48 protein-coding genes (2 of these 48 cut by a window edge) are annotated in these 57,671 nt (G+C 66.8%); 22 read left to right on the top strand and 26 right to left on the bottom strand.

The genetic code is table 11. The annotated features are described in order from the left end of the window. A protein-coding gene (gene trhA, locus B0G38_RS08205; RefSeq protein ID WP_264668981.1) for a PAQR family membrane homeostasis protein TrhA crosses the window boundary here: on the bottom strand, positions 1–412 show its 5' portion. It extends 332 nt beyond the left edge of the window; 412 of the gene's 744 nt are visible here — the first part of the coding sequence; it begins with the start codon at positions 410–412; its stop codon lies beyond the left edge, outside the window. Between the two features lie 161 nt (positions 413–573). Here trhA and B0G38_RS08200 point away from each other — a divergent pair, with 161 nt between their 5' ends. Beyond that, positions 574–1,335: an isoprenyl transferase gene (locus B0G38_RS08200; RefSeq protein ID WP_264668980.1), complete on the top strand. Its 762-nt coding sequence runs from the start codon at positions 574–576 to the stop codon at positions 1,333–1,335. 268 nt (positions 1,336–1,603) lie between these two features. After that, on the top strand, positions 1,604–3,010 hold the full coding sequence (locus B0G38_RS08195) for a PhoH family protein (RefSeq protein ID WP_264669082.1): 1,407 nt from the start codon (positions 1,604–1,606) through the stop codon (positions 3,008–3,010). Between the two features lie 26 nt (positions 3,011–3,036). Here the strand turns inward: B0G38_RS08195 and B0G38_RS08190 are convergent, their stop codons facing one another. The 5 genes from B0G38_RS08190 to B0G38_RS08170 all read right to left on the bottom strand — a co-directional run bounded on the left by B0G38_RS08190 (position 3,037) and on the right by B0G38_RS08170 (position 8,373). Beyond that, the gene (locus tag B0G38_RS08190) at positions 3,037–3,693 is read right to left on the bottom strand and encodes a GNAT family N-acetyltransferase (protein ID WP_264668979.1); all 657 of its coding nucleotides are present in this window, start codon (positions 3,691–3,693) and stop codon (positions 3,037–3,039) included. A 48-nt stretch (positions 3,694–3,741) separates the two neighbouring features. Beyond that, positions 3,742–5,259, bottom strand: a complete 1,518-nt coding sequence (locus B0G38_RS08185; protein ID WP_264668978.1) for a sensor histidine kinase — start codon at positions 5,257–5,259, stop codon at positions 3,742–3,744. Next, positions 5,252–5,917 carry a response regulator transcription factor gene (locus tag B0G38_RS08180; protein WP_264668977.1) on the bottom strand — a complete coding sequence of 222 codons (666 nt, stop codon included), beginning with the start codon at positions 5,915–5,917 and terminating at the stop codon, positions 5,252–5,254. The genes B0G38_RS08185 and B0G38_RS08180 overlap by 8 nt, the downstream gene beginning before the upstream one ends. Before the next feature lie 191 nt (positions 5,918–6,108). Continuing rightward, a complete protein-coding gene (locus B0G38_RS08175) occupies positions 6,109–7,050 on the bottom strand; it encodes an AfsR/SARP family transcriptional regulator (RefSeq protein WP_264668976.1) in 942 nt (313 codons plus the stop codon). Positions 7,051–7,434: 384 nt separating this feature from the next. After that, complete coding sequence (locus tag B0G38_RS08170) at positions 7,435–8,373, bottom strand: hypothetical protein (RefSeq protein WP_319801232.1); 939 nt, start codon at positions 8,371–8,373, stop codon at positions 7,435–7,437. 39 nt (positions 8,374–8,412) lie between these two features. Between B0G38_RS08170 and B0G38_RS08165 the strand changes: the two genes are divergently transcribed. Both B0G38_RS08165 and B0G38_RS08160 read left to right on the top strand, forming a co-directional pair. Continuing rightward, positions 8,413–8,925 carry a prepilin peptidase gene (locus tag B0G38_RS08165; RefSeq protein ID WP_264668975.1) on the top strand — a complete coding sequence of 171 codons (513 nt, stop codon included), beginning with the start codon at positions 8,413–8,415 and terminating at the stop codon, positions 8,923–8,925. Positions 8,926–8,935: 10 nt separating this feature from the next. Further along, a complete protein-coding gene (locus B0G38_RS08160; RefSeq protein WP_169991061.1) occupies positions 8,936–9,406 on the top strand; it encodes an NUDIX hydrolase in 471 nt (156 codons plus the stop codon). Here the strand turns inward: B0G38_RS08160 and B0G38_RS08155 are convergent. The 5 genes from B0G38_RS08155 to B0G38_RS08135 all read right to left on the bottom strand — a co-directional run bounded on the left by B0G38_RS08155 (position 9,378) and on the right by B0G38_RS08135 (position 14,716). Then, positions 9,378–11,054: an MDR family MFS transporter gene (locus tag B0G38_RS08155; protein ID WP_264668974.1), complete on the bottom strand. Its 1,677-nt coding sequence runs from the start codon at positions 11,052–11,054 to the stop codon at positions 9,378–9,380. The two genes, B0G38_RS08160 and B0G38_RS08155, sit on opposite strands and share 29 nt — an antisense overlap. Positions 11,055–11,114: 60 nt before the next feature. Beyond that, entirely contained in the window at positions 11,115–11,768 is a 654-nt protein-coding gene (locus B0G38_RS08150) for a TetR/AcrR family transcriptional regulator (RefSeq protein WP_264668973.1), read from the bottom strand. Between the two features lie 208 nt (positions 11,769–11,976). Beyond that, a complete protein-coding gene (locus B0G38_RS08145; RefSeq protein ID WP_264668972.1) occupies positions 11,977–13,407 on the bottom strand; it encodes a class II fumarate hydratase in 1,431 nt (476 codons plus the stop codon). A 22-nt stretch (positions 13,408–13,429) separates the two neighbouring features. Next, positions 13,430–14,044 (bottom strand): carbonic anhydrase, encoded by a 615-nt coding sequence (locus B0G38_RS08140; RefSeq protein WP_264668971.1) that lies wholly within the window; start codon positions 14,042–14,044, stop codon positions 13,430–13,432. Positions 14,045–14,104: 60 nt separating this feature from the next. Beyond that, positions 14,105–14,716 carry a DUF4245 domain-containing protein gene (locus B0G38_RS08135; protein ID WP_264668970.1) on the bottom strand — a complete coding sequence of 204 codons (612 nt, stop codon included), beginning with the start codon at positions 14,714–14,716 and terminating at the stop codon, positions 14,105–14,107. A gap of 196 nt (positions 14,717–14,912) precedes the next feature. Here B0G38_RS08135 and glpX point away from each other — a divergent pair, with 196 nt between their 5' ends. Beyond that, positions 14,913–15,950 (top strand): class II fructose-bisphosphatase, encoded by a 1,038-nt coding sequence (gene glpX / locus B0G38_RS08130; RefSeq protein WP_169991052.1) that lies wholly within the window; start codon positions 14,913–14,915, stop codon positions 15,948–15,950. 249 nt (positions 15,951–16,199) lie between these two features. Here the strand turns inward: glpX and B0G38_RS08125 are convergent, their stop codons facing one another. From B0G38_RS08125 to B0G38_RS08105, 5 genes are read right to left on the bottom strand one after another with little or no spacing between them, the layout of a single operon-like run. Continuing rightward, positions 16,200–17,216, bottom strand: coding sequence for a lipid II:glycine glycyltransferase FemX (locus B0G38_RS08125; RefSeq protein ID WP_264668969.1), 1,017 nt, complete (start codon positions 17,214–17,216; stop codon positions 16,200–16,202). Positions 17,217–17,248: 32 nt separating this feature from the next. After that, positions 17,249–18,523, bottom strand: a complete 1,275-nt coding sequence (manA, locus tag B0G38_RS08120) for a mannose-6-phosphate isomerase, class I (RefSeq protein WP_264668968.1) — start codon at positions 18,521–18,523, stop codon at positions 17,249–17,251. 56 nt (positions 18,524–18,579) lie between these two features. Continuing rightward, a complete protein-coding gene (locus B0G38_RS08115; protein WP_264668967.1) occupies positions 18,580–20,253 on the bottom strand; it encodes an LCP family glycopolymer transferase in 1,674 nt (557 codons plus the stop codon). After that, positions 20,250–20,762, bottom strand: a complete 513-nt coding sequence (gene purE / locus B0G38_RS08110; protein WP_264668966.1) for a 5-(carboxyamino)imidazole ribonucleotide mutase — start codon at positions 20,760–20,762, stop codon at positions 20,250–20,252. The genes B0G38_RS08115 and purE overlap by 4 nt, the downstream gene beginning before the upstream one ends. Further along, positions 20,759–21,952, bottom strand: coding sequence for a 5-(carboxyamino)imidazole ribonucleotide synthase (locus tag B0G38_RS08105; protein ID WP_264668965.1), 1,194 nt, complete (start codon positions 21,950–21,952; stop codon positions 20,759–20,761). Before B0G38_RS08105 ends, purE begins: the two co-directional genes overlap by 4 nt. A 173-nt stretch (positions 21,953–22,125) precedes the next feature. On the opposite strand from B0G38_RS08105, the gene B0G38_RS08100 reads away from it, so the two are divergent. Further along, entirely contained in the window at positions 22,126–22,773 is a 648-nt protein-coding gene (locus B0G38_RS08100) for a GtrA family protein (RefSeq protein WP_264668964.1), read from the top strand. Positions 22,774–22,801: 28 nt separating this feature from the next. Here the strand turns inward: B0G38_RS08100 and B0G38_RS08095 are convergent, their stop codons facing one another. Next, a complete protein-coding gene (locus B0G38_RS08095) occupies positions 22,802–23,506 on the bottom strand; it encodes a TIGR03089 family protein (protein WP_264668963.1) in 705 nt (234 codons plus the stop codon). 449 nt (positions 23,507–23,955) lie between these two features. Between B0G38_RS08095 and B0G38_RS08090 the strand changes: the two genes are divergently transcribed. The 3 genes from B0G38_RS08090 to B0G38_RS08080 all read left to right on the top strand — a co-directional run bounded on the left by B0G38_RS08090 (position 23,956) and on the right by B0G38_RS08080 (position 30,067). Further along, positions 23,956–24,510 carry a WhiB family transcriptional regulator gene (locus B0G38_RS08090; RefSeq protein ID WP_264668962.1) on the top strand — a complete coding sequence of 185 codons (555 nt, stop codon included), beginning with the start codon at positions 23,956–23,958 and terminating at the stop codon, positions 24,508–24,510. A gap of 116 nt (positions 24,511–24,626) precedes the next feature. Further along, complete coding sequence (locus B0G38_RS08085) at positions 24,627–28,151, top strand: glycosyltransferase family 2 protein (RefSeq protein WP_264668961.1); 3,525 nt, start codon at positions 24,627–24,629, stop codon at positions 28,149–28,151. Positions 28,152–28,153: 2 nt separating this feature from the next. Continuing rightward, positions 28,154–30,067: a DUF5719 family protein gene (locus tag B0G38_RS08080; RefSeq protein ID WP_264668960.1), complete on the top strand. Its 1,914-nt coding sequence runs from the start codon at positions 28,154–28,156 to the stop codon at positions 30,065–30,067. Between the two features lie 36 nt (positions 30,068–30,103). Here the strand turns inward: B0G38_RS08080 and B0G38_RS08075 are convergent, their stop codons facing one another. Continuing rightward, complete coding sequence (locus B0G38_RS08075) at positions 30,104–30,595, bottom strand: metallopeptidase family protein (protein WP_264668959.1); 492 nt, start codon at positions 30,593–30,595, stop codon at positions 30,104–30,106. A 91-nt stretch (positions 30,596–30,686) separates the two neighbouring features. On the opposite strand from B0G38_RS08075, the gene B0G38_RS08070 reads away from it, so the two are divergent. The 4 genes from B0G38_RS08070 to B0G38_RS08055 all read left to right on the top strand — a co-directional run bounded on the left by B0G38_RS08070 (position 30,687) and on the right by B0G38_RS08055 (position 34,533). Further along, entirely contained in the window at positions 30,687–31,076 is a 390-nt protein-coding gene (locus B0G38_RS08070; RefSeq protein ID WP_264668958.1) for a DUF3499 domain-containing protein, read from the top strand. A 105-nt stretch (positions 31,077–31,181) separates the two neighbouring features. Then, the gene (locus B0G38_RS08065) at positions 31,182–31,454 is read left to right on the top strand and encodes a Trm112 family protein (protein ID WP_264668957.1); all 273 of its coding nucleotides are present in this window, start codon (positions 31,182–31,184) and stop codon (positions 31,452–31,454) included. 19 nt (positions 31,455–31,473) lie between these two features. Next, entirely contained in the window at positions 31,474–32,976 is a 1,503-nt protein-coding gene (gene ahcY, locus B0G38_RS08060; protein ID WP_264668956.1) for an adenosylhomocysteinase, read from the top strand. Between the two features lie 447 nt (positions 32,977–33,423). Then, positions 33,424–34,533 (top strand): pyridoxal-phosphate-dependent aminotransferase family protein, encoded by a 1,110-nt coding sequence (locus B0G38_RS08055; protein WP_264668955.1) that lies wholly within the window; start codon positions 33,424–33,426, stop codon positions 34,531–34,533. Between the two features lie 57 nt (positions 34,534–34,590). Here B0G38_RS08055 and B0G38_RS08050 read toward each other — a convergent pair whose 3' ends face one another. After that, positions 34,591–35,394 (bottom strand): RDD family protein, encoded by an 804-nt coding sequence (locus B0G38_RS08050; protein ID WP_264668954.1) that lies wholly within the window; start codon positions 35,392–35,394, stop codon positions 34,591–34,593. A gap of 51 nt (positions 35,395–35,445) precedes the next feature. On the opposite strand from B0G38_RS08050, the gene B0G38_RS08045 reads away from it, so the two are divergent. Together B0G38_RS08045 and B0G38_RS23220 are read left to right on the top strand one after the other, a co-directional pair. Continuing rightward, positions 35,446–36,438: a stage II sporulation protein M gene (locus B0G38_RS08045; RefSeq protein ID WP_264668953.1), complete on the top strand. Its 993-nt coding sequence runs from the start codon at positions 35,446–35,448 to the stop codon at positions 36,436–36,438. Between the two features lie 162 nt (positions 36,439–36,600). Beyond that, on the top strand, positions 36,601–38,361 hold the full coding sequence (locus B0G38_RS23220) for a TIGR01906 family membrane protein (RefSeq protein ID WP_319801231.1): 1,761 nt from the start codon (positions 36,601–36,603) through the stop codon (positions 38,359–38,361). A gap of 33 nt (positions 38,362–38,394) precedes the next feature. Here the strand turns inward: B0G38_RS23220 and B0G38_RS08035 are convergent, their stop codons facing one another. From B0G38_RS08035 to B0G38_RS08025, 3 genes are all read right to left on the bottom strand, one after another. Beyond that, positions 38,395–40,206 (bottom strand): AMP-dependent synthetase/ligase, encoded by a 1,812-nt coding sequence (locus B0G38_RS08035; protein ID WP_264668952.1) that lies wholly within the window; start codon positions 40,204–40,206, stop codon positions 38,395–38,397. Between the two features lie 59 nt (positions 40,207–40,265). Next, on the bottom strand, positions 40,266–41,909 hold the full coding sequence (locus B0G38_RS08030; RefSeq protein ID WP_264668951.1) for a dolichyl-phosphate-mannose--protein mannosyltransferase: 1,644 nt from the start codon (positions 41,907–41,909) through the stop codon (positions 40,266–40,268). A 387-nt stretch (positions 41,910–42,296) separates the two neighbouring features. Beyond that, on the bottom strand, positions 42,297–42,851 hold the full coding sequence (locus B0G38_RS08025) for a hypothetical protein (RefSeq protein ID WP_264668950.1): 555 nt from the start codon (positions 42,849–42,851) through the stop codon (positions 42,297–42,299). A 482-nt stretch (positions 42,852–43,333) separates the two neighbouring features. On the opposite strand from B0G38_RS08025, the gene rsmI reads away from it, so the two are divergent. Both rsmI and B0G38_RS08015 read left to right on the top strand, forming a co-directional pair. After that, on the top strand, positions 43,334–44,200 hold the full coding sequence (rsmI, locus tag B0G38_RS08020; protein WP_264668949.1) for a 16S rRNA (cytidine(1402)-2'-O)-methyltransferase: 867 nt from the start codon (positions 43,334–43,336) through the stop codon (positions 44,198–44,200). A 168-nt stretch (positions 44,201–44,368) separates the two neighbouring features. Beyond that, complete coding sequence (locus B0G38_RS08015; protein WP_169991034.1) at positions 44,369–45,856, top strand: NAD-dependent succinate-semialdehyde dehydrogenase; 1,488 nt, start codon at positions 44,369–44,371, stop codon at positions 45,854–45,856. 98 nt (positions 45,857–45,954) lie between these two features. On the opposite strand, the gene B0G38_RS08010 is transcribed toward B0G38_RS08015, so the two are convergent. The 3 genes from B0G38_RS08010 to B0G38_RS08000 are packed head-to-tail and all read right to left on the bottom strand — an operon-like array spanning position 45,955 to position 50,847. After that, positions 45,955–48,309: a transglutaminase TgpA family protein gene (locus B0G38_RS08010; protein ID WP_264668948.1), complete on the bottom strand. Its 2,355-nt coding sequence runs from the start codon at positions 48,307–48,309 to the stop codon at positions 45,955–45,957. Beyond that, complete coding sequence (locus B0G38_RS08005) at positions 48,306–49,757, bottom strand: DUF58 domain-containing protein (protein WP_264668947.1); 1,452 nt, start codon at positions 49,755–49,757, stop codon at positions 48,306–48,308. The genes B0G38_RS08010 and B0G38_RS08005 overlap by 4 nt, the downstream gene beginning before the upstream one ends. Positions 49,758–49,767: 10 nt before the next feature. Beyond that, positions 49,768–50,847, bottom strand: a complete 1,080-nt coding sequence (locus B0G38_RS08000; RefSeq protein ID WP_264668946.1) for an AAA family ATPase — start codon at positions 50,845–50,847, stop codon at positions 49,768–49,770. Between the two features lie 114 nt (positions 50,848–50,961). On the opposite strand from B0G38_RS08000, the gene B0G38_RS07995 reads away from it, so the two are divergent. From B0G38_RS07995 to B0G38_RS07970, 5 genes are all read left to right on the top strand, one after another. Next, positions 50,962–51,909, top strand: a complete 948-nt coding sequence (locus B0G38_RS07995; protein WP_264668945.1) for a TatD family hydrolase — start codon at positions 50,962–50,964, stop codon at positions 51,907–51,909. Positions 51,910–52,246: 337 nt separating this feature from the next. After that, the gene (locus B0G38_RS07990; protein ID WP_319801230.1) at positions 52,247–53,383 is read left to right on the top strand and encodes a ubiquitin-like domain-containing protein; all 1,137 of its coding nucleotides are present in this window, start codon (positions 52,247–52,249) and stop codon (positions 53,381–53,383) included. Positions 53,384–53,549: 166 nt separating this feature from the next. Next, complete coding sequence (gene rsmA, locus B0G38_RS07980) at positions 53,550–54,440, top strand: 16S rRNA (adenine(1518)-N(6)/adenine(1519)-N(6))-dimethyltransferase RsmA (RefSeq protein ID WP_264669080.1); 891 nt, start codon at positions 53,550–53,552, stop codon at positions 54,438–54,440. Between the two features lie 29 nt (positions 54,441–54,469). After that, on the top strand, positions 54,470–55,405 hold the full coding sequence (locus tag B0G38_RS07975) for a 4-(cytidine 5'-diphospho)-2-C-methyl-D-erythritol kinase (protein ID WP_264669079.1): 936 nt from the start codon (positions 54,470–54,472) through the stop codon (positions 55,403–55,405). 49 nt (positions 55,406–55,454) lie between these two features. After that, entirely contained in the window at positions 55,455–57,350 is a 1,896-nt protein-coding gene (locus tag B0G38_RS07970) for an ABC-F family ATP-binding cassette domain-containing protein (protein ID WP_264668944.1), read from the top strand. A gap of 46 nt (positions 57,351–57,396) precedes the next feature. Here B0G38_RS07970 and B0G38_RS07965 read toward each other — a convergent pair whose 3' ends face one another. Continuing rightward, on the bottom strand, positions 57,397–57,671 hold the 3' portion of the coding sequence (locus B0G38_RS07965; RefSeq protein WP_264668943.1) for a MarR family winged helix-turn-helix transcriptional regulator. Its footprint extends 220 nt past the window's final position; the window shows 275 of its 495 coding nt (coding positions 221–495); its start codon lies off the right edge, out of view; the stop codon is at positions 57,397–57,399.

Raw genomic sequence — 57,671 nt, 5'->3', positions numbered from 1 at the left:
TCAGCCATAGCAGCAGCGTCGCTTTGGGCCGCTCCAGCAGTGCCCAGGCCAGCGGGGTGTAGGAGCCGGCGATGACCAGCATGATGTTGGTGTGGTCCAGCCGCTTGAGGATCAGCTTGGTCCTGGGTTCCCAGTCGCCCCGGTGGTAGACAGCGCTCACGCCGAACAGCAGTAGGCCTGTCAGCGCGTAGATCCCGGAGGTCAGCTTGCCGGCCGGCGTGGGTGCCATGCTGACCAGGATGATGCCCGCGATCAGCGCGAGGGGTGTGGCGCCGGCGTGCAGCCAGCCGCGGAGCTTGGGCTTGATGTTCAGCGCATCGGCGACTTCTTCCACGGCGGACTCGAGGGGGCCGTCGTTTTGTTCCGGGTCCCGGTCATAGGAGTCGTGTGGCAAGGTGCCGCGAGGAGTCATATGCGCATTCTATTCCAGTGGAATGCGTCACCTCACCGCCACGTGGTGCGGCGTTGCCGCTGAATGAAAGCCCCGCTACTGGCAACCTGGAACGTGGACCGGTAGCGGAAGCGATAGTATTTTCTCCGTTGGTTGCTGACAAGGAAAGGGCGGGTGCACAGTTGAGACTTCCGGCTGTGGTGTACCGCCTCTATGAGCGCAAGCTGCAGCGGACCCTGGCGCAGGAGCGGATCCCCGGCCATATCGGCGTCGTCGTCGACGGGAACCGCCGCTGGGCTAAGCTCGCCGGCACTCCCACGCGCGAAGGCCATCAGGCCGGCGCGGAGAAGATCCTGGAGTTCCTGGGCTGGTGCGACGAGCTCGGGGTCAAAGTGGTGACGCTCTACATGCTCTCCACCGACAACATGAACCGTTCCGGTGAGGAATTGGAACAGCTCATGGGGATCATCGCCAACACCCTGGACCGGCTCGGCGAGGGGAAGAACGTCCGGGTGAGCCCGGTCGGCGCGCTAGAAACGCTGCCGGAATACCTCAGCGACAAGGTCTGCCAGCTGGCGGAACAGACCAAGGGCGTCGACGGCGTGCACGTCAACGTTGCGATCGGCTATGGCGGCCGCCAGGAGATCGTGGACGCGGTCAAGGGCCTGCTCTACACCGCGGCCCGGGACGGCCGGGACCTGAACTCCGTTGCGGACGCACTCGATGTGGACGACATCTCCCGCTACCTCTACACACGCGGCCTGCCGGACCCGGATCTGGTCATCCGCACCTCCGGCGAACAGCGGCTCTCGGGCTTCCTGATGTGGCAGAGCGCCTACAGCGAGTTCTACTTCTGCGAGGCCCTCTGGCCCGATTTCCGCCGGCTGGATTTCCTGCGCGCACTGCGCGATTACGCGAGCCGGCAGCGCCGTTTCGGCGCGTAGATAAGCCGGCCGCGCGCCGTCGTCGTTCGTTCACCTTGAATTACTCCACAGGTTCCCCAAAAGCAGTTGTGCGGCAAATGACAGGGGCGTAGTTTGGAGCTATCAGTCAGCAAGACCGCAGATTGATCGGGAGGCCACCATATGCCGCTTTTCACGAAGCAGCGGGGGAGGCCGGTAACGGCCAGGTGGCCGGACCGTCTCACCCTGACCCAGATCATTCGGAGCGCGAGCGCTCCGGACGGGAGCTAAAGTGGCCACCACTGAGAACATGAGTCAAGTCGCCGAGACCGGACGCCAGGCAAACGAAACAGATGTTTCTGCTGCGGCGGACGGTCTTTCTGTTGCTGGCCAGGCGGCGGCAGAACCGGCCGGCAGAGCACCGGAGCCCGCACAGTCCTTTGTGCTGGACACCTCCGTTCTGCTGTCCGATCCGCGGGCGCTGATGCGCTTTGCCGAACATGAAGTCATCCTGCCGGTAGTGGTCATTACCGAGCTGGAGGGCAAGCGGCACGATCCCGAGCTGGGCTACTTCGCCCGCAAGGCGCTGCGGCTGCTGGATGACCTGCGGATTGAACACGGCGGGCTCAATACAGCGATCCCACTTGGGGAAGAGGGCGGATCGCTGCGCGTGGAGCTGAACCACATTTCCCCCGACGTGCTGCCGGCAGGTTTCCGGGGCGGGGATAATGACAGCCGGATCCTGGCGGTGGCCAAGAACCTGGCGGACGAGGGCAAGAACGTCACGGTGGTCTCCAAGGACCTGCCGATGCGCGTCAAGGCATCCGCCATGGGGCTGCAGGCGGACGAGTACCGCAACGAGCTGGTCAAGGACTCCGGCTGGACCGGCGTGGCCGAACTGGACGTGCTCGAGGACGACGTCAACAACCTCTACAACCACGAGCCGGTGTTCATTCCGGCGGCCGCGGAAATGCCAGCCAATACCGGCCTGGTCATGCTTTCCAACCGCGGCTCGGCACTCGGCCGGGTGGGGGCGGACAAGCAGGTGCGGCTGGTCAAGGGGGACCGTGACGTCTTCGGGCTGCACGGCCGGTCCGCGGAGCAGCGGCTGGCGATCGACCTGCTGATGGACCCGGAGGTCGGCATCGTCTCGCTCGGCGGCCGGGCCGGAACCGGCAAGTCCGCGCTGGCGCTCTGCGCCGGTTTGGAGGCCGTGCTGGAGCGCCGCGAGCACCGCAAGGTCGTCGTGTTCCGGCCGCTGTACGCGGTGGGCGGCCAGGAGCTGGGCTACCTGCCCGGTTCCGAGTCGGAAAAGATGAACCCGTGGGCGCAGGCGGTCTTCGACACGCTCGGTGCCCTGGTCTCCACCGAGGTGGTGGAGGAAGTGATGGACCGCGGCATGCTGGAGGTATTGCCGCTGACGCACATCCGGGGGCGCTCGCTGCATGACTCGTACGTGATCGTGGACGAGGCCCAGTCGCTGGAGAAGAACGTCCTGCTCACGGTGATGAGCCGGATCGGGCAGAACTCAAAGATTGTCCTCACGCACGATGTCGCCCAGCGCGACAACCTGCGGGTGGGCCGCCACGACGGCATCGCCGCGGTGGTGGAGACGCTCAAGGGCCACCCGCTCTTCGGCCACATCACGCTGACCAGATCCGAGCGCTCGCCGATTGCAGCGCTGGTGACGGAATTGCTGGAAGGGGCGGAGATCTAGGGGAGAGTACCGCTAAGGCCGCCGCTTCAGGCGTCTTCTAGCCCGAGGAAGCGGGCCGCCGCGAGGTGGCCCGCTGTCTCCAGGCTCCAATCCGGGCGACGGAATAACTCCGGTGTCAGGCGCATGCGCTGCATACTGCGCACGTGGTCGCGGCCTGAGGAATGCCGCCAGACGCCGTTGGGCTCGTACCCCAGCGACCGGGAGACGCCCAGGGACGCGGAGTTGAAGTCGAACGCCTCCGATTCGGCAACCTCGGCACCGAGGAAATCAAAGGCGTAAAGAACGACGGCGGTGCGCATCTCGGTGCCGAGCCCTTGTCCCTGCGCGGACCGTTTGAGCCATGAACCCGTGCTCACGGTCCGGGTTTCGGCGAAGGTGGTGGCCAGCAGTTCCTGGCAGCCGGCAAAATCGTCCCCCTGCCAGACTCCGAAGAGCAGCGACCAGCTGCCGGCCGTGGTTTTGGCCCGTTGGTGCCAGACGTGTGCGGCCGTATTGCGCGGGAGCTCCTCGCGTGGCGCGTCGGTCCAGGGGAAGGAGAAGGGCGAGGCATCCGGATCATGGATCCCGCTCAGCACCGCATCGACCATTGCCGGGATGTGGGCATCGGCAACCGGACGCAGCTGCAGCCGGGGCGTGGTCAGGGTCAGGCCGAGCACGGGCCAGATGTCGGTCAGCTGCGTCATTGGTCTTGTCTACCACACCGGTTCCGCCAAGGCGGTCGCCCGGTTCTGTCAGGCGGGCAGGCTGACCAGGACCTCGGTGCCTTGCCGCGGAGCGGTGTGCAGATCCAGGCGGCCCCCGGCGGCGGACACGGTGTCCTGCAGGATCTGCAGCCCCAGGTGGCCTTCCGGGGCTCCGGACGAACGCTCGAAGCCTTCGCCGTCGTCGTACACCGCCAGCTGGATCCGGTCGCCGCTCCGGCTGAGCTCGACGCTGACCACGCTGGCGCGGGCATGTTTGATGGCGTTGGTGATGGCTTCGCGTGCCGCACGGTACAGCAGGGCCGCCTGTTGCGCATCCGGCGCGGGGTCGCCGACTACCCGCAGATGCCACTCGAGCCCGCGGGCGCGGACCGGATCGCCGAGGCGCTCGAGGGCGCCGGCCAGACCGAGGTCGGCAAGATCCGGCGGATACAGCTCGGTGGTGATCCCGCGCAGGGCGCTGATGTTGTCCTGGACCAGCGCCCGCGTCCGGGCGAGGAACTCCTTGGACGGCGGTTGATCCTGCAGTTCGAAGGACTCCAGCGCGTAGGCCACACCGGACAGATCCTGGATGACATCGTCGTGCAGGTCCCGGGCCAGCCGCTGGCGCTCAAGTTCAGAGGATTCGATGGCGCGCTGGAGCAGTTGACGCCGGGTAGCGCTGTCCCGTTGCAGGCGGCGGGCCATCCGCAGGGCCGGGACCAGCTGGACGAGCTGGAGCACCGCGAGCGCACCGAGCACCGGCGGCAGGATGCCCAGCATCATCTCCCTCTCGTCCGCGCGCACCTCGTCGGGCTGGTAATACGTCTCGTACAGCACGGGTTCACTGCCGGTGGTCCCGGTGGCGACATAGACTTCCAGCATCTCGCCCTGACCGCTTTCGAAGGTGTTCTCGAAACCGGTCTGGGGCTCAAAGTGGGCGATGCCGGGGTGGTCCCCGGCGAGCAGCTCCTGCTGCCAGGGCTGCAGGTCGAACTGCTGGCCGACCAGCGAGCGTTGATCCGAGTAGATGATGACACCATCGGAACTCCACACCTTGATCCGCAGGATGCGGTGGCGTTCAAACCGCGGCTGAAGCAGCCGGTCCATCCGGTCCAGCGCATTCGGCTCGCCGGCCAGCAACCGTTCGTCGATGAACGGGGCCACGGCGAAGTCTGCTGTGCTTTGGGTTCTTTCGATCGCGTGGTCGATGGCCTGCTGGCGCGAGATGGCACTGGCACCGATGACCACGGGAACCACCACAATCAGCAGCGTCGCCAGGCTGCCGATGAGGAACTTCCAGATCGCCCGCCGCATTTCGGAGTTTTCCGGAACCAGTTGCGGCGTACCCTGGTTGCCGGTCCCGGCAGCGTCCGGCGGTGCCGGCGCCAGTGCCCATCGCCTCCGCTTCGTCCGGGTGCCCGAAGCCGGCCCAGCGGCGGGGTCTTCGGGCGAAGACGGTTTCGCCGAATCGGACGCTGGCGAAGCGGGCTCCGCCGAGGACCGGGCTTCGGCGCTGACCTCTTCCGCGGAGGCGTCGTCGCGTACCCCGCGGGCCCAGCTAGCCATCCCTGTCCGCCGTCAGGAGCCCCAGACGCCCGGCAACGGCGACGGCTTCAAGCTGCGTGTGCGCGTCCAGCTTCGCGAGGATGGATTTCACGTAGCCGCGGCAAGTGTTTTCCGTGATGCCTAGGTGCTTCGCGTTGGCACGCACGTCGTGGCCGGCGGCCATCAGCCCCAGCACCTGCCGTTCACGCTCGGTCAGCGACGGCGTGTCCGCTGGCTGGGGGGCTGAGGCCCGGCTGGCGATGGCCAGCAGGGACGGATGGATCACCAGGGAACCCGTGCGGGCGTGCCGCAGGGTATCCAGCAGGGTGGCCAGCGAGCCGTCCTTGGGCAGGAAGCCGCAGATTCCGGTGATGGCCGCGCGTCCAAGTATCTCCGGCGACGGATCCCCCGTGAGCACGATAACGCGCGTCAGCGGATTGTGCGCCAGTACTTGTTCCGCAGCATCCAGCCCGTTGCCATCCGGCAGGTGGTAATCCATCACCACGACGTCCGGTTGCAGCGAGCGGCACAGTTCGACGCCGTCCTTGGCGCTGCCCGCGATACCCGCGTTCTCCAGATCCTCCTGCCGGTCCAACGCATCCGACAACAATTCCGCAAATGTTGTGTGGTCATCAACGACTACAACACGGGCTACATCCCGTGCATTTTCTTCGGTCATAGCAGTGTCCCCAACCCAAGCCCCCCGACACGGTCATAGAGTGAGTATGCTCTATCAGCGTGTGCTTGTACATAGCTTCCTTGCGGCAGCACGGTGGTTCTGCGCCGCCGCCAGGAGTCTGTTACAGACTTTGACGACGGCGCAGCCTGCCTGTTGCTGCGCCCGCACCGTAAGCGGTGCGTACCTGATGCTCAGCTAACGGCGAGTGCTTTGTTGAGGAACGAACTGATGATCCTGCTGGCCGATTCGTGGCTGCTGCCGGTCCTGAAGCCGCGCGACCGCGAGTTCGCCGCCGCCATGGCGCTCTCGCGCAGGGACTGGGCACGCATCCGCTCGTTCAGGTACAGCAGGGCCTCCAGGACCTCGGACAGTTCGCCGTCGGTCTCTGCGGTTTTCTGCAGCAGCCGCACGTGCGCTTCCCGCAGGGCGGGGCCCGGGGCGCAGCCGAGGTCACGGTCCAGCAACCGCCGGCACTTGTCGTAGGCCTGCAGGCCTTCCGCGTAACGGCCGGCGCTTTCCAAGCTGGTGACCAATGCGGACCAGGCCCGTTCGTTCAGCGGCTCCGATGCCACTGCGTGCTCGGACCACTGGACCGCTTCGTGTGCCTGTCCCAGGCCGGCGGCGATTTCGGCCGCCCTGATCTGGGCGGCCGTCACGGTGGCCATGTGGTGGTTGCGCGCTCCTTCAGCCCATTCCGGTGTGAGCTCGTCGCTCAGCAACGTTCCGGAACCGACGTTCAGCGCCTGCGTCAGCGCGGCATAGGCCTGCTGCGGGTTGCTGTGCTCGGCGAGGTCCACCAGGTCGTTGAAACGCGCCAGGTCAAGTTCCACCAGGGACGGTTCCAGCAGGTAGCCGCCGTTGGCCGTACGCAGCGGGCCGGTCTTGGCACAGCCTGGCTGGAGATTGCGCCGCAGGACGCTGACGTAACTTTCCAGTGTGGCCAGAGCCTCGCCCGGAGGCCGGCCTCCCCACAGCAACTCGACAAGCCGGTCCTTGGAGACCGGAGTACCCAGCTTCAACAGTAGAATTTCGAAGATCTGCCTCGGCTTCGGGCCGCCCAAAGTGGCAGCCGTCAAAACGGTGTCGCCACGGCGGACCTGAAGATTACCGATGATCCGAACAGAAATGGGCATGCAATGCCCGGCTAACATTTGCTCCACGATGTCCCCCTCGTAGGTAGCACCCCCAACGAATGCTGGTTCCATCCTCCAGTGCGTTACTGTTCTGCAACAGCCCCCATTGGGGTTGGTCCGTTACCCCAATTTTGGGGGGTGGTGTACGTCACAGCGCGGGTTCGAGGTTTTTCCCAAGCCTGTCCAGCGAGAGTGTTCCTACACCTTGAACCTGCAAACGGCCCACGGATGGCCCGGCGCCGGCTAAAGGTGCGGCGCCTGACAGCGCCATCCTGGTAAGAACCCGGACCCCGGTTGTCCGCCCCCAACAGCCGAGGTCCGGGCCTGCCTGCGGACCAGGCGGCCGCCAACGCCTGCCGGCGCCCGCCGGGCCGGGCCGTGCCGTCACGCGGTGTGCGGCTGCAGCGGCCAGGGGATGTGCTCGCGAACATCGGTAAGGTTCATGCTGACTTCGACGAAGAGGTCATCGAGCATGTATTCGTCGACGCCCAGGATGCGAAGCGTGTGGCCGCTGCCGGCATCCGGCCCATCCAGCGCCGCCGCGGACACGCAGACGCCGGTCTGCCAGTCGATCCGGACCAGTGACCGGCCGGGCCCGATCAGCGGGTGCGCCGGGTCAAAGGGCTTGTAGGTCCGGTTCGGCGAGACGACGGCTTCCAGCGCCTTGCGGCCGTTGTAGTCCACTTCCGCGAGCGAGAGTATTTCCACCACATTGGCGTAAGGGACTCCGAACGACACGGGTGCATTGCCCGCCAGCTCTACCGGATCCAGCATGGCGGACCAGCGCCCGTTGCCGAAGACCGGTTCGCCATAGGCCGCCTCCGGTCGCCGCCGGACGAGGTTGATGTCGTTGTACACCGGTGTCACCAGATTCGGCGGCAGCAGCCAGGACTTGCGGGTGGCGCTGACATAGAATCCGCCTTTGGAATCGTTGATGCCCGTGGTGCTGAAGAGCAGCCGGCCATCCGTCGTCTCAACCCGGAGGGCCGCCGGACGGCGGGTCCAGGCACGCAGCCCGGTGCCCGTGCCGTCGTCGGCAGTCGAGGCAGTGGAGGCGCTGGAGGCAGCGGAGGTGTCGGAGGTGTCGGAGGTGTCGGACGCGGCAGCCGCTCCGCCGTCGTTTGCGGTTGCAGTATCCGAAGGCCCGCCGTCGTCGTCGGCGTGGACCGCGGGATCATGCGCGAAGACTTCGAAGCGCAGGGTTTCCCATTTCCACGGCGAAGACCGGCACAGGCAGCGGAAAAGCTCCGCGCTCTTGGCAGAGACATCGTCAACGTGGTTCAGAATCTCCCCGGCATCCATATCCACAGTGTAAGACTTCACACTGCACCGCGGGCCGGACCGTGAAGTACGTTGGGAGCTATGATCCAGGAACTGGCCCGGCTGTGGAGCGTCCACCCGTTGGCCTTCGCCGCGCTGCTGGTTGCCGCGGTTTACCTGGTGGCTACCGGCGCCGTGCTGAGCTGGATCGATCTGCGCACCCACCGGCTGCCCAACCGCATCGTCTTCCCGGCCTATGCAGTGGCGGGAGTACTGCTAACGACGGCGGCGCTCGCCGCAGGTGAGCCCGGCCGACTGGTGCGGCTGCTCGCCGGGGGAGCGGTGCTGTGGATCTTCTACTTCGCGGTTCGTTTCGTGTACCCCGCCGGGATGGGATTCGGCGACGTCAAGCTGGCCGGAGTGCTGGGACTGTACCTGGGCTACTTCGGCTGGGGGCACCTGCTGGGCGGGACCTTCGCCGCCTTCCTGCTGGGCAGTTTGTACGGCGTGGCCCTGCTGCTGGTCCGGCGTGGCACGCTGAAGTCCAACATTCCCTTCGGCCCGTTCATGATCGTCGGCGCCGTCGCGGCGATGGCGGTCCCGCTCGGCTTATAGGCTTGGAACCATGCCTACACCGGACTTCATTCTTCAACTGCGCGAAAAAATCGGCCAGGACCTGTTGTGGCTGCCCGGCGCCACCGCCGTGGTACTCGACGACCGGGACCGGGTGCTGCTCGGCCGGCGTGCGGATAACGGCATCTGGACGCTGATCACCGGGATCCTGGAACCGGGGGAGCAGCCCGCCGTCGGGATCGTCCGGGAGGTGTTCGAGGAAACGGGCGTGGTGGCGGAAGTGGAGCATCTGGCCGAGGTGTTCGCCGGCGGCCCGATGGAGTTCGTCAACGGCGACCAGGCGCAGTTCCTGACGCTGAATTTCCGCTGCCGGTACCTTTCCGGCGAGGCCCGGGTGAACGACGACGAGTCCGCCGAGGTGGGCTGGTTCGCCTTGGATGACCTGCCGGAGCTGCCCGACTACCACCGTGCCCGGCTCAGGGCGGCTCTTCGGGCTACCGGCGTGCCGGAGTTCGTGCGCTGAGGCTGCGGCCGTCGTCGTCGTTTTCATCCTTGCGTCCGGCGGCCTGGGCTGCTTCCCGCTCGGCTTCCAGACGCACGGCTTCCTCGCCGCCGATTGCCTCGCCGCGGGCGACCATCCCGGCCACGTCCGACAGCGGGATCTGCTTCATGGTCATGGCCAGCACGAGGGCGATGACCAGGAACGGCACGAGATACCAGAAGACCGGCGCGAGGGACTCGGCGTAGGCCGTGACAATGCCGTCCTGGACCTGCTCGGGCAGTTGGCTCATCGCCGCCGGTTCAAGGGTGGCGGTGGCGTTCGCCGCGGCTTCGGGCGAGGCCCCGGAGCCGGTGAACACGTTGGTCAACGACTCCGAAAGGCGGGAGGTGAACATCGCGCCGAAGATCGCCACGCCCAGGGCCGCTCCGACCTCGCGGAAGTAGTTGTTGGAGCTGGTGGCGGTGCCGATCTGATCCGCCGGGACCGAGTTCTGGACCACGAGGACCACTACCTGCATGATCAGGCCGAGGCCGGCGCCGAAGAGGAACAGCTGGGCGCAGATGACCCAGATCGGGGTGGCGGCTTCGAGCGTGGTCATCCACAGCATCGCCGCGATCACCACCGCGCTGCCGGCGATCGGGTACGCCTTGTACTTGCCGGACTTCGTGATCGCCAGGCCGGACCAGATGGAGGTACCCATCATGCCGACCATCATCGGCAGCATCAGCAGGCCGGAAACGGCGGCGGAGGTGCCGGAGGACATCTGCAGGAACGTGGGGACGAAAGCCAGCGCGGCGAACATGGCCACGCCGAGGGTGAAACCGATGGCCGTGCTGTTGATGAAGATCGGGTTCTTGAACAGGCTCAGCGGGATGATCGGGTCTTCTGCCTTGCGCTCCACGAGGACAAACGCGACGGCGGCCAGCAGCATCCCGGCGCCGAAGAGCCAGGTCAGCGGGGCGCCCCAGCCGTAGTCGTTGCGGCCACCGAAGTCGGTGAAGAAGATCATGCAGGCGGTGGCGGCGGACAAGAGTACGACGCCGGCAAGATCGATCCGCTTGTCGGACTTCTTGGTCGGCAAGGTCAGCGCGAAGTAGGCGATCAGGAAGGCAATGATGCCGATGGGAATGTTGATGTAGAAGGCCCACTGCCAGGTCAGGTGGTCCACGAAGTAGCCGCCGAGCAATGGACCGGCAACGGCGGAGAGGCCGAAGATGCCGCCGAGCGGCCCCATGTACTTGCCGCGCTCATTGGCCGGGACGATGTCGGCGATGATGGCCTGCGAGAGGATCATCAGGCCGCCGCCGCCCAGGCCCTGCATGGCGCGGAAGACCACGAAGGTCCAGAAGTCCGGGGCGAACGCGCAGCCCACCGAGGCCAGCGCAAACAACGCGATGGCAAAGAGGAACAGGTTGCGCCGGCCCATGACGTCGCCGAACTTGCCGTAGATCGGCATCACGATCGTGGTGGCGAGCAGATACGCGGTGGTGATCCAGGTCTGGTGTTCCACGCCGCCGAGCTGGCCGACGATGGTGGGCATCGCCGTCGAGACGATGGTCTGGTCCAGGCTGGCCAGCATCATGCCGGCGATCAGCGCGGAGAAGATGATCCAGATGCGCTTCTGGGTCAGCAGCAGCGGGCCCTCGGTCCGTGCGGCGGTTGCGGTCATGAAGGTTCCTTGGTGAGGATAGCGGCTGCAGGCTCAGGGTTGTCTGCGGCGGCTGGGCGGTCAGGTGGTGGTCGTGTGTGCTGCCGGGTGGACGATGGTGCGGACGGCGTCCACCGCTTCGGTCAGAACCTCGCGGTAGCTGCGGGTGTTCCACGGGGCGAAGAATTCCTCGCCGGCCTGCTTGGAGATGGTGGTCATGATGCCGACCGCCAGCCGGATCCGCAGGTCTTGGGGCAGCAAGCGTTCCCGCGCCGCCAGCAGTTGGGCGAAGGCCTCCTCGGCCTTCGTGGATCCGTGCACGGCCTTGTCCAGGAGTTTGGGTTCGGCCGTGATGGCGTCCCGGAGCCGGACCACGTCCTCCCGGCTCATGGCCAGGCGGTCCATCATGGCGCAGGCGAGCTCGATGAAATCGGGCAGCAGGGTCGGCGAGATTTCGTCGGCGGGAAAACCGGCGCCGCCTTCGACGAACACCTGGGCCAGCGCTTCCGGGATGTGGTCCATGGGATCGCCGAGGATGGCGTCCTCTTTGCCGGGGAAGTAGTTGAAGAATGTGCGGCGCGAAATGCCGACCTCTTCGCAGAGCTGCTCGACGGTGAACCCGTTGACGCCGTGCGCGGCGGTGAGGGCGCGGGCGGCATCGGTGATGGCCACGCGCGTTGCGGCGCGTTTGCGCTCGCGTCTCCCGCCGCCGTCGTCCTTTGTACTCTCAGCCACCGAAGAATTTTTGCACTTCTGTGGCGATAGTGCAATTTAGTGGGCTGCGCCACAGCAGCCAGTGGAAGGCAAAGGCCAGGCGGCAGCGCAAAGCGTCCGGCAGCACAGCAAAGCGATGGCAGCACAGCAAAGCGCCCCCGGTCCGGTGTGGACCAGGGGCGCTTTGCGTGGTGCAGCAGGCCTGCGCTGGTGGCGCTACCTGTGGTGCTTACTTCTGCGGCGGGGTGGTCATGGACAGTACGTCCAGGGCCTTGTCCAGCTGCTCTTCGGTCAGTTCGCCGCGCTCGAGGAAGCCCAGGGCCACGACGGACTCGCGGACGGTCAGGCCTTCCTTGACGGCGTGCTTGGCGATCTTGGCCGCGTTCTCGTAGCCGATGTACTTGTTCAGCGGGGTCACGATGGACGGGGAAGCCTCGGCCAGGAAGCGGGCGCGCTCCACGTTGGCGGTCAGGCCGTCGATCATCTTGTCGGCCATGACGCGGCTGGTGTTGGTCAGCAGGCGGATGGACTCGAGCAGGTTGGCCGCCATGACCGGGATGCCGACGTTGAGCTCGAAGGCGCCGTTGGTGGAGGACAGGGCGATGGTGGTGTCATTGCCGATGACCTGGGCGGAGACCATGATGGCGGCTTCGCAGATGACCGGGTTGACCTTGCCGGGCATGATCGAGGAGCCGGGCTGCAGGTCCGGAATGGCGATCTCGCCCAGGCCGGTGTTGGGGCCGGAGCCCATCCAGCGCAGGTCGTTGTTGATCTTCATGAACGAGTAGGCGATGTTGCGCAGCTGGCCGGAGGCTTCGACCAGGCCGTCGCGGTTGGCCTGGGCCTCGAAGTGGTCGCGGGCCTCGATCAGCGGCAGGCCGGTGTCGGCTGCGAGCAACTCGATCACGCGGGCGGCGAAGCCGGCCGGGGTGTTGATGCCGGTGCCGACAGCGGTGCCGCCCAACGGGACCTCGGCCACGCGGGGCAGCGAGGCGTTGATGCGCTCGATGCCGTAGCGGACCTGTGCGGCGTAGCCGCCGAACTCCTGGCCCAGGGTGACCGGGGTGGCGTCCATCAGGTGGGTGCGGCCGGACTTGACGACGTCCTTGAACTCCACGGCCTTGCGCTCCAGCGAGGCGGCCAGGTAGTCCAGCGCCGGGATCAGGTCATTGATCAGCGCGGAAGTGGCGGCAACGTGGACCGAGGTGGGGAACACGTCGTTGGAGGACTGCGAGGCGTTGACGTGGTCGTTGGGGTGGACCACCTTGTCGCTGCCGGACTCCTTGAGCGACCGCGACGCCAGCTCTGCGAGGACCTCGTTGGTGTTCATGTTCGACGACGTGCCGGAACCGGTCTGGAACACATCGATGGGGAAGTCGCCGTCGTACTTGCCGGAGGCGACCTCGTCGGCAGCGGCTTCGATCGCCTTGGCCAGCTCGCCGTCGAGCACGCCCAGTTCGGCGTTGGCGGTGGCGGCGGCCTTCTTGATCCGGGCCAGCGCCTCGATGTGCGCGCGTTCCAACGTCTTGCCGGAGATCGGGAAGTTCTCGACGGCGCGCTGGGTCTGCGCCCGGTAGAGGGCGTTTACCGGGACGCGGACCTCGCCCATGGTGTCGTGTTCAATGCGGTACTCAACGGAGTCGGCAGTAGTGGAAGTCATGCCCCCAGTTTCTCCCACGGCGTTAGAGCGCACCAAATCCTGAGACACACTCTGCCTTGCCATCTGCAAGCCGGTAGGTGACGCCGACCACGGCTACCTTTCCTTCGTCGACAGCCTCGGAGACTGCCCGCGAGCTGTCCAGCAGCCGTTCCGTGGACTGGCGTACATTTTCGATCACCATGTCGTTGACATCCGTGAAGCCGGCGCGTTGCGCGGCCAGCACCGAAGGGGTGATCCGCTCGACGAGGTCACGCAGGCCTCCGCGGGGCATCTCGCCGGTTTCCACGGTGTTCTTCGCCGCAGTGACTGCGCCGCAACTGTCATGGCCGAGGACCACGATCAGCGGAACGTTGAGCACGTCGACGCCGTATTCGAGCGAACCGATGACGGCATCGCCCAGAACGTGGCCGGCGGTCCGCACCACAAAGGCGTCGCCCAAACCGAGGTCGAAAATGATCTCGGCGGCGAGTCTGGAGTCCGAGCAACCGAAGATGATGGCGAACGGGTGCTGTTCATCGACCAGTTCGCTGCGGCGGGCGGCGTCCTGGTTCGGGTGGACGGACTCGCCGCCCACGAAACGCGCGTTGCCGTCGATCAGTTTTTGCCAGGCCTGTGCAGGGGAAAGGTTAGTGGTCACCCTGCTTACTTTACTGACGTGAGCCGGATGCGCCGTTTCCGTTGCAGTGCGTTACGCCGGTTACTTTTCGGCTGGCTCGTTCCGGGCCAGTTCCTCCACTACGGCAGTGCCGAGGGTGTCGAACTCGTCAAGGTCCGCGCCGCCGCTGAGGATCACGGTGAAGCCGTCCTGCTCCAGCACCAGGTGCTTGCGGTCTTCGCCGCGGTCGCGCAGTTCCCAGCTTTCCCCGCCGGCCTGGCGGTCGCTGGTGATGGGTGCGTTGTCGGTGGTCTGCGCGATCCAGGTGGGATTGGCTTTGTCTGTCTGGGTCAGGGCGATGTGCTGGCCCTTGGGCGTGAGGTATCCGACTTCCCATGCTGGGACTGCTCCGGTGCCTCCGGTGTTCCAACGGGCATAGTTGGCCCGCCACGGCTCGGGCAGCTCGACGGTCAGCGGCTCGTAGCCGGCGGTCGCCGCGGCCTGCGATGCCGTGCCGGGAACGTCAATGTTACGTTCGTAAACTTCGGATTTGCTGGCCGGGTTCAGGAAGAAGATCGGCAGGAAGATCGCGATGGTCAGGCCCAGGGCGATCAGCATGCCGGTCACGGTGGCATTGGCGCGTTTGGCCTGTTTTGCCGTCAGAACCGGGGTAGCTGCAGGTTGGGCTGAATCTTCTGGGCGTACTTCACTCACCTCTCTATCGTCTCTTAAACTACGGCACCCTCGCACCGCCGTCGTGCCTTGAATGGGTTTGGGCTGTGCCTGATAAGTGGGACGTGCCTGTCATCACAGAGTTAGCAGGCGCCCCGGCGACTATGATCGGAAGTACAGGAAAACCGATGCAGTCCCGATCGGAACTGCGCCCAAGCCACTCGAAGATGAGGTTCTCGTGTCCAAAGCCGCACCGGCCGCCCAGTATTCAACGCTTTCCCCGTCCTTGGCTGTCGCCGACGATGGGCCCGACCGCAACCTGGCCCTGGAGCTCGTCCGCGTGACCGAAGCTGCCGCCATCGCCGGCGGCCACTGGGTTGGCTACGGGGATAAAAACACCGCAGACGGCGCCGCCGTGGACGCCATGCGTTCCTTCCTCTCCACCGTGCACTTCAACGGCGTTGTGGTGATCGGCGAGGGCGAAAAAGACGAAGCCCCCATGCTTTACAACGGCGAGAAGGTCGGCGACGGCTCCGGTCCCGAGGTGGACGTGGCCGTGGACCCGATCGACGGCACCCGCCTGACCGCGCTGGGCATCAACAACGCGCTGTCCGTGCTGGCTGTGTCCGAACGCGGCAGCATGTTTGATCCGTCGGCCGTGTTCTACATGGAGAAGCTGATCACCGGTCCCGAGGCCGCCGACCTGGTGGACCTGCGCCTGCCGATCAAGCAGAACCTGCATCTGATCGCCAAGGCCAAGAACAAGAAGGTCAACCAGATCAACGTGATGATCCTCGACCGTGACCGCCACAAGCCGATGGTCGAAGAGATCCGCGCAGCCGGCGCCCGCACCCGGTTCATCATGGACGGCGACGTGGCCGGCGGTATTGCTGCCGCCCGCGAAGGCACAGGCATCGATGTCCTGATGGGCATCGGCGGCACCCCGGAGGGCATCGTCACGGCCTGCGCCATCAAGTCCCTTGGCGGCGTCATCCAGGGCCGGCTGTGGCCCACCAACGATGACGAAAAGCAGAAGGCGATCGACGCCGGCCACGACCTGGACCGTGTGCTGACCACCAATGACCTGGTCACCAGCGACAACTGCTACTTCGCCGCCACCGGCATCACCGACGGCGACCTGCTGCGAGGCGTCCGCTACGCGCCCAACACGGTGCGCACCCAGTCAATCGTGATGCGTTCCAAGTCCGGCACCATCCGCTTTGTCGACGGCGAGCACCGCGCCGACAAGTGGGAAGGCTACGAGCGCAAGCACTAGGCTCCCGCGGCGCTCCTGCGCAAGAAAAACCCGCTCCGGCTCAGGCCGGGGGCGGGTTTTTCTTATGGACGGCTGGGGGCGCCTGCCGCGTTGCAACCCATGTTCAGGCCTAACTGTCCATGTTCAGGCTTCAAGCAACGCCCTGTCTTGGGACGATGTTTTGGGCGCGTTTTAAACATGGGTCGCTAGCGAGGACGACGGACCAGCGGAGGCGCTGAGGGGCCGGGGAGCCCCCTGAAGGAACCGCGGTCAGCGGCCGAGCTTGGCGCGCACCTTGTCCAGCGCCGGGCCGGCGGCGGTACGAGCCTTGTGCAGGGCCGGCACCGCCGTGTCGCGCAGCTTGCGGGCCAGGCCGTAGGCGGAGTGCATCAGCTTGTTGACCGGCAGGTCCCAGGAGCCCGGGTAGGCCACTTCGAAGCCGCCGAAGGAGCGCTTGAAGCGGGAGAACCCGGCCCAGGCGTGGTCCGGTTCGTCCTCGGGGGAGACGCCCCACATGTCGAAACGCGTCATGCCCGAGGCCTTGGCGTCCATCATCATGGTGACCACCAGCGGGATGCCGGCGTTGAGCTTGCGGTAGGTGTCGTCGGCGGCCGCGTGGGCGTAGACGCGGGTGGTCTCCGTGTCGTAGGACAGGGCTGCCGCGATCGGAGCGCCTTCCAGTTTGGCGATGAAGATCTTGGCATTGCCGGCCGGCACCAGGGCCTGGGCGGCGCGGGTGAGGTAGTCATCGGACTGCGCCTTGAACTCGGCCCGCTCTGAAACGTCATGCAGGAAGCCCAGCAGGATGGAGATGTCCTTCGGATCGGTGGAGATCTCGAAGGTCACGCCCTTCTTGTGGATGTTCCGGTAAAGGTTCCGGCTGGTGCTGCGCATGTCGGCCAGGATCTTGTCTTCGTCCTGGGTCAGATCCACCATCCAGGTCAGGTGCGGCTGGATGTCGGTGGGCGCCTTGACGAGTCCCAGTCCTGCCAGTTCGGCCTCCGCATCGGTGCCCGGGCCGGAGCCCAGGCCGGCGTCGACCGGCTCCACCCGCACGTAGTGCGCGCCCTCGGCCTTCGCCAGCGCGGCCAGGGCCTCGAGTGCGCGGGTCAAGGCATGCTTGTCCTCGGCGGCGGGACCGTACGGCACGTAGAGGTAACTGCCCAGCGGCGTCTTCTCATGAATGGCCAGGAAGGAGTAGCCGTCGCCGGTGGACTCGAAGACTTTCTTCCCGAGACTGCGCTGGAACTCAGCCCAGGCGGCGGACTGCAGGATGGAGGAACTCATGCGTCGATATCCGTTCGTTGATTCACTGAACTTCATAGACTTTCATAAAACTCGGCGAACTCGCTGGCATTGCCCGCGCAGGTGACCGCAAAAAGCACGGCGGGGGAGTCCGCATTGAGCACCGGATGGACCAGCACGGGCTGCTCCGAGGCCGGGATGAACGCCGAGTCTCCGCGGTGCAGCGTCAGATCCGTCACGGGCGAGTCCAGCAATGCGCTGCCGCTGACGGCCAGCACCACAACCGGACCGTGCTGTGCCAGCGCTACGGGCGTGTCGCCGTCGTTAATCGCGATGCGCTGGAGCTGGAACTCGGCGAACGGCGGGCAGTAAAGCTCCTGGCCGGCGTCCGTCAGCTTCCGTTCCACCCGGGGCGGCTCGATGGGGCGGAAATCCGTGATCTTGAGCAGTTCGGGAATGTTGATGTGCTTCGGGGTCAGCCCACCGCGTAGCACGTTGTCGCTGGTGGCCATGACCTCGATGCCGAGGCCGCGCAGATAGGCGTGCACGTTGCCGGCCGGCAGGCTCAGCGCCTGGCCCGGCTGCAACGTGGTCAGGTTCAGCAGCAGCGAAATCAGCGTGCCCGGGTCCTGCGGATAGAGCTCGGCCAGCCAGCGGACCGCGGCGAATTCCGGCCCGGTTTCCTCTTCGGGGACGGCGGCGAGCACCGCGGCCGTGTTGTCGACCAAAGCAGCGGACTCGGCGCCGCCTTCGAGCAGCGTCACAAAGGCGCCACGGAGGGCCGCAGATTCGTCCGGGCCCTCCAGCGACTTGATCACCCGTTCCAGCAAGGCCGTGTCCGCGTCGGCCGCGCTGAGCTTGCCGTGCAGCCCGCGGAAAAACCGGACGGAATCCTGCGGTTGCCGGAAGCCGCACAGGGCCTGGAACTCCGTCAGGGCGAAGAGCATTTCCGGCTTGTGGTTGTCGTCCCGGTAGCTGCGTTCGGGGGAGGACAGCGGGATCTTGGCGGCGTTCTCGGCCGCAAAGCCCTCGCGTGCCTGCTCCAGCGTGGGGTGGACCTGCAGCGAGAGCGCCTCGTCGGCGGCCAGGACCTTGGTCAAGAACGGCAGCTTGGCGCCGAACAGGGCGAGCGCGTTCTCGCCGAGCGCCAGCCCTGGCCCGTCGTCAATGAAGTCCGTGAGGGGCTGCTCGTCGCCGTCGGGCAAATGGACCGACGACGGCGAATCCGGGTGGGCTCCGATCCACAACTCGGCCTCGGGACTGCCCGAGGGCTCGCGGCCGAACAACTCGGCAATCGCCGTCGGCGATCCCCAGGCATAGGGTCGCAGAACATTGGTCAGCCGGTACATTGTGGAGCCTCTTCTCTATGCAGGTATCTGAACGTGCTGGTGCGACGACTTCGATGCTAGGGCACCGAGCATTCCCCGTTGCCTCGCACGATCGACGAAAGCGTTGCCGTGTCGCCGATGACGGCCAGCTGCTGCAGGTACTCCTCGGTGATCTCCGGAGCCTGTTCAGCCGGTGTCTCCGCCGGGGCTTCGGCGCCGCCGTCGTTAGCCGAAGTGTCCTCCGCGGTGCCGCCCGAATCCGCGCCGCCGTCGTTGTTGTCACCGGAGGAATCCGAACCGCTGTCCGGCTTGGAGCCCGCGTCGCCGCCAGCTTCCTTAGTCTCCTCTTCCTGGATGAACATCTCCTGAACACGAGGGTGGATCTGGCTGAAGTCCGGGAAGGTGACGAAGTTGTCCGAGGGGGTGCCGAAGTCCGGCGGGCCGATGGTCAGCCGCTCGATCTCCTGCCCCTTGGCCTTCATCGCCAGCGAGACGAAGCTGCCGAGCTGCTCGCTGGGAATGTCAGTCTCCACAACCTCCTCGCCGGCCGACGCCAGCTGCTGGAAGCGGGTCAGCACGGTGGCAGGGTCCAGCTGCTTGACCATCGCGGTCATCACGCACTGCTGCCGCTGCACGCGGTCATAATCGGTGGCGAATTCGCGCGAACGGGCGTACCAAAGCGCGTGGTAGCCGTCCAGCTCCTGCACGCCCGGGGCGATCCAGCCCTTCGGCGGGTAATGCTGGTTGGTGCCGGGGATGGTGCTGCTGGAAATGGGGACCCAGCCGCCGGCGTCCACGGTGATGCCGCCCATGGCGTCCACCAGCGCCTCGAAACCGCCCATGTCCACCAGCGCGTAGGCCTGGATTTCGATGCCGAGGATGCCGCTGACCGCATCCTTCATGGCCTCGGCACCCGGGTTTTTGGCGTCCGGGTAGAGGTGCGCGTAGTTCTGCTCCACGTCCACGTAGAGCGCGTTGATGATGCACTCGTCGCCGCAGTTGAAGCCATCCGGGTAGACCGCGTGCATGGGCGAGTCTTCCGGGAACGGGGCATTCTGGAAGTTGCGCGGAATGCCGAACATGACGGTCTGGCCGGTCTTGGCGTCCACGCTGACCACCTGGATGCTGTCCGGGCGCAGGCCCACACGGCCGGCCCCGGCGTCGCCGCCCATCAGCAGGAAGTTGTAGCGCCCGTCCACCGGATCGAATGCCGGCCGGGTTTCGAAGATGGTGCCGAGCGTGCCGCGCCCCACGTTCATCAGGTAAGCGCCGTAGCCCAGCGAGCCCGCGGTCAGCGCCATCAGCGCCACCAGGCAGACCGCCACAATCGGGCGCATGCCCGGCGCGAGCAGGCCGGGCCGGATGATCCGCAGCGTGTCCAGGAACAGGAACGCCCAGAACAGCGCCAGCGCCGCCAGCACAATGACCAGCACCAGCGAACCCCAGCGGTGGGTGGCGATGTTGACCAGCGTCGGCCAGTTCACCAGGGCCACGATGCCCGCGGCAATCAGCAGCGCCCACACGGTGAAGGTCACCCGCAGCGCCTTGCGGCCGAGGTCGCGGTTGCCCGCCACCAGCTGTGCACTGCCAGGGATGAACAGGGTCAGCAGCAGCAGGATGAACGCGCGCTTGGTCCGTACCGGTGCCGGCGCGCTTTGCGGGTAGCGGACCGGGTCGGTGACGCCGTAGCCGTCGTCGCCGTTGCGTTTGCCGCGGCGTGGACTGTCCTGGGGGGCGATGCGCGGCGTCATGACAATTTTGCCCGCAGGGCTTCACCCTTGTCGTACGCGCTCTGGCGCAGCTCAGCGGCGAAGTCGGCCAGCTGCGGCTGCAGCCGGGCGGCAAGGTCATCGGTTCCGGCGGCCAGCATCCGGACCGCCAGCAGCCCGGCGTTGCGGGCACCGCCGATCGAGACGGTGGCCACGGGAACGCCGGCGGGCATCTGCACGATGGACAGCAGCGAATCCATGCCGTCCAGCGTCTTCAGCGGCACCGGAACCCCGATGACCGGCAGCATAGTGACCGACGCCAGCATGCCCGGCAGGTGCGCGGCGCCGCCGGCCCCGGCGATGATGGCGCGCAGCCCGCGGCCCTGGGCCTCTTTGCCGTAGCGGATCATGTCCTCGGGCATGCGGTGCGCGGAGACCACGTCGGCCTCGTAGGGGATACCGAATTCTTCCAGCGCCGCGGCCGCAGCCTGCATGACGGGCCAGTCCGAATCGGAGCCCATGACGACGCCGACAATCGGGTTTTCGCTCATAAGTTGCCTTCCTGCGGGTCTGCACCGGCGCGCTGCGGGTCTGCCCCGTCGCGGATGATCGCGGCCACCCTCGCGGCCTTGGTGCGCAGCACGTCCACGTCCGAAGCGTGCCGGCCCACCACATTAACATGTCCGATTTTCCGGCCGGGACGGACCGACTTGCCGTAGCCGTGGACCTTGACGTCCGGCTCCGCGGCCAGCGCCCGCGGGTAGGCGCCGAACAGGTCCGTGTTGGCCCCGCCCAGGTAATTCTTCATCACGACGACGGCGCCCAGTGCCGCCGTATCGCCCAGCGGCAGGTCCAGGACCGCGCGCAGGTGCTGCTCGAACTGGCTGGTCACGCAGCCGTCCATGGTCCAGTGGCCGGTGTTGTGCGGGCGCATGGCCAGCTCGTTGATGACGAAACCCTGGCCCTGGCCGGGCGTCTCGAACAGCTCCGCGGCCATCACACCGGTAACGCCAAGCTCCTGGGCCAGGCGAAGGGCTGCCTGCTGGGCGGCCTCGGCCACCTCGGCGGAAAGTTCCTGGGCCGGGGCGATGACCTCGTCGCAGACGCCGTCCACCTGGATGGTGTGGGCCACCGGCCAGGCCTTGGCCTCGCCGGAAGGCGTGCGTGCCACCAGCGCGGAGAGCTCGCGGCTGAAGTCCACCTTGTCCTCGGCCAGCAGCGGTGTGCCGGTGAACCAGTCAGCGGCAGCCGCGGCAGCGCCGGCGTCGTCAATCATGCGCACGCCCTTGCCGTCATAACCGCCGCGCGGAGTCTTGAGCACCACCGGCCAGCCGGTCTCCTCGCCGAACGCGACCAGCTCCTCAACAGTGGAAACAGCGGCCCAGGCCGGGTTGGGCAGGCCGAGCTTTTCGACGACGCCGCGCATGATGAGTTTGTCCTGCGCGTGGATCAGCGCATCCGGCTGCGGCTGGACATTAACGCCCTCGCCGATCAGGGTCTGCAGGTGCTCGGTGGGCACGTGCTCGTGGTCGAAAGTCATCACATCCAGGCCCTGGGCGAACTGGCGCAGCGTGTCCAGATCCTTGTAGTCGCCTACCGGAGCCTTCGCCACGGCGGCCACCGCCGAGACGTCTTCGGCCTCGGCCAGGACACGGAGTTCAAAGCCAAGGGCTACTGCACAGGGAGCCATCATGCGGGCTAGCTGGCCGCCGCCAACAACGCCAATTACTGGAAAAGTCACGTAGTTAGCGTACCGAACCACATCCCCGATAGCCCTATTCCCGGCCGTGCGGCACTGCTAACCTTCGCTGACCCGGGCCGATGTCCTAGGAAACATTCAGCCGCCCGACTTAGAATGGGCCCTCGGTGCCCATCCGGCGCTACCCGTTGAGGAAAAGGATCCCGCTGAAGCTCATGCACAAAACGATGGCCGACCGCATCCGGGGTCTCATCTCGCTGTTCTGGCGGGAGGTGGCGAAGTTCGGGACCGTCGGCGGCGTGGCTTTCGTCATCGACAACGGCCTTTACTGGTGGCTGATCAACGGCCCCATGTCGGACAGCGAGGTCAAGGCCCGTCTGGTTTCGGCGTCGGTGGCCACGCTGTTTTCGTGGGTAGCCAACCGCTACTGGACCTTCCGCGACCGGCGGCAGCCAAATCCCGTCCGCGAACTGATCATGTTCGTAGTGATTAACGTCATCGGCATGCTCATTTCGGCCGGGTGTGTCTGGATTGCCAAGTACCCGCTGGACATCGAAGGCCGCACCGAGCTGCTGATCGCCGGCATCTTCGGCACCGTGGTGGCCACGGTCATGCGCTTCTTTGCCTACCGCTTCCTGGTCTTCAATGCCGAGCTGGATGCCGAGCCGGAGTTCGCGCACGACCACGAAATCTTCGAGCACGAGCACGTCGGTGTCGGGCATGACCGCGTTGAAGAAAACGGTGCAGGCCGAGCCAGTGCAAACGGTCAGAGCGGCGATGATCAGCCGCGCGATAGCCAGGCCCGCGATGGACACGTGGCCGGTCCCGGCCGCCGCCGTCCGGACTCCGGAAGCTCGTCCTAGCTACCTGAACCCGGCTCCCGCCGCCAACCTAGAGCTGTTCGGTGATCCGTTCGTTGGCCACCAGCTTCGCCGTGTCGTGAATCGACGGGTGGCGCAGCACCACGGTTCCGCCGCCGAGCCAGGTGGCCACGGCCTCGGTCAAGGTGGTGAACCAGTCCGACGTCGTGGGAATCAGGATGTTCCGGTTGACAGGCTCGCGGTGCAGCAGCGCATCAAAGGTGAGCGAGCCGCCGTCGTGCTCCAAGGCAGTTGCCGAGTTCTCGGCCGAACCCATGCCCATAAACACGTCGCCGTAGGAACGCACTTCGGCCGCGTAATCCAGCACGCCCTCGGGCAGCGCACCCGGCCAGCCCAGCGCCAGCGCTCCCTCGGCAACAGCAACCTGGTACGCCGGGCCGTCGCCCAGCTGGTCCAGCTCATTGCTAACGACGACGTCAGGCTCCGTGCCGCCGCCGTTCGAGGCAGCGTCCACAGTCAGCGTGGCGCCGGTCTGCCAGCCGGCCAGCGCCCACACCATGGACCGCCAATGCGGCGGCATCGCCAGCCGGATGACCGTGCCGGGCTCCGCGTCCAGTTCCTCCGAGAGCAGGTTTGCTGTTTTCGCCACCCAGTTGTCCAGCACCCTTCCGGAGAGCTCGACTCTTTCGCCATCCGGGCCGTACCAGATGAGCGCGGGGGAGGAGTCCGGGCGCAGGACTGCCAGCAGCTGGTCGATGGTGCTCACTGAATGCACGGGTGCTCCTTGAGGGTAGGACGGTTCGGATGCGCTTGCTTCCCAGCGTAGATCCGGCAGGCGCTTGCGTCGGCATCGGAGCGGGATTGCTTCAGTACGGGGATTCAGCGTGAGTGCGCAGCGAACGCCGGCCACGTACTTCTGCTATCCACAGATCACATCCGCCCCGCTGACACCACCGGCCACGAGTAGTAAATTAGGCTGCAGCTTGCGTATTCCTTGAGATAACGGGCTTTCCGGCGCGCCCGGCAACCCCGCCCACGCTTTCGGGCGTGGCGTGCACGCTTTTTAGCCGTCGGAGTAGATAGGATTCCCGCTTTGGCTTGACTTGGGCGACTTACACCCATGTAATTAGGTATCGGATTTGTAACAGCAATGAAGACGCAGCGGCTGTTATCGGGCCATTGCAAATCTGGCACCACGCTGGGACAACGACACCGGGAGGGCTCATGGGGCAGGCAGAGCGTATAACGGACCGTTCGGAATTAGAGGCACAGGCTTCAGTCCGGTACGGTTCCCGCGGCGTACCAGCGGACTGGTACGTGGATCCGGCTGATCCCACCGCGGCAGAGCGCTACCACGAAACAAGCCAGCAGTCTCTGGAAAACCAGGCCACCGCATTTCTCGCCGCGCATCAAGCACTTGCTGCCGACGTCGAGGATCTGCAGGCCGACGAAACACATGAATTGGCCGCTCCGCGCATCCTGCATGAGGTCGCGCCGCCGCAGGAACAGCCTGCCTGGATCGGTCTGCCCGGATTCGGTTCGGGCTTTGACGATGAGGGCGAGCTGGGCTGGCAGGCGGATGCCCTGTGCGCCCAGACGGACCCGGAGGCGTTCTTCCCCGAAAAGGGCGGCTCAACCCGGGACGCCAAAAAGGTCTGCGGTGCGTGCACCGTGCGCTCCCAGTGCCTGGAGTATGCCTTGGCCAATGACGAACGCTTTGGAATCTGGGGCGGTCTTTCGGAGCGCGAGCGCCGACGCCTAAGGAAGCGGGCAGTCTAATTCACCAGCAAGTTCGCGTTACCGCCGTTGTTGTCGCGCACAACGGCGGCGATTTCCTGCCCGAGACGCTCGCTGCCCTCAACGCGCAAACCCGGCCGGCTGACTTCCACATCGGCGTGGACACCGGCTCCACCGACGACTCGGTTGCGCTCCTGGAACAGACGCTGCCGGCGGGGAGCCCCGTGGTCAAAGCCTCTGCCCGGGCCGGATTCGGCACCGCGGTGCGCGTTGCCCTGGACGAGCTTAAGAACCACAAGAACGACGACGGCGTCCCGGCCGCTGTTGCGCCCGCCGCCTCCGTATCGTCCCCGGCTTCAGGCCAGGCGGACGCACTGGCCGAGGCTTCCCGCCCGGCAGTGGCGGGCCAGGAGGTTTCCCAGGTTGCGGCGGGGACCGCGGGCGGCGCATCTTCGGCTCCCGGCGGCATGGCTATGGACGCTTCCGCCGGCGCAGCTACGCCGCCTGTAGCTGCGTCCGGCCGCCGGGTGCAGGAATGGGTGTGGCTGCTGCATGATGACTCCGCCCCGGAACCGAACGCGCTGGAAGAACTGCTGCTCGCCGTGGAAACCGCGCCGTCGGTCACCATTGCCGGCTGCAAGCAGGTGGACTGGAAGAATCCGCGCAAGCTGATCGACGTCGGGCTGACGGTGACGCGCGGCGCCGAACGGCTGACCATGATCGACCTGGACGAGATGGACCAGGGCCAGTACAACGGCCGCAGTGACTTCTTCGCCGTGAACTCCGCCGGCATGCTGATCCGCCGCGATGCGTTCGAGGAACTGGGTGGCTTCGACCCCGCGCTGCCCGGCATCGGCGACGACGTGGACCTCTGCTGGCGCAACCGGCTGGCCGGCAACCGCGTAGTCGTGGTGCCGACGGCGACAGTGCGGCATGCAACCTCACGCGGCAACCCGCATGCCGCCGCCATGGCAGCCCGGCGGTCCCAGATCCACCTGCGGCTGAAGCACGCGGCGTGGTGGCAGCTGCCGTTCCTGTGGATCGGCACGCTGCTCGGCGGTTTCTTCAGCTTCATTATCAGCACCGTTGCCAAGGACCCGGGACACGGCCTGCGGCAGCTCCTGGCCACCTTGTCCGCCCTGTTTCGGCCGCGGGAATTCCTGCTGGCACGCAAGCAGGCCGGCGCCACCCGCAGGTCATCCAGAAGCATCATCAAGCCGCTGATGGTCAAACGGCAGGATGTTTTTGCCTACCGCCGCTCGCTGATGGAATCCGTCAGCGCCGAGCATGTGCTGGGGGACGGCACGGGCACCGACATCTCCGGCAGCTTCGAACCCACGGGCGGTTCCGACGAATTCGCATCCATGGCCTCGCCGCTACGGACCTGGGTCGGCACCGGCGCCGTGGCCGCCACCCTGATCCTGGCGCTGGTATCCATCATCGGCATGTTCGGCTTCCTCTGCGTTCCGGCGCTGGCCGGCGGCGCCCTCCTTCCGGTCTCCGCGGATCTGGGCGAGATCTGGCACAATGCCTCCGCCTGGTGGATCAGTCTCGGTTCGGGCATGCCCGGCCACGGTGATCCGTTCGGCTATGTGCTGGCCGTGCTGGCAATCCTCGCGCTGGGCAACGGCTCCGCCGCGGTCCTCACGCTGATCCTGCTGGCGATGCCGCTGGCCGGGCTCGCGGCGTGGGTGGCCGCCGGTGCCTTCACCCAGCGCCGCTCGCTGCGCCTCTGGGCAGCTTTCTTCTGGGCCACCCTGCCGGTTCTCCAGGTAGCCCTCGGCTCCGGCCGGCTCGGCGCACTGATCGCACACCTGATGATTCCGTGGGCCGTGCTGGGCCTGGTCCGCGCAAGCGGCTCCGCGGTGCAGCGGCTGAACCCGGATCCGCTCAAGCCCCGTCCCGAGGTCATCCGCAAGCCCGGCATCAACGGCATTCCGTCCTGGACCGCCGCCGCTGCCGCCGGTCTCTGCCTGGCCGTCATCACCGCTTCCGCCCCGGCGCTGCTGCCGGTCTTCATCATTTTCGTCGGCATCATCTGCCTCAAGCGCGGCCGGCGCGCCAAAACCGTCTGGTGGTCGCTGGTGCCGCCCCTGGCGCTCGCCCTGCCGATGTTCCTGACCGCGATCGACACCCCTCGGGCGCTGCTCGGCGACCCGGGCCTGCCGCTGTTCTTCGACGGCGCCCCGCTCTGGCAGCAGGTCATGGGCTTCCCCGTGGCGTTTGATCCCTTCGCCGGACTGGGCGCCTTCGGCTTCCTCGAGTCCCTGGGCCAAGGCCCGTGGGCGTTGGCCTTCGCGCTGATCACCGGCGTACCGATGCTGGTGCTGGCCGCTGTCGGCCTGCTGCTTCCCGGCCGCAGCGCCGGCGTTGCCCGCCTGTCCTGGCTGGGCGCGATCGTGACCCTGGCGGCCAGCTGGGTCTCCGCGATGATCGCCACCGCCATCGCCCCGGGAGCCATGGTGCCCCCGTTCACCGGCCCGTTCGTTTCGCTGGCGCTGTTCCTGCTCATGGCCGCCGCCCTGATCGGCGGGGACAGCGGCGTGCGGCGCCTGCACACCTTGAACGAGCCGCGGAAGGAACGCAAGGGTGCCTTCCGCGCCGTAGCCATTGCCGCCGTCGTTGTTCTGGCTGCCGGCCCCGTGCTTAATCTGGCGCACTGGCTCGTGCCGCAGCTGATCGCCGAGGAAACCGTCGCCGCCGAAGGGCGCACCCTGACCGACTTCGGCACCGACATGCAGCTCGAGCCCAGCCAGGCGCGGATCCTGCCCGCCACGGCCACGGACCGGGGGACCGGGCCCGAGCGCACCCGCTCGCTGGTGCTGAGCAGCGAGAGCGGTTCGATCAGCGCCGCCGTGATGCACAGCGGCGGCACCACCATGGACCAGCTGTCCCCGATCTACGCGGCCCGCTCCATTACCGGTGGTCTCTTGGACGCTGAACGCCGGGAGGACGACGACGCCACCGCGGCCGCCCGGAACGCGGTGGCCGTGATCGCCGCCGGCACCGGCGTGGACCCGCGGGAGGAACTGGCCCGGCTCGGTGTCGGCTTTGTGGTGGTCCAGCAGTCGGACAGTTCCGCGGAACTGCTGGCCAACCGGATCGATGCCGTACCCGGCCTCAGCGCCGTGGGCCGGACGGATTCCGGCTGGCTGTGGCGTGTGGTTCCGGACCAGAGCGGCGACGGCGAGGCCAGCAGCACCCTGACCAGCCGCGTGCGCGTGATTGACAGCACCGGGGCCCTGCTGCAGACGGTGCCGTCCTCCTGGACCAGCGCCGGAACCACCATTCCCGAAGGCAACGCCGGGCGCATGGTGGTCCTGGCCGAACGGATGGATCCAGGCTGGACGGCGACCCTCGACGGACAGCCGCTCGAACAGGCAGAGAACGGCTGGGCGCAGGCATTCAAGGTGCCCGAAGCCGGCGGTGAACTGCGGATCAGCTACACCAACCCGTGGGGCATCTGGGTAGCCATCGTGCAGATCATATTCCTCGGCATCACCGTGCTGCTGGCCGTCCCGATCCCGTCCCGGCAGCGCTTTGTGCCGCGGCGGATCGACCACATCAGAACCACCGGCACGGACAGCAGCCCAGAAGAACTGCGGATCGCCGCCCACGAGATCGACCGCGCCGACAGGCACAACGCCGACGCGGCACCTGCCACGGCAGGGAAGGAATCGTAGCCATGGCAGACAAGCCTGACAACCAGCCCGACGAGCAGCCCGGCCCTGCCGATCCGCAGGGTGCTGCCTCCGGGAAGGCCGATCGCGGGACCCGCAAGGGGCGCCGTGCCGCGAGGGCTGCCAAGGCTCAAGAGGCAGCGGCAGCAAAGTCGTCGGACGCAGGTTCGGCCCCGGCCGCCAAGACGAAGGCGTCTGCCCGGGCCGCAAAAACGACGGCCGTCGCTCCCGCAGCCAAGACGGAGGCGTCTGCTCCCGCGGCTGAGGCGGCTGCTGACGATGCCGATCCGACGGCGAGTGTAACGCCGCGCGCGGATGGTCGGGAAGGTGAGTCCGTGGCCGGCAAGAAGAACGGCCGCCTGGTTGGTCTTGCCGCCGGGCTGGGCATCCTCGTTCTCGGTACCGGCGGCATTGTCGCCGGCAGCGTCATGCAACCGCCCCGGGCCGCCGCCGAGCTGCCGCCCGTTTCGGCCGCCGTCCCGGCGGGCGAGTACACCGGCGTCTGCCCCGAGCCGCTGAAACTCCTGGACAGCTCGGCTGAAGAGGTGGATCCCGAGTTCAGCCCCGTCTCCAATACGGCGGAAACCCGGGCACGCGCCGTCGTTCTGAGTGACTTGGGCGGAACGGTGCCCGGCAGCGCACTGTTCGAACTCGGCTCGGACTCTGCGCTGCGCGAGATCGCGGAGTTCACCGGTGAGGCCGGGAGCACCGGCCGCAGCGAAGCAGGGGAGACGAAGGTCCTGGCGGAAGTGGTTCCCAGCCAGGACATTTCGGCTGCCACCGTACTGACTGTCGAGCCAATGGGGCAGCAGCATCCGCAGGCGGGCGCGACGATGACCTACACCGCAGAAGACGGCGACCTGCGCGGTCTGGCCGCGGCCAACTGCATGACGCCGTCGAACGATTTCTGGCTGCTCGGCGCCTCCACCACGGTGGGCAGCAGCGCCGTGCTCAACCTCTACAACGCCACCGAAACCGCGTCCACCGTGGACCTGGAACTCGTCGGTGCCGAGGGGCCGATCCAGGCCGCCGGCAGCCGCGGGCTGCTCATCGCCCCGGGTGAATCGAAGTCCATTGTGCTGGCGGGTCTGGCCGCCAACCAGGAATCGCTGGCCGTGCATGTCAGTTCCTCCGGCGGCCCGATTGTAGGCACCATCCAGCAGAGCATTCTGCGCGAGCTCACGCCCGGCGGCGTGGAGTTGCTGCAGCCGTCGGCTGGCGCGAGCCTGAGCCAGGTGGTCACCGGGATCGCGGTGCAGGACGAAAAAACCGCGCAGGAGATCCGCGGGCAGTCCGGGTACGGGAGTGCCTCGCCGGCCCTGAACGTGGTGGTTCCGGGCGCCAGCGACGCCACGGTGGAAGTACGCGTTTTCGGTCCGAAGGGCCAGGTGGCCCTGCCCGGCGGGGGCGTGTTCAACGTCGCCGCGGGTACGGTGTCCGCCATCCCGCTCGACTCGCTTCCGGAGGGAACGTACTCGGCGGAGGTGACCTCGGATGTGTCCGTAGTGGCTTCGGGACGGGTGAGCCGAGGCACGGGCGAAGGCGACCCGGTGGATTTCGGCTGGGCTCCGTCCACCGACCGGTTGGGCAGCGAACACCTTGCCATCGTGCCCGGCGGCGTCAGCTCCCGGTTCACGTTCATCGCACCGGAGGGCAACGCAAAGGTCAGCGTGACGCCAATCAGTGCGAACGGCCAGCTCGGCACCGAGCGGGTAGTCGACGTGCCGGGCGGAAGCACCGTCTCGCTGAACCCGAAGGCTAACGGTGCGGATCCGGCAGCCCTCCTGATCGGTGCCACCGGGGATCCGGTCTACGCCTCGCAGGTGGCCTTCACCGGCAGTTCGCCGAACATCTCGGTGTTGGCTGTTCCGCCTGGAACGCAGGGCAGGCAGAGCGTCCCGGTTTTCCTGGGCTACTGAGGCAGTTGGGCTACTGAGTCAGCAGGGCTGACTGGGTTAGGAGCGGGTGCGCCCGTAGCTGGGATCGACGGCCTCTGGGGCCATGCCGAGCAATTCGGCGGCTTGCTCAACCACGACGTCGTGCACCAGTTCCGGCAGCTCTTCCTTGCTCTCGGCCTCCCGCTCCACCGGACGCCGGAAGACAGTAACGACGGCGGGCCGTCCCGGAGCCGCGGGAGTGAAGCTGCCAAGGGGTGCGGGGCCGCCGGCGGCAACCAGTTCCTCCAGGTTCGGCGGGATTTCGGCGACCACGAATTGGGTGGCCTCGATGGGGTCCCCCCACAAATAGTGAAGCCGTTCCGCGGAGTCCGAGACCCAGCCTTCGAACCGTTCCTCCCGGGTGCGGTTGCCCGGCAGGTGGGCGGGCAGAAGCTCACCGCGCAGTCCACGCCCGTGGCGGTTCCGCCGTCGTCTTTCGAACGGCCTTGAACTGCCCCCGGACTGCGCTGCATCACTCAGCCTGACATTGAGCGACGAACCGTTTTTCATATATCGACTCTAATCCTGTGTGCGGACAAAAGCACTTCCGGAGCGTGCCGCTGCACGTTCTGCGGGAGGGAGACGGGTAGGATGCATAGTCGTGGGATCCATACGCCAATGTTCACGCTCGGCCTGTCAACGGTCGGCCATCGCTACTTTGACGTACGTGTATGCCGATTCCACGGCCGTCCTCGGGCCGCTGGCTACCTACGCCGAACCGCACTGCTACGACCTGTGCGCCATACACGCGGAGCGCCTGACGGTACCGCGCGGCTGGGAAGTCATGCGGCTGGCCCTGCCGGAACAGCCTCCCGTCCCGAACACCGATGACCTGATGGCCCTGGCCAAGGCGGTCCGCCAGGCAGGAACGGTCCCCGACAATCCGGACGAAGCACCGGCCCAGCGCGGCCTGCGCGAACCGATCGAACCGCCGTCCGAGTCCGGCGGAGCCCGCCGCGGGCACCTGCGCATTCTGCGCGGACAGCAGTAGGGCGATAACCTGAAGTGAAGAAATCCGCGCCGCCGGCCAGCCCTGGCCGTCTGCGTGCCGGTACGTCCTGACGCCAGGATCACAGGATCAAAGGAAACTATCACCATGGCACATCTTTCCCCTGAACTGCTTGCCGTCCTGCGCTGCCCGGTGACCGGATCGTCGCTGGTCCAGGAAGGCGAGGAACTGGTTTCCAGCGCGAAGGACGCCAGCGGCCAGCAGTTGCGCTACCGCATCGACGAGGGCATCCCCGTCCTGCTCCCGCCTGCGCTGCACGAAGCTGCGCAGGCAGCCGAAGCCCGGCCCACAGACGCTCAGGCCGCCAGCGCGCAGCCCGCCACCGACAATTCCCCGAACACCCCGGCAACCGACGCCTAACCAACGCCCAGGAGAACACATGTCATTCGATTACAAGGTCAAGGACCTTTCCCTGGCCGAGGCCGGCCGCCACCAGATCCGCCTCGCCGAGCACGAAATGCCGGGCCTGATGTCCCTGCGCGAAGAATTCGGCGCCAGCCAGCCGCTCAAGGGCGCCCGTATCGCCGGGTCGCTGCACATGACCGTGCAGACTGCGGTGCTGATCGAGACGCTGACCGCGCTCGGTGCCGAGGTCCGCTGGGCCTCCTGCAACATCTTCTCCACCCAGGACGAGGCTGCCGCGGCCATCGTCGTCGGCAAGGGAACCGTTGAAGACCCGCAGGGTGTGCCGGTTTTCGCCTGGAAGGGTGAGACACTCGAAGAGTACTGGTGGACCGCCACACAGATCCTCAACTGGCCCGGCGCGGCCGAGAACCCCGAGCTCGGCCCCAACATGATTCTCGACGACGGCGGCGACGCCACCCTGCTGCTGCACAAGGGCGTCGAGTTCGAGGCCGCCGGCGCCGTTCCGGACGCCACTTCCGATGACGCCCACGAGTACACGATCATCCTCGACGTGCTGCGCAAGTCGCTGGCCGAGGACCCGCAGCGGTGGACCCGCATCGCCGGCGGCATCCTGGGCGTGACCGAGGAAACCACCACGGGCGTGCACCGCCTGTACCAACTGGCCGAACAGGGCAAGCTGCTCTTCCCTGCCATCAACGTCAACGACTCGGTCACCAAGTCCAAGTTCGACAACAAGTACGGCATCCGCCACTCCCTGCCGGACGGCATCAACCGCGCCACCGACGTCCTCATGGGCGGCAAGGTCGCCGTCGTCTGCGGTTACGGCGATGTGGGCAAGGGCGCCGCGGAGGCACTGCGCGGCCAGGGCTCGCGCGTGATCGTCACCGAGATCGACCCGATCTGCGCACTGCAGGCCGCCATGGACGGCTACCAGGTCACCACGCTGGAGAAGGTTGTGGATCAGGGTGACATCTTCATCACCACCACCGGCAACAAGGACGTCATCATGGCCTCCGACATGCTGAAGATGAAGAACAAGGCCATCGTCGGCAACATCGGCCACTTCGACAACGAGATCGACATCGCCGGGCTTGAGAAGATCGACGGCGTGCAGAAGGTCGAGATCAAGCCGCAGGTCCACGAGTGGGTCTTCGACGCTGACCCCGCCGCAGGCAAGGAGGGGCGCTCCATCATCGTGCTCTCCGAGGGCCGACTGCTGAACCTGGGCAACGCCACCGGCCACCCGTCCTTCGTCATGAGCAACTCCTTCGCCAACCAGACCATCGCGCAGATCGAGCTGTTCACCAAGGCCGGAAAGCCCGCGGCGGACTCAACCACCGGCGAGCCGGAATACGCCAAGCAGGTCTACGTGCTGCCGAAGATCCTGGACGAGAAGGTCGCCCGCCTGCACCTCGGCGCCCTCGGCGTGGAGTTGACGGAACTGAACAAGGAACAGGCCGAGTACCTGGACGTGGATGTGGCCGGGCCGTACAAGCCGGAGCACTACCGCTACTAAGCAGCACCGCTACTAAACGCGCCACCGCTTCCAGCGAACGACGGCGGGCCGGTCACCTTCGGGTGCCCGGCCCGCCGTTTTCCTGCCACCCCCAGAATGGGGAGTCGTTGGGGATTGATATTTGGGACTGAGGTTTTTCAAAGAACGGCAGGCCACCATTGGTTCCAGTCTTGATCACAAGGACCAGCCGACGCTGGTACCGGCGTGAGCAAGACTCCGGAGTCCGGCAGAGCGCCCCCCAACCCGCCGGGCTCCGGTCCCCCTCCCACTTGCCGGGCTCAGGTACCCATCCACCCTGCCGGGGCGCCCTGCAATCCGCTGATCCATGGTTCATATAGTCCTGTCCTGACCGCCAAAGCGCGAAAAGCGGGGCCGGCTGGCATGATGAAGAGAGGTGTGCAGTTTGTCTGCACCCGGAACCGCTCACAACGTTAGGATGCAGACGTCATGACCATGAGTCCGGATCGGATCATTCCCACCCGTCATCTGTTTGGCCCGGGGCCGTGCAACCCGTACCCGGAGGCGACCGCGGCGCTGGGCCTGCCGCTGATCGGGCACCTGGACCCGGAGTTCATCGCGCGGATGGACCGGACCAACGAGGGCCTGCGGGTGCTCTGGGGGACTAAGAACGCGCGGACCTTGCCGCTGAGCGCTACCGGCTCGGCCGGCATGGAAGCCGCCTTCGTCAATACCGTGCAGTCCGGGGACGTCGCCGTCGTCGCTGTGAACGGGCTCTTCGGCGAGCGGATGTGCGAGGTCGCTTCGCGGGCCGGCGCCGAAGTGGTGCGAGTGGACCACGAATGGGGCACGCCGGTGGACGCCGAACGGGTGGCTGCCGCACATCCGAACCCCACGGTCATCGCCGCCGTCCACGCCGAGACAAGCACCGGCGTCCGGAGCGATATCGCTGCCCTCGGCGCCATCAAGGGTGACGCCCTGCTGATTACCGACGCCGTGACGTCCATCGGCGGCATGCCCATCCTCGCGGACGAGTGGGGCATCGACGTCGGCTATGCCGGCACGCAGAAGTGCCTCGGCGTGGCCCCGGGCCTCGCGCCGTTCACCATTTCGGACCGCGCCTTCGAGCGCCGCGTGCCCAAGCCGCAGTCCTGGTACCTGGACCTGGGCCTGCTCGGCGGCTACGTCAACGGTGCCCCCGGCGGACAGCGCGCGTACCACCACACCGCTCCGGTGGGCATGGTTGCCAGTCTCGAAGCGGGCATCAACCGCATCCTGGCGGAGGGGCTGGACGCGGTGACGGAACGCCACCGCTCGGCCGGCAAGGCGATGCAGGACGGGCTGCAGGAAATGGGCCTGGAGCTGTTTGCGGCCGAGGGCCACCGGCTGCCGCAGCTGACCACGGTAATGGTGCCCGAGGGAGTCGACTCCGCGGCGGTCCGCGGCTACCTGCTGGAAAACTTCAACATCGAGATCGGTGCCGGCGCTGGCCAGTTCACGTCTACCGTGTGGCGGATCGGGCTCATGGGGCCGAACGCCAACCCGGCCTCCGTGGCGCTGCTGCTGGGCGCACTCAAGGAAGCGATCGCCAAGGCCTGACCTTATTGAGCCTTCGGTTCCGGGCCGGTCAGCTAATCAGCCTGGAACCGAAGCCGCTCAGTCCTGGAACGGGAGCGAGTGCAGCCGCTTGCTTTGCGCCTGGGAGCGATCGTACTGGCGGCTCAGCCGGGCGAAGTCGCGTTCGCGGCGTTCGGCCATCACCGCGATCAGGAACATTTCGGGCGCGGTACCGGTCGGCGGCGGGGGAGAAACATAGCCCGAGGTCTCGTTCGCCAGATCGATCGCCAGCCGTTCCCGCGAGGCGGGAATCATCTTGGGCGACTGCACGATGAACTGGGAGATCCGGCGCGCCAGCGGCTCCGGCAGCCGGCCCATGTCCGTCAGTTTCACCCACGGCACCAGCTGCGGCGGAATGTGCGGCAGTTCCTGCGGGATGACCCCCACCCGTTCGCGCATGCTGTAGGTCCCGGCGAGCAGATCGCCCAGCCGCTTGGACCGGTCATTGAAGAGTGCGACGACGAACGCCACGGAACCGAGCAGCAGGTACAGCTCGAACACGCCCACCAGCCCACGGATCAGGGCGTGCCGGAAGCGGATGGAGCCGCCGTCGTCGCGCACTATCCGCAGTCCCATGATCAGCCGGCCGATCGACTTGCCCCGGGTCAGCGTCTCGAGCGTCACGGGCACGATCACCAGGAAAAACACCACCATGGTCAGCACCAGGGCCTGCGCCGCCGCCGGGTCGAACCCGATCTGCACGGTCTCCGCCAGGAACGCGGTGGTCAGGATCAGCAGCAGGAAGTTGATGATGCAGTCGATCATCGAGCTCAGCGCGCGTACCCCGAACGACGCCGGACGCAGTTCCAGGACCACGGCCTCGCCCGTGACGATGTTGCTCATGCCACCACTCTACCGAGCGCCCGGTGACCCACCGAGCGATAGGCTGGAGGCGTGGATATCGATGCCTTCACCGCGGTGCACCAGCATGACTGGAAACGCCTGGACGAGCTCAGTGCCAAGCGCCGCCTGACCGGCGAGGAAGCCGACGAGCTGCTGGTGCTCTACCAGCGCACCTCCACGCACCTGTCGATGATCCGCTCGATCGCACCCGAAAGCCAGCTCTCCGGCGCGCTTTCCACCCGGCTGTCCCGTGCACGCACCAAGTTCACCGGCGCGCGTTCCAACTTCGCGGAAGACGTTGCCGGCTTCTTCGTGCTTTCGCTGCCCACCGCGTTCTACCGGATCCGCTGGCTCACGGTCATTATCGGCGTCGTTTTTATCCTGGTGTCCTGGCTCTTCGGCGCCTGGGTCACCGGCAACCCCGAGGTCATCAAGGCCATCGGCTCGGACGAAGAGCTGCGCCAGTACGTCGAAGAGGACTTCGTCAACTACTACAAGGAAAACCCCAACGCGTCCTTCGCCGGCATGGTCTGGACCAACAACGCGTGGATCGCCGCCCAGTGCGTGGCCTTCGGCGTGTCTGGTCTCTGGGTGCCGTACGTGCTCTACATGAACGCCCAGGGCGTGGGCATGGCCGGCGGGATGATGGCCGCCTACGACCAGCTGGACACCTTCTTCCTCTACATCCTGCCGCATGGCCTGATGGAGATGACCGCCATTTTCATTGCCGGTGCCGCGGGCCTGCGGATCTTCTGGGCCTGGGTTTCGCCCGGCCGGATGACCCGCGCCGCGTCGCTCGCGAAAGAAGGCCGCTCGCTGATCACCGTGGCCCTGGGGCTGGTGCTGGTCCTGTTCATCTCCGGCCTCGTCGAGGGCTTTGTGACGCCGAGCGATCTGCCGCACTGGGCCCGCATCGGCATCGGAGCGCTGGTGCTCGCCGCGTACTGGACCTACACCTTGGTGCTCGGGCGACGCGCCTACAACGCCGGGGAACGCGGCGACCTGGGCCGCTTCGACGCCGGCGAGGTCGCCCGGACCAGCTGAGCTGTCCCTGAACTGGATCCGGCCGGCACCGGGACGACTCCCGCCGGAGCCGCCGGTAACTCGGCGACTCATCGGGCGCGGTCGGGGTGGCATCCGCTGCCGGAACGCTCCCGGCGGTACTGTCTTTAACAGACGTGCCAAGCGCGAGGAAAGAGGGAGAACGTGGCAGGCGAGGACCGGATCTCCGGCAACATTGATAACCCCCGTACGGATCGTGCGCCGGATACCGACAGCGACCCGGTGGAGGTGCCCGCGCCTCCGGTCCCTGCCAGCGGCCGGTTCCTTGACGAGGCCAACCGGCTGCCGATGCGCAAGGCCAGCCGCTTGCCGGATCTGAGCGCCTTCAACAAGGAACCTCGCGGGACCGAAAAGAATAACGACGGCGGTGCCTCCTCAGCGAAGAACGACGACGGTGCCCCCGCGGCCAAGAGCGACGGCGGCGCTACCAACGGGAAGAGCAGCGGTGCTCCTGCCGCGTCGCGCTTCAAGCCGGATGCCGTCCCCGGCTGGGGGAGCCCGGCACCGAAGCCCACTACTTCTGCGCAGGCCGATGTTTCCACTGCGCAGGCCGATGTTTCCGCGAAGCCGGATCAGCCCCGAGAAGATCGCCCGGCGCCAGCCGAGGCGCGAACAGACTCCGCCGGCACTGAAGCCCCAACGGCGAAGGCTGCTCCCACGGCGGCAATGTCCACCGGCAGCGAGGGACCGACAAGCGAAGCAGCGTCCACGGCGTCACCCGACTCCTCCGAGCTGCCCAGTACTGGCCGTCGGGCTGCCGCGGGCGGACCGGAGGATGAGGCTAAGTCTTCGGCCGAACCGCAGGACGCGCAGGTTCCAAGCGGATCGACGCCCGGACCAAACCCCGGATCAAATGCCGGACCAAACCCCGGACCAAACCCCGAACCAAACCCCGGACCGAACGCCGGAGCGAACCCTGGGCCCGATCGGGCACCGGAATGGCAGCCAGGACCAGACGAGACGGTGCGGGCGGAGAAGACCCGCGCCCGGCCCGGAGATAAAGGTGCCGGCAAAACACCGGGGGCGGCAGCAACGGCGTCGTCCTCGGCTGTGGGCGGATCCAACGTTGGAGCTGGGAATGGACCCGGCGCCAAACCGGGCGCCCAAAAACCAAACCGGCCAGTGCTTTCGGACGTGGAGCGAAGGGCGGCAGAGCGCGAGGAAGCCGTCAACGCGAAGCCGCCGGCGGGCCGGTTCCTGCAGGTCATGCTGGCCGTCTTTTTCCCGTTCCTGCTGATCATCGGGGCGATCCGCGCGGTCTGCACCCCGCTGTTCCTGTGGATCGAGTATCACCGGCCGGGTTTCCCCGCGGACAGTTTCGGGTTCAGCACCGAGGACCGGATGACCTACGGTTCGTACACCGTGGACTACCTGCTGAACTGGGCCGGGCCGCGCTACCTCGGCGGGCTGGTGGGGCCGGACGGGGACCAGCTGTTCCTCGACAGCGAGGTCGGCCACATGGCGGACGTGAAGACCGTGATCATGGGCGCGTGGATTGCCGGAGCAGTGATGCTGGTCCTGGCCGTGCTCGCGGTGATTTACCTGGCGCGCACGTATCCCGGCGGCATCCGCCGCGGCCTGTTCGCCGGGTCCGCCGCCACCCTGATCCTGATCATCGTGCTCGGCGTGCTGGGCGCGCTGAACTGGCAGGGGTTCTTCACCGCGTTCCACGGGGTCTTCTTCGCGGACGGTACGTGGACGTTCTTTGTGGACGACACGCTGATCCGGCTGTTCCCCGCCCAGTTCTGGATGGACGCCGGGATTGTGATCGCGGTGCTGGTGCTGATGGTGTCCTCGCTGGTGCTGGCCTTCACCTGGCCGACCAAGTCCCGGCGGGAGCGCAGCTCCGAGAAGCTCGCCGCCGCCCGCGCCCGCTACCTGCAGGACCTGCGCGAAGGCTTCTAACAATTCTGGCGCCCCGCACGACGGGGCGCCGGGTCAGCTGTAGAGGCGGTCGATGTCCGCCGTGAAGTCCTCGATGACCTGCGTCCGTTTGAGCTTCAGCGACGGCGTCATGTGCCCCGAGGCCTCGGTCAGTTCCTGCCGGAGCACCGCGAATTTCCGGATCTGCTCGGCGCGGGAGACCAGCTTGTTGGCGTGGTCCACCGCGCCCTGCAGCTCCGCCCGCACGGCCGGGTCTGAACCGGCGGAGGCAACGCTGATACCCTCCCGGGACTGCGACTTGCTCCAGGCGGCCAAGCCGTCGGGATCGATGCTCAGCAGCGCTGCCACAAAGGGCTTGCCTTCGCCGACCACCACGGCCTGCGACACCAGCTGGTGCTCCCGCAGCGCATCCTCGAGCGGTCCCGGGGCGACGTTCTTGCCGCCGGCCGTGACCAGCAGGTCCTTCTTCCGCCCCGAAATGGTGAGGAAGCCGTCGTCGTCAATTGTCCCCAAGTCACCGGTCCGGAAGAAGCCGTCCGTGAAGTTCTCCCGGTTGGCGTCCTCGTTGTTGTGGTAGCCGGGGGTAATGCCGATGCCCTTGATCAGCACCTCGCCGTCGTCGGCGATGCGGATGGTGGTGCCCGGCAGCGGCAGGCCGACGGTGCCGATCCGGTTGCGGCCCGGCAGATTCACGGCGGCGGGCGCGGTGGATTCGGTCAGCCCGTAGCCCTCGAGCACGGGCACACCGATGCCGGTGAAGAAGTGCGCCAGGTGCGGATTCAGGGCACTCGCGCCGGAAACTGTGAAGCCGACCTGCCCGCCGAAGACGGCGCGCAGCTTCGCGTACACCAGCCTGTCGAACACGGCGTGCTTGAGCTTCAGGACCGGGCCAGGGCCTGAGCCGGTGCCGCGGTCCCGCACATCGACCGCCTGCGAATAGGCGACGGCGGTGTCGGCCGCGGCGTCGAAGATCCGGCCCTTGCCGTCGTCGTGCGCCTTCTGCTTGGCGGATGCGTAGACCTTCTCGAACACGCGCGGCACCACCAGCAGGAAGGTGGGGTTGTACGTGCGGAGGTCATCGATCAGGTCCGCCATGCTCGCCGTGTGGCCCATCTTCACGTCGGCGGCGAGGCAAATGACCTGGACGGCGCGGGCGAGGACGTGGGCCAGCGGCAGGAACATCAGCGACTTGGCGCCCGGTTCCTTGAGGATGGCAGGCAGGAATTCCGTGGTGTTCAGGGCGAGTTCGGCGAAGTTGCCGTGGGTGATGATGCAGCCGCGTGGGCGCCCCGTGGTGCCCGAGGTGTAAACCAACGACGCCGCATCCTCCAACGTGCGCGAGGTGCGGGCCTGCTCCAGCTCCTCATCCGATACGGCAGCGCCCTGCGCCCGGAGTTCGACCAGTCCCGGCTCGTTGCCGGCCATGGTCCAGACCGGGAGCGGGGCGGGCAGCTCCAGCATGGCCGTATTCACGACGGCGGCCTTGGACTCGTCCTCCACAAAGACGAGCTTGGCGCCGGAATCGGAGAGGATCCACTGCACCTGGTGCGCCGAGGACGTCTCGTAAATGGGGACCACCACGGCGCCGGCAAACCAGCCCGCAAGGTCCACCACCGTCCACTCGAACCGGGTCTTGGACATCACGGCAATCTTGTCCCCGGGCCGGATGCCGGCGTTGATCAGCCCCTTGGCCAGCGAAGAAACTTGGCCGAGGAGTTCGGCGGCGGACACATCGGTCCACACGCCGGCCCGCTTCACGGCATAGAGGGCATGCTGCGGGTTGCGTTTGTGCCGCGCCAGGAGAATGTCTGTGACGTTGGAGCCGTCCGGCATGCGCTCCAGCAGTTCGGTTGACGCTTCGCGCACCGCGTTCTCACTTTCATCGTTAGGTGTTGTTCTAGTTTCGTGTGGCCCGGCCCATCTGCTCACACCCAGCTGGGCATCCACATCCGCCACCGCCACTGATCGTAGGGGATCTGTTCGGCCGTCCAGACCGGCATGAAATACGCCGAGACCAGCAGCACGGCAATGATGAACCCGCCGACCACCACCAGTCCCTGACGGCGCCGCCACACAGGGTCGGTCCGTTTGCCGAGGAACAGGCCTAGCACATAGGTCAGGGCCAGGATCAGGAACGGCTGGAAGGAGATGGCATAGAAGAAGAACGTGGTGCGGTCCGGGAATAGGAACCACGGCAGGTAGCCGGCGGCCAGACCTGCCAGGATCGCGCCGGCGCGCCAGTCGCGGCGGCCCAGCCAGGCGAAGGCAACGGCGATCAACGCCAACGCCGCGGCCCACCAGATGAGCGGGTTGCCCACCACCGTCACGGCGATGGAGCAGGTGTCGACGGCGCATCCGTTCACGCCGTTTTCATCCGAGTGATAGTAGAACGAGGTAGGCCGACCCATGAAGAGCCAAGTCCAGGCGTTGGACTGGTACGGGTGCTCGGAATCCAGCCCGTTGTGGAAGGTGTAGGCGCTGCGGTGGTACTCGGCGAGGGAGCGCAGCGGATCCGGGACCCAGCCCCAGATGCCGCCGGCATTGTCCCGGGCCCATTGACGGTGGTAGGCGTCCTCGGACAGGAACCAGCCCGTCCAGGTGGCCAGATAAGTAGCGGCGGCCAGCGGCATCATGGTGAAGAAGGCGGGTACGCCGTCGCGGAAAACCCCGCCGGAGATCCAGCCACGGATTCCGGCAATGCGGCGCGCATTGACATCCCACAGCACGGCCATCACACAGAACACCGCCACGAAGGACAGCGCCGACCACTTCGTTCCGACGGCGAGACCCATGCAGACCGCGGCCACCAGCCGCCATGGCCGCCACAGCACGAACGGACCGTAGAGCAGCTGCAGTTTATTAGGTACCCCGGACGGTCCGGCGAGGGCCGCCACTTTGCCGGCCAGCCGCCGTCGTCCGTCGTCGCGGTCCAGCAGCAGCGCACCGTACGCCGCGACCACCCAGAAAGTGAGGAAGATATCCAGCAGCGAGGTGCGTGAATGCACCAGATGGTGGCCGTCGACGGCGGTCAGCAGACCGGCGACGCCGCCCAGGACGGGGGACTTGAACAGTTTCTGGGCGATCAGCGCGATCATCAAAATGGACAGTGTGCCGGCCAGGGCCGCGCCGAAACGCCAGCCGAAGCCGTTGTCGGAGCCGAACAGCCACATGCCGAACGCGATCATCCACTTGCCGACCGGCGGATGGACCACATACTCGGGGGAGTCCAGCAGGATGTCCGGGTTGCCCGCGTTGAAGGAATCGTTGGCTTCTTCCGGCCACTCCCGCTCGTAGCCGGACTGCAGGTAGGAGTAGGCGTCCTTGACGTAGTAGGTCTCGTCGAAAACGAGGGAGCCGGGTTCGCCCAGCCGGTAGAAGCGCAGGATTCCGCCGATCGCCGCGGCCAACACGGGGACCAGCCAGCCCCAGATCCCGAAGACTACGGGCGAGCCCAGCAGACGCCGCTTCAGCACGTCTGCCTTGAAGGCATGCGCCGGCGTCTGAAGCCAATGCGCCGGGCGCTCCGGCACCTGCTGCTGGTGGCTGATGGGCTGGGACACGGTGAACATGTTACCTGCGAGTAACTTGCTGGGTGCAAGCCAGGGTGGCACGGCCCCGTGGGCGCTGTGGGCAGGGCTGACTGTTCAATGAGGCCACATACAGACCTTATCTACCGGGGCTGCGAAACGTCGCTATTGGACATTGTTGGAGTGCACTTCTGTCGCCGGAGTTTCACTTGTCCGTCCGAGGGAGCGGACTGAAGTTCAGTCGTTCGTTGTTCTAGTCCGAAAATGTGGTGACGTGCGAGTTCTGAATGCGCCCAAGCAGGCCGGTGGAGAAAACAGGGGTGCTGACATGTGCTGGCGCCCGTGTTTTCTCCACTCGACTTCCACTCCGACACAGGTGAGTGAATCGGTATCCCGGGCGGCATGCCCGCCCGCTGAAGAAACGCATGCTCAGCAGGCAATATCGTCATACTTCCAGCCCTGCTCGATAAGTGCGCTAACGATCTTGTCTATTGCAAGCTTCGCTCCGTGGGCCATGTGGCGTTTGGATATACGAACTTCGATCCAGCCTGCGGCAAGCGTCCGCTCTGTTCGTCCGATATCCCGGTCGATTTGGTCCGGCAAGCTGTGCCCCTGGCCCTCGTACTCGATCGCGATGCGGAATTCGGTGATGGATAGATCCGGTGGGTGCAGCATATTTCCCATGTCGTCGACGATGCGCTCGTTGACACGCGGTTCTGGAAGGCCTGCGCGAACCATGGCGAGGCGGAGTTGCGTCTCCGGCGGTGAATCCGCGCCAATCCTGACGAGTTGCAACGCGTCGCGCAATATCCGCACACCTTTCTTCCGGGGATGGCGGGCGATCATGTTGCCGAGCTCAAAGGGTGTTGCATACGGTTCGTAACGGTTTTCAAAATTAGGGCGCGGCACCCGCACGAGGTGGTCCGCGATGACCACCAGATCGTCGAGAGGAAGGGACTGCGCGAGATCCAGCCAGGTTCGCACCCTCGTCGTTAGAAAGAGCCCATTGACGCACGTGACCTCGTCTGGAAAGAGTACGGTCCGGTGTCCGATTCGGGGCTCGGCATTTCCCATAAACGGGCAGCGGTGTCATGGGAAGCTGCGCTTCCGCTGTTGATGCGCGTGTAGGGTCGGACTTTCCCTGCGAAGTCCAGATCAGCATCCTTGGGTGCTCGAATTCCCCGTCCGACTGTTACCACGCTGGAGTTGCGCATATGGTCCCTCGTCAGGCCCGCACTTTCTCCGTCTCCGAGTGTAAATGCAGACTTGTCCAGCGGACTCGGCAAGGGGGTGGGCTTTGGCATGGAGACATTATGCGTAGAAGTGCCAAAACCGCGCAGATGTTATCCACAGCGGCCTCAACCGGCGAGAACAGGGGTGCCAGTGAAACCCAGCGCCCTTGTCTTCTCCAGTCAAGGAAGTGGCCAGCCGACGCGGCGTACTCAGCGGAGCGGTAGGGTTGACCTGTGAATGAGCAGGAAAAGCCGGACAGCGCGGGCCGCGGACAAATTGTGCTGGCGGGCACGCCCATCGGCAATATCGGGGATGCGTCCACTCGCCTGGTGGAGCTGCTGCAGACCGCCGACATCGTGGCCGCGGAAGATACGCGTCGGCTCCACAAACTCCTGAACGCGCTGGGCATCAGTGTCACCGGGAAAATCATCAGCTACCACGAGCACAATGAAGCCACCCGGACCGCCGAACTGCTGGAGCTCATCCGCGGCGGCAAGACCCTGATCATGGTGACCGACGCCGGCATGCCTGCCGTGTCGGACCCGGGCTTCCGCCTGGTCGAGGCCGCCGTCGAGGACGGCGTGGTGGTCACCGCCATTCCGGGGCCTTCCGCAGTGCTCACTGCGCTTGCCCTGTCGGGCCTGCCAACGGACCGCTTCACCTTTGAAGGCTTCCTGCCGCGCAAGGCAGGGGAGCGCAGCGCGCGGCTCTCCGACCTGGCGGACGAAAAGCGGACCATGGTGTTCTTCGAAGCGCCGCACCGCCTCGAGCCGATGCTCAGGGCGCTGCACACGTCGTTCGGTCCGGACCGGCGCGTAGCAGTCTGCCGCGAACTGACCAAGCTGCATGAGGAAGTGCTCCGCGGCCCGGTGCGCGAGTTGCTGGAGTGGGCGGAGACATCCGAAGTGCGCGGTGAAATCGCCGTCGTTGTTGCCGGAGCCCCGGATGCAGAGCCGGAGCAGGCCGAAGACCATGTTGCAGCGGTGAATGAGCTGATCGGCCAGGGTTCCCGCCTGAAGGACGCCGTCGCGGCAGTCGCAGCTGATGCGCGGATCAGCAAGCGCGAGCTCTACTCGGCCGTGCTGGCCGCGCGCTCCTGACGTGATCCGGCCGGCGCCATCGAACTTATCGCCCTTGTACACCTGCACAGGCGTAATAAAGCGACCTAGTGCAGTCCTGCATTTACAGCCGTGAGCGCCACCACCTACCGTAAAAGCAGTTGGGCAGCTCGCCCGTCGATTCAATGCTGAAAAATTGGAGGCACCGCTATGGGTGAAACCGCAACCCGCGAGGCAGAACTGCTCGCCAAGGTTCCCACAGGTCTGTTGATCAACGGCGAGTGGCGCGACGCCGCCGGCGGACAGACGCTCGACGTCGAAGACCCCGCCACCGGCAAGGTCCTGCTCACCATCGCCAATGCCCAGCCCGAGGACGGCGCCGCCGCACTGGATGCCGCCGCTGCCGCCCAGGCCGACTGGGCCAAGACCTCCCCGCGCGAACGTGGCGAGATCCTGCGCCGCGCCTTCGAGCTCGTCACCGAGCGCACCGAAGACTTCGCCCTCCTGATGACCATGGAAATGGGCAAGCCCCTGGCCGAGGCTCGCGGCGAGGTTACCTACGGCGCCGAGTTCCTCCGCTGGTTCTCCGAAGAGGCCGTGCGCGTCAACGGCCGCTACGCCACCGCCCCGGACGGCAAGAACCGCCTGCTCGTCCAGAAGAAGCCGGTGGGCCCCTGCCTGCTGATCACCCCGTGGAACTTCCCGCTGGCCATGGCCACGCGAAAGATTGCCCCCGCGATCGCGGCAGGCTGCACGGCCATCCTCAAGCCCGCCACCCTGACCCCGCTGACCAGCCTGCTCTTCGCCCAGGTCATGATCGAGGCAGGCGTGCCGGCAGGCGTGCTGAACGTCATCCAGACCTCCACCGCAGGCAAGGTCACCGGACCGCTGATCAAGGATGACCGGCTGCGCAAGCTCTCCTTCACCGGTTCCACCCCGGTGGGCCAGGCCCTGATCCGCGACTCGGCGGACAAGGTCCTGCGCACCTCCATGGAGCTCGGCGGCAACGCCCCGTTCGTGGTCTTCGACGACGCCGATCTGGACAAGGCCGTCGAAGGCGCGCTCGCCGCCAAGATGCGCAACATGGGCGAGGCCTGCACCGCAGCCAACCGCTTCATCGTGCAGGACACCATCTCCGAGGCCTTCGCCGAGAAGTTCGCCGCCCGGATCGCCGAGCTGACCCCGGCCCGCGGCACCGAGGCGCACTCCAACGTTGGCCCGCTGATCGACGGCAAGGCGCGCGACGGAGTGCACGAACTCGTCACGGACGCGATCTCCCACGGCGCAACCGCCGTGACCGGCGGCGCTTTCGTGGACGGCCCCGGCTACTTCTACCAGCCCACCGTGCTCACCAACGTCTCGCCGAAGTCGCGCATCCTCGCCGAGGAAATCTTCGGCCCGGTGGCTCCGATCGTCACGTTCCGCGACGAGGACGAAGCCGTGGCCCTGGCCAACGGCAGCGAGTACGGCCTGGTTGCCTACGTCTACACCAAGGACCTCAACCGCGGCCTGCGCGTGAGCGAGAAGATGGAGACCGGCATGCTCGGCCTGAACGCCGGCGTCATCTCCAACGCCGCCGCGCCGTTCGGTGGCGTCAAGCAGTCCGGCCTGGGCCGTGAAGGCGGCTCCGAGGGCATCGAGGAATACCTTTACACCCAGTACGTCGGCATCGCCGATCCGTACGCGGACCAGCTCTAACCTGCTCTACAGCGGGGCGGCAAGCCGGATGGCCTGCCGCCCCGCTGCTGTTAACGACCCATACCTTCAATACCAACAACGACGGCGGGGGCCAAGCGTCAACGGCGGCGGAAGAGCGACTGGGGCAGGAAGCGTCCCAGCAGGCGTTGCTGCCAGGAGCTTCTCGCCTTCAGCTGCCCGGCCACGGACGTAACGTCCTCCCAACGGCGGCTGTTCGCCGGCGGCTGGGCAGGGGTTTGCGGATTGGCGTAGGCGGCGTATTCGTACCCGGCGCGCAGCCGTTCCAGCGCAGCGGCGGGCTCGCCTTCGAGGGTGCCGCTTGCCGCCAGCCGCTGGTTGAAGGCCCGGGCCGATTCCTCCGGCGCGGACGGCGCTCCATAGTCCGCAGCGACGTCGAGCGTTTCCTCCCAGGCCAGCAGGGCCGACTGGCGTTCCGGCACGGCCGGCGCGAGCAGCTGGGTGCGGCGTTTCCGCGTTCGCGAGGTGCGCAGCAGCATGGGGGACAGGAGGGCCAGCAGCAGGGCGGCCGCGCCGGCTGCACTCCACAGCCGCGGCGCCAGGCTTTCCGCCGCGGTGCCGGTTCCGGCTTCCGGGTCGGCGCCGGCGGAGGGTAGCGGCAGGGTTGGCCCGGCACGGGGATTGAGGTTTTCTTCCTCCGCTCGATCCGGAACGGGCGCTGCTTCCGCCTGCGCATAATCCGGCACTGCACCGCGACCCGGCGTCGGCTCGAACGCCACCCAGCCGAGGTTTTCGAAGTACAGCTCTGGCCAGGCATGGGCGTCGCGGGAATCGATCTCGTATTCGGTCAGCTCCCGGCCGTCCATCTCGAAAACTTCACCGGTCTCATCACCGGGCGCGTAGCCGACAGCGATGCGGCTGGGGATGCCGGCGGTACGCGCCATGATCGCCATGGTCGAGGCATAGTGCGTGCAGTAGCCGGACTTTTCCTCCAGGAACGCGCCCACCACGTCAAAGCCGCTCTGGTCGTAGCCGCCGTCCACCGGGGCCTCTTCCGAGTAGACGAAATCCGGACCCCGCAGGTAGCTCTGGACCGCCATCGCTTGCTCATAGGGCTCGGTCAGGCCGTCGAGCACATTGGCGGTGGTTTCCTCGATGATGTCCGGCATGCTGTCGGGCAGTTCGGTGAAAATGTCATCCACCACCGGAGCGTCGATCGAATCGGCTGACTCCAGCCCTGCCCTGGTCAATACTGGTTCGACGCTGCGCACCGTGTACTCCTGGTCGGCGCTCGTGGTGTTGCCCGTGCCGCGGATAGCGAGCGTGCGGGGATCCCAGGTCCAGTTGCCGCTCAGCCCGTCCACTTCGGCAGGCGCATAGGGGGCCGGGAGCCAGGGACTGGTGAAGGAACCCGTGCTGATGATGGTGGTGGTCACCTCGCCGCGCTCCATGAGCTCGCGCGTGCTCCGCGTGCCGATCCGTTCGACCCCCGAGCGCTGGACGCCGTCGGAATCGGTGGGCCGCCAGCGCGCGCCGGCCAGGTTCTCCAGTGTCACGGACCGGATATAGAGCGGGTCAGCGGAATCGGTGGCATAGGTCATCCGGCCGAAGGCCCCGGGCCGGCGCAGGTTGTCGCCCAGGCTGACGACGGGATTGAGACCGGTGGGCGCGCCCAGCCAGTTCAACCTGGATCCCTGCGGAAATGCTCCGCTTGTGAAGCCCGGAATCGCCAGCGGCAGCAGCAGTGTCACGGCGACGGCCGCGGCGCCGATGGAGGCGGCCCGGGTGAACTGCCCGGCCCGGACGCTGCCCGCGGGGGCCTGGTCGTCCCCGGCCAGCCATTGTGCGCAGCCCAGGATCAGCAGGAAGCCGATGGCTGCGGCCAGGAAACCCACCGCTCCGAGGCTGTTTGGCTTGATGATCGCCGGCACCATCAGGACGGCGAGCAGGCCGCCCCCGGCGGTGGCAGGCATCTGCAGCGGGACTGCCACCGTATCCACGAGCAGCGCCACCAGCCCGATGCCGACACACGCCACCATGACGATGCCGGGTGTTGCGAGCACGGGTGCCACCTGCGAGATGACGGTCTCCTGCGCCTGGTCCACCATCGGTCCCAAGGCCCGGAACGTCCCCGGGCCAGGGACCACACCCAGGAAGCTGGTGGACGCGAAGAACATCAGCGTGACGGAGCCAATCAAACCCGCCAGCCCCAGCAGCGTGGCGGCGACCGCGGGCCAGTTCAGCGCCCGTCCCAGCGCCGTGCCGGCTTCGACACAGAGGACGGTGAAAAAGATGTTGCCCAGCCAAGCCCAGCCTTCGATGACGCCGTTCAGGTTGGCCGCGGTGAGCACCACCGCCGCGGCGATTGCGACGGACATGAGCCACGGCCCGGAGCCAGTCGGGAGGCGCCGTCGTGAGCCGTTGTCCGGCGCGAGGTACTCCGGCGCCCCGGAACGGGCACCGTGCCCCTGTCCGCGGTCCAGCGTGGCGGTCATCGTCGGCCTCCCGGGGAGACGGGGCCGGAGCGGGCGGATCCCGCGGCGGCAGGTCCGGCGGCAGCGGTGCCGGCCGCGCGGGACCGGGCGGTGGACGCGGTGACCGCGGCCTGGGCGTCGAAGTAGCTCCACGCCGCCGGCAGCGAAGCCTTGGCGTTGACCCCGACCGCGCGCCAGCCACCGTTGCGCAGGGCCTCGAGCGCCGGCGAGGAGTCGTGCGGATGGTCCATGACCAGGATGGCGAAGGCATGCGAGCCGAACTCGGCGGCCGGGGCCAGCAGGCGCGCTTCGGCGGCGGAAATGTTGCCCAGCAGGGCCAGCAGCGGGCCCTTGAGTTTGTGTGCGGCGAGCTTGTCCATCAGCCGGTCCCCGAACGTCTCCGCCCCCGGCTGCGGCCGGTCCGACCTGCGGTGCGGATCCTCGGCCAGCCCCAGCGCGGCCAGTCCCTCCGCCAGGTTCTGGTAGCCGGCAGGGCCCACGAAGCTTTCGTCTTCGGGCCACGGCGCCGAGGGGGAGCGCAGCAGGCCGGGTTCGGCGTGGACGTCGAGCAGCCGCACATTGTAGTTGCGCTGGATGAAGTCATGTGCGGCCGAGGCCACCGCGGTGACCGCCCATTCGAACGCGGGCGAACTGTGCAGCAGCTCCCCGCCGTCGTGCTCCGCGGACAGCGACGGCAGCAGGCCGCTGCCGAACGTGTGCACGCGCTGGTCCAGAATGATGGTGGCCTGCGGGGTGGTGACGGATTCCTCCTGCCGGACCATCAGCTCGCCCTGCCGCGCGGTGGCTGCCCAATGCACCCGCCGCATCGGGTCGCCGTGCCGGTATTCGCGCGTCATGACGTCGTCGTCGCTCGGATTTGCCTGCCGCCGGGTGCTGGCGGTGCCGTCTGTGCCGCGGGCGCCGGTTAACGACGTCGGCGGCAGCTCCACCGGGGCCGGCGTGACAATGAGCGCCGAAACCTCGCCCAGGTTGTGCCGGTGCCGGGCCAGCCCAAAGGGGTCCTCGAAGTCCGCGGTGACGGGGCCGATCCCGAACATCCCGCGCTTGCCGGAACGCAGCCGGTACTCGTAGATGCTCTCGCCGGTCCGCGTGGGGTAGCGCGCGGGGAAGCGGAACGTGGGGGAGCGGCCGAACCGGTGCGGCAGCTGCTCCTCCATATAGGCGATGCCGCCGAAGCTGCCGGTGCGCCTCACGGACAGCTGGACATGCGTAATCAGCCCGGTCTCCACAGAGGCGGGCCGGAATTTACGTTCGACGGCGAAGCGCGGCTTGAGCACCACCATCACCGCCGCGGCGAGCAGGGGCAGGGCGATGAGGAAAACCGCCAGGCTCAGCAGGTCGCGGCGGCCGAAGATCTGCGCCAGCAGCAGGGCGCCGACGCCGGCGGCGAGCAGTCCCCAGCCGCGCATCGTCACGTAGCGGGTGGGCAGCCAGCCGAACCGGTCCATGGCGCTTGACCTACACAGCGGGACGGCGGGATTCGCCGTTGACCGGAACCTTGGCCAGGATGGACGCCACGATACCGGGCGCATCCTCGCCGGCGGTTACGGCTTTGCGGTCCAGCATCAGCCGGTGGGAGAGCACCGCCTCGGAGACTGAGGCGATGTCGTCCGGGAGCACAAAGTCCCGGCCGTCCAGTGCCGCGGCGGCCTTGGCGGCCCGGAGCAGTTGCAGGAGCGCGCGCGGGCTGGCGCCGAGGCGCAGGTACGGGTGCTCGCGGGTGGCCCGGCCGATGTTGACGGTGTACTCCTTGACCGCGGGGGAGACGTAGACGTCCTGCACGGTGGCCACCATGGCGCGGACGTCCTCGACGCCCACCACCGGGCGGACATCGGCCAGCGGCGAGGTGGACTGATGGTTTTCCAGCATGTCCATCTCCGCTCGCGGGTCCGGGTAGCCCATGGAAATCCGCGCCATAAAGCGGTCGCGCTGGGCCTCCGGCAGCGGATAGGTGCCTTCCATCTCGATCGGGTTCTGTGTGGCCACCACCATGAACGGCGGTTCCAGCCGGTAGGAGCGCCCGTCCACAGTGACCTGGTGCTCCTCCATACACTCCAGCAGCGCGGACTGCGTCTTCGCCGACGCGCGGTTGATCTCGTCCCCGATGACAATGTTGGCGAAAACCGGGCCGGGCCGGAACTCGAAGCTGTGCTTGTCCTGGTTATAGATGGAGACGCCGGTGACGTCCGAGGGGAGCAGGTCGGGCGTGAACTGGATGCGGCGGACGCTGCAGTCGATGGTGCGCGCGAGCGTTTTGGCCAGCATGGTTTTGCCGACGCCGGGAACGTCCTCCACCAGCAGGTGGCCCTGGGCCAGCAGCACGGTCAGCGCCAGCCACGCGGCCTCCTCCTTGCCGTCGATCACGGTGTTGATCGCCGATAGGATGCGACCGCACGCCTCGTGGAAGTCCACCAGCGGCAAGCGGCCGACGTCGTCAATCCCCTGTCCGTTGGCGGCCCTACCTGCAGCAGCGGTCGCCCCGCCGGCACCTGCCTGCCGCGCGGGATCCGATACTGCCGCCTGCTGCTGGATGTCCATGGAAACCTTCCGCTAGCCTTCCCCCCAGGGCCGGATGTACCAACACTACTGGCAGAACTTTCCGGACGGTAGGGCCTGAAACGTTTCTTCGGGCGCCGGCGATAACCTAGAAGCATGCCGAACAACCTCGCAGTCCTGCCCGGAGAAACGCCCGCCCCCTATGTTGCCGAAGCACCGCAGCCGGCGGATGGGCGCGCCCGCAGCGCCGAAGAGGAAAACAGCGGACGACGGCGGCAGCTGCGGTATCCGCCGGCGCCCGAACCCCTGCCGGTGCCGGTAATGGACAACCACACGCACCTGGATTTCCGCGACGGCGACGTGCAGGTCAGCGTCAAGGAAGCACTCGACGCAGCCGAGGCCCTGGGCGTCCACGGTGCCGTCCAGGTCGGCTGCGACCTGGAGTCCTCCCGGTTCACCATCGAAGCGGTGGAAGCAGACGCAAGGCTGCTGGGCGCCGTCGCACTCCATCCCAACGACGCACCGGCACTGGGGGAGGCGGGCACGCTCGAGGATGCGCTCGCCGAGATCGAAGCGCTCGCCGCCCATCCGCGCGTGCGGGCCATCGGCGAGACCGGCCTGGACTACTTCCGTACCGAGGGGCCGGGCCTGAAAACACAGGAGTATTCCTTCCGCCGGCACATCGACATGGCGAAGCGGCTGGGGCTGGCGCTGCAGATCCATGACCGCGACGCACACGAGGATGTGGTCCGGGTGCTGCGCGAGGAAGGGGCGCCCGAGAAAGTGGTCTTCCACTGCTTCTCCGGCGATGCTGCACTGGCCCGGATCTGCAACGAGAACGGCTGGAACATGTCCTTCGCCGGCACCGTAACCTTCAAGAACGCAGGCGACCTGCGCGAGGCCCTGGCTCTCGCCGATCCCGCCCTGGTTCTGGTGGAAACCGACGCCCCGTTCCTCACCCCGCACCCCTACCGCGGCAGGCCCAACGCGAGCTACATGATTCCCTACACAGTGCGTGCCATGGCCGAGGTTTTGGACAAGAATCTGGCGCAGCTATGCACAGAGGTGTCACAAAACACAGAAGAAATTTATGGGACTTTGTGAGCTAAGTTACTGAAGAGTATTTTTCCTAGTCAGCCCCGGTTTTCCGACGTTTCACCAAGGCTGACTTGGGACGTTCCGGCGTGACCAAAACGAGATTTTGGCCGTACTCGAGTTGGAGATGCATCACGGTTCGGTTACGGTGGGGAGCTAATGGCCGGGGTCGGGGAAGGCAACCGGACATGAAATCACTCGCTTGAGGCAAGTTGGACGTTCCGTTCGTACGCCCAAACCCTCTCGTCTAGTGCTGCCTGCACAAAGCATCGTGCCGTGCGATTCGGCGCGCGACTGCTCGTGTCCAAGTCCTCGTGCCCGGGAAACGTTAAAAAAGTTGGGTACCGTGGCAAACGCACTGAAAAACCGCTGGGTAAAGATTGCCGGGCAAATGATCGTGATGACTGCACTCGTGCTGGGGCTCGTGGCCTTCGTTGGCAACAACAAGTCGGTAACGCTGACCGTTGACGGCCAGGCCAGCAGCGTTTCGACCTTCGGCAGCACCGTTCAGGACGTCCTGAACGACGCCGATGTCCAGGTGGGCGAGCTGGACGAAATCACCCCGTCCGCCACCGCTGAGATCACCGACGGCAGCAGCATCCAGGTCATCACCGCCAAGCCGGTCAAGCTGACCCTGGACGGCACCAGCAAGACAGTGCACTCCACCTCCGCCACCGTTGAGGACCTCCTCCACGAGCTCGGCGTCGAAGAGGATTCCGAACTTTCCGCCCCGCTGGATGCCGAACTGGCCAGCGTGAGCACGGTGACCATCACCACCCCGAAGACCGTTTCCATCACGGTGGACGGCGAAACCAAGAAGAAGATTACGACGGCGGCCACCATCGGTGATCTGCTGAAGGAACAGAAGATCAAGCTGGGCAAGGACGACGAGCTCTCCGACCCGAAGTCCACCGAGATCAAGGACAAGCTGAAGCTCAAGATCACCCGCATCGACCGGGACCAGAAGATCGAGGTCATCGAGCCGATCGAGTTCGAGACCGAGACCAAGAAGGACTCCTCGATGTACGAGGGCGAGCAGGAGATCACCCGCTCCGGTGTCACCGGTGAGCGCACCAAGACCTACGCCCTGGTGCTGGTGGACGGCGAAGAAACTGAGCGCGAGCTGGTCAGCAACGAGATCACCCGCAAGCCGGTCACCCAGCAGGTCAGCGTCGGCACCAAGGAGCGCCCGGCCCCCAAGCCCAAGGCTCCTTCCGGCAGCGACAACACCAACGTCGGCGGCACCTGGCAGGCCCTCGCCCAGTGCGAGTCCGGCGGCAACTGGGCCATCAACACCGGCAACGGTTACTACGGCGGCCTGCAGTTCAGCCAGAGCTCCTGGATCGGCGCCGGCGGCGGCAAGTACGCCCCGCTGCCGCACATGGCGAGCCCGTCCGAGCAGATTGCCACCGCAGAGGTCCTGCGCGGCAGCGGCGGCTGGGGCCACTGGCCGGCCTGCTCAGCCAAGCTGGGCCTGCTCTAACCGCAGCAGCATCACCCCATCGGCAGGACCCGGGCACGATCCGGGTCCTGCCGGCGTTTAAGGCCCGGCAGAGATCAGCGGCTACGATGGCACAGTGACAGAAGCGAATTCTTCCTCAGGGCTGGCCGACGACGGCTCGGCGTCGCCAACCCGCGAGGGCGCGGCAATGCCTGCGAACGACGGCGGCCGCCCGGCTACCGCGGGCACGGCACCTTTGCTGGGGGCAGCGGACATCAGGCGGCTCGCGGACGAGCTGGATGTCCGCCCCACCAAGACCCTTGGACAGAACTTCGTCATCGACGGCAACACCATCCGCCGCATCGTCGCCGCGGCACACATTGATCCGCAGGAGACCGTGCTGGAGGTCGGCCCCGGTTTGGGCTCGCTGACCCTCGGACTGCTGGACGCCGCCAAACATGTGGTGGCCGTCGAGATTGATCCCAAACTTGCCGCCAAGCTGCCGGAGACCGCCGCCCGGCTCCGTCCGGATGCGGGCTCCCGGCTCGACGTCGTACTGGCGGATGCCATGAGGGTGACCGAGCTGCCGCAGCAGCCCACTGCGCTGGTGGCCAACCTCCCGTACAACGTGGCCGTGCCCGTGGTGCTGCACCTGCTGGAGCATTTCCCCTCGCTCGAGCACGGCTTGGTGATGGTGCAGGACGAGGTGGCGGACCGGCTCGCGGCGAAACCGGGCTCGAAGATTTACGGCGTGCCCAGCGTCAAGGCTGCCTGGTACTCGCAGATGCGCAAGGCCGGCGTGATCGGCATGAACGTGTTCTGGCCCGCGCCGAAGATCGCCTCCGGACTGGTGGAGTTCACCCGGCACGAACCGCCCCAGACCAGGGCAACTCGCAAGGAAGTCTTCGCCGTGATCGACGCGGCCTTCGCCCAGCGCCGCAAGACCCTGCGCGCCGCCCTCGCCGGCTGGGCGGGAAGCCCGGCCGCTGCCGAGGATGCCCTGCGCGCGGCGAACGTGGACCCGAGCGCGCGCGGCGAAGTGCTGGACGTACACGCCTTCGCACGGATTGCCGAATTCAAACAGCCCTTGATGGCCTGAGCTAAGACCCGGTGGAGGAGGCAATGAGCATGTCCAGAAAGCGTTCGGTCCGGGTGATGGCCCCGGGCAAGATCAACGTGTCCTTCCGGATGGGCCCGCAGCGCCTGGACGGCTACCATTCCGTGGCCAGTGTCTACCTGGCCGTCTCGCTCTACGAGGAAGTCACGGCCACGGTGCGCGACGACGACCGGATCACCGTGAGCGTGCGCAACGGCTCCACGCTGCCGCTGGAACTCGACGACATCCCGCTGGACGAGTCCAACCTGGCCGTCCAGGCCGCACAGCTGATGCGCTCCATGGCCGAGCGTCCCACCGGCGTGCATCTGGACATCACCAAACGAGTGCCCATCGCCGGCGGCATGGGCGGGGGATCGGCCGACGCCGCGGCAGCGCTGGTTGCGTGCAGCGCGCTCTGGGATACCGGCTTTTCCCGCGAAGAGCTCGTCCGCATTGCCTCGGACCTCGGTGCCGACGTGCCCTTCGCCATCCTCGGCGGGGTCGCCGTGGGGCTTGGCATCGGCGACCAGCTGACGCCGGCGCTGGCCCGCAAGGACATGAACTGGGTGCTGGTTCCCGCCAGCTTCGGGCTCTCCACCCCCAAGGTCTACGCCATGGCGGACCAGCTGCGCGAAGAGGCCGGATTCGATGCCACGGAGCCGGAGGGCGTGGACCCGGCCGTGCTGAAGGCCATGCATGCCGGGGACGTGGACTCGCTGGCGAACGCGGTGGGCAATGACCTGCAGGCCGCCGCGATGGCGCTCGCGCCGGAGCTGGCCGATATCCTTGAACTGGGCGTCGCCGAGGGCGCGCTGGCCGGACTGGTCTCCGGTTCGGGGCCGACACTGGGCTTCCTCGTGGCGGACCGGCTCGAAGCCGAGGACCTTGCCCAGCGGCTCTCCGACGTCGCGGGCGTGGCGGCGCTGCCCGTCCACGGCCCGGTCCACGGCGCGCGCATCATGGCCTGACCCGGCCTGCGATAACTTCACCTACACAGCAACAGAAAGTATCTTCACCTTGGCCCACCTGCTTGGCGCGGAAAACATCAGCGTCTCCTTTGCCACCCGCACCGTCCTGGACTCGGTTTCCATCGGCTTGAACCAGGGCGACCGGATCGGCATGGTCGGCCGCAACGGCGACGGCAAGTCCACGCTGATGCGAATGCTCGCGCAGCGCACGACGCCGGACGAAGGCCGCGTGACCAAGCGCGGCGACGTTAATATCGGCTACCTCGACCAGCAGGACGTGCTCAACGGCGACCTGCCCGTGGGCGAGGCCATCGTCGGCGACCAGGCGGACCACGAGTGGGCCTCGAACCCGCGCATCCGCGAAATTATGGGTGGTCTCGTGGGGGACGTGGACTGGCACGCGAAGGTTTCCCTGCTCTCCGGCGGGCAGCGTCGGCGCGTGGCTCTGGCCAAGCTGCTGATCGAAGACCACGACGTCATCATGCTGGACGAGCCCACCAACCACCTGGACGTGGAGGGTGTGGCATGGCTGGCCCGGCACCTGAAGGAGCGCTGGCGTCCCACCGAAGGCGCGTTCCTGGTGGTCACCCACGACCGCTGGTTCCTGGATGAAGTGTGCACCCGGACGTGGGAGATCCATGACGGCATCGTCGACCCGTTCGACGGCGGGTACGCGGCGTACGTCCTGGCCCGCGCCGAACGGGACCGCATGAACGCCGTCGTCGAAAGCAAACGCCAGCAACTGGTCAAGAAGGAACTCGCCTGGCTCCGCCGCGGCGCGCCCGCCCGTACCGCCAAGCCCAAGTTCCGCATCGAGGCGGCCAACGAGCTGATCTCCGATGTCCCGGAACCGCGCGATACCGTGGCGCTGAACAAGGTGGCCACGGCCCGGCTGGGCAAGGACGTGCTGGATCTGGAAAACGTCTCCTACACACCCCCGCCCCGCGAAGGCATCGAGGCAAAGAACGACGGCGGCCGGCCGCTTTTCGACAACATCACCCTTCGGCTGGCGCCGGGCGAGCGGCTGGGCCTCGTGGGGGTCAACGGCGCGGGCAAGACCACGCTGCTGCGGCTGCTCAAAGGCGAGATCGAACCGGATTCGGGCAAGGTCAAGCGCGGCAAGACTGTGAAAACCGCCATCCTCACGCAGGAAGTGCGCGAGCTGGACGACGTCTCGGACCTGCGGGTCATCGAAGTCATCCAGCGTGAACGTCAGGTCTTCAACGTGGGCGGCAAGGAAGTCTCCGCCGGTCAGCTCGTGGAGCAGTTGGGCTTCAACAAGGAGAAGCAGTGGACCCCCGTGCGGGATCTTTCCGGTGGTGAGCGCCGCCGGCTGCAGCTGCTGCGCCTGCTGGTGGGGGAGCCGAACGTGCTGATGCTCGATGAGCCCACCAATGACCTGGACACGGACACGCTTGCCGCGGTGGAAGACGTGCTGGACGGCTGGCCGGGGACCCTGGTGGTTGTCTCGCACGACCGCTACCTGCTCGAACGCGTCACCGACCACCAGATGGCCCTGCTGGGCGACGGCCGGATCCGCGGCTTGCCCGGCGGCGTGGACCAGTATCTTGAGCTGCGCGAAGCGGCACTGGCTGCCGGCGACGGAAAGGTGGGGCCGTCGTCGTCCGCTGGCTCCGCACCGACAGCGGGTTCCACTGGCGAAAACGGTGCGGCCCAGCACCGTTCCGGCGGTCCGGCACCGTCCTCGACGCACAGCGAGGCGGAAAAACGGCAGGCCAAGAAGGACCTCAACCGGATTGAGCGCCAGCTGACCAAACTGACCCAGCAGGCGGACAAGGTCAAGGAACAGATGACGGCCGCGGGCTCGAAGGCCGACGCGGACTTTGAGCAGCTGGCCGAGCTGAACAAGAAGCTGCAGGAGATCAGCGCGGAGCAGGAAGAGCTAGAGATGGAATGGCTCGAGGCGTCCGAAGTCCTCGAGTAGGGTCCGCCGGAAGTCAGCAGCGCGAGCTTAGCCTGGCCGGCTGCCCTCAGCTCTTGGGCGCGCCGCGGTTCTCCCAGAGCCCGGCCGCACGGATCGACGCCTGGATCTTCGTGGCCGCCGAGTGCAGGGCATCGCGCTCGTCATCGGTCAGCGGGTCGAAAACGTTCTCGCGGACAAAGCTCACATGTCCCGGCGCCGCGCGCACAATGGCCTTGTGCCCGGCGGCCGTCATCGAAATGTTGAATCCGCGTGCGTCGGACTCGCACTCCGTCCGCGCCACCAGCCCCTTGGCCTCCATCCGCTTGAGCAGGTGGGAGAGCC

Source organism: Crystallibacter permensis, assembly GCF_025960875.1.
Taxonomy (GTDB): Bacteria; Actinomycetota; Actinomycetes; order Actinomycetales; family Micrococcaceae; genus Crystallibacter; species Crystallibacter permensis.
The sequence above is the reverse complement of the archived record's forward strand: the minus strand, read 5'-3'. Positions and strand labels throughout refer to the sequence as shown.

Bases quoted from the DNA above. Each gene is read 5' to 3' on its own strand.
- B0G38_RS08000 (WP_264668946.1), bottom strand. From the start codon at position 50,847: ATGGACATCCAGCAGCAGGCGGCAGTATCGGATCCCGCGCGGCAGGCA.
- B0G38_RS08115 (WP_264668967.1), bottom strand. From the start codon at position 20,253: ATGACGCCGCGCATCGCCCCCCAGGACAGTCCACGCCGCGGCAAACGC.
- B0G38_RS08080 (WP_264668960.1), top strand. From the start codon at position 28,154: ATGGCAGACAAGCCTGACAACCAGCCCGACGAGCAGCCCGGCCCTGCC.
- rsmA (WP_264669080.1), top strand. From the start codon at position 53,550: ATGCCTGCGAACGACGGCGGCCGCCCGGCTACCGCGGGCACGGCACCT.
- B0G38_RS08175 (WP_264668976.1), bottom strand. From the start codon at position 7,050: ATGCCCATTTCTGTTCGGATCATCGGTAATCTTCAGGTCCGCCGTGGC.
- B0G38_RS08055 (WP_264668955.1), top strand. From the start codon at position 33,424: ATGACCATGAGTCCGGATCGGATCATTCCCACCCGTCATCTGTTTGGC.
- B0G38_RS08010 (WP_264668948.1), bottom strand. From the start codon at position 48,309: ATGACCGCCACGCTGGACCGCGGACAGGGGCACGGTGCCCGTTCCGGG.
- B0G38_RS08190 (WP_264668979.1), bottom strand. From the start codon at position 3,693: ATGACGCAGCTGACCGACATCTGGCCCGTGCTCGGCCTGACCCTGACC.
- B0G38_RS08145 (WP_264668972.1), bottom strand. From the start codon at position 13,407: ATGACTTCCACTACTGCCGACTCCGTTGAGTACCGCATTGAACACGAC.
- B0G38_RS07995 (WP_264668945.1), top strand. From the start codon at position 50,962: ATGCCGAACAACCTCGCAGTCCTGCCCGGAGAAACGCCCGCCCCCTAT.
- B0G38_RS08075 (WP_264668959.1), bottom strand. From the start codon at position 30,595: ATGAAAAACGGTTCGTCGCTCAATGTCAGGCTGAGTGATGCAGCGCAG.
- B0G38_RS07975 (WP_264669079.1), top strand. From the start codon at position 54,470: ATGTCCAGAAAGCGTTCGGTCCGGGTGATGGCCCCGGGCAAGATCAAC.
- purE (WP_264668966.1), bottom strand. From the start codon at position 20,762: ATGAGCGAAAACCCGATTGTCGGCGTCGTCATGGGCTCCGATTCGGAC.
- B0G38_RS08185 (WP_264668978.1), bottom strand. From the start codon at position 5,259: ATGGCTAGCTGGGCCCGCGGGGTACGCGACGACGCCTCCGCGGAAGAG.
- manA (WP_264668968.1), bottom strand. From the start codon at position 18,523: ATGTACCGGCTGACCAATGTTCTGCGACCCTATGCCTGGGGATCGCCG.
- B0G38_RS08125 (WP_264668969.1), bottom strand. From the start codon at position 17,216: ATGAGTTCCTCCATCCTGCAGTCCGCCGCCTGGGCTGAGTTCCAGCGC.
- B0G38_RS08050 (WP_264668954.1), bottom strand. From the start codon at position 35,394: ATGAGCAACATCGTCACGGGCGAGGCCGTGGTCCTGGAACTGCGTCCG.
- B0G38_RS08165 (WP_264668975.1), top strand. From the start codon at position 8,413: ATGATCCAGGAACTGGCCCGGCTGTGGAGCGTCCACCCGTTGGCCTTC.
- B0G38_RS08180 (WP_264668977.1), bottom strand. From the start codon at position 5,917: ATGACCGAAGAAAATGCACGGGATGTAGCCCGTGTTGTAGTCGTTGAT.
- B0G38_RS08065 (WP_264668957.1), top strand. From the start codon at position 31,182: ATGGCACATCTTTCCCCTGAACTGCTTGCCGTCCTGCGCTGCCCGGTG.
- B0G38_RS08015 (WP_169991034.1), top strand. From the start codon at position 44,369: ATGGGTGAAACCGCAACCCGCGAGGCAGAACTGCTCGCCAAGGTTCCC.
- B0G38_RS08005 (WP_264668947.1), bottom strand. From the start codon at position 49,757: ATGGACCGGTTCGGCTGGCTGCCCACCCGCTACGTGACGATGCGCGGC.
- B0G38_RS08090 (WP_264668962.1), top strand. From the start codon at position 23,956: ATGGGGCAGGCAGAGCGTATAACGGACCGTTCGGAATTAGAGGCACAG.
- B0G38_RS08160 (WP_169991061.1), top strand. From the start codon at position 8,936: ATGCCTACACCGGACTTCATTCTTCAACTGCGCGAAAAAATCGGCCAG.
- B0G38_RS08030 (WP_264668951.1), bottom strand. From the start codon at position 41,909: ATGTTCACCGTGTCCCAGCCCATCAGCCACCAGCAGCAGGTGCCGGAG.
- B0G38_RS08100 (WP_264668964.1), top strand. From the start codon at position 22,126: ATGCACAAAACGATGGCCGACCGCATCCGGGGTCTCATCTCGCTGTTC.
- B0G38_RS08195 (WP_264669082.1), top strand. From the start codon at position 1,604: ATGAGTCAAGTCGCCGAGACCGGACGCCAGGCAAACGAAACAGATGTT.
- B0G38_RS08155 (WP_264668974.1), bottom strand. From the start codon at position 11,054: ATGACCGCAACCGCCGCACGGACCGAGGGCCCGCTGCTGCTGACCCAG.
- ahcY (WP_264668956.1), top strand. From the start codon at position 31,474: ATGTCATTCGATTACAAGGTCAAGGACCTTTCCCTGGCCGAGGCCGGC.